55 protein-coding genes (2 of these 55 cut by a window edge) are annotated in these 57,671 nt (G+C 49.1%); 39 read left to right on the top strand and 16 right to left on the bottom strand.

Annotation, left to right across the window (positions count from 1 at the left end; genetic code table 11):
- The 6 genes from D6M16_RS06540 to D6M16_RS06515 all read left to right on the top strand — a co-directional run.
- Positions 1–1,301, top strand: the 3' portion of a protein-coding gene (locus D6M16_RS06540) for a di-heme oxidoreductase family protein (RefSeq protein ID WP_120511893.1). 67 nt of this gene lie to the left of the window's left edge; 1,301 of the gene's 1,368 nt are visible here — the last part of the coding sequence; its start codon lies beyond the left edge, outside the window; the stop codon is at positions 1,299–1,301.
- A gap of 10 nt (positions 1,302–1,311) precedes the next feature.
- On the top strand, positions 1,312–2,322 hold the full coding sequence (locus tag D6M16_RS06535; protein WP_240435537.1) for an imelysin family protein: 1,011 nt from the start codon (positions 1,312–1,314) through the stop codon (positions 2,320–2,322).
- A complete protein-coding gene (locus D6M16_RS06530) occupies positions 2,303–3,430 on the top strand; it encodes a DUF1513 domain-containing protein (RefSeq protein WP_205576838.1) in 1,128 nt (375 codons plus the stop codon). The genes D6M16_RS06535 and D6M16_RS06530 overlap by 20 nt, the downstream gene beginning before the upstream one ends.
- A gap of 137 nt (positions 3,431–3,567) precedes the next feature.
- The gene (locus D6M16_RS06525) at positions 3,568–5,355 is read left to right on the top strand and encodes a L,D-transpeptidase family protein (RefSeq protein WP_120511109.1); all 1,788 of its coding nucleotides are present in this window, start codon (positions 3,568–3,570) and stop codon (positions 5,353–5,355) included.
- A 155-nt stretch (positions 5,356–5,510) separates the two neighbouring features.
- Positions 5,511–6,062, top strand: coding sequence for a peptidoglycan L,D-endopeptidase MepK (gene mepK / locus D6M16_RS06520; protein WP_027253274.1), 552 nt, complete (start codon positions 5,511–5,513; stop codon positions 6,060–6,062).
- Between the two features lie 66 nt (positions 6,063–6,128).
- On the top strand, positions 6,129–6,782 hold the full coding sequence (locus D6M16_RS06515) for an MBL fold metallo-hydrolase (RefSeq protein ID WP_120511108.1): 654 nt from the start codon (positions 6,129–6,131) through the stop codon (positions 6,780–6,782).
- Between the two features lie 5 nt (positions 6,783–6,787).
- Here the strand turns inward: D6M16_RS06515 and D6M16_RS06510 are convergent, their stop codons facing one another.
- Positions 6,788–7,453 carry a DUF2982 domain-containing protein gene (locus D6M16_RS06510; RefSeq protein WP_338048212.1) on the bottom strand — a complete coding sequence of 222 codons (666 nt, stop codon included), beginning with the start codon at positions 7,451–7,453 and terminating at the stop codon, positions 6,788–6,790.
- A gap of 355 nt (positions 7,454–7,808) precedes the next feature.
- Between D6M16_RS06510 and D6M16_RS06505 the strand changes: the two genes are divergently transcribed.
- Together D6M16_RS06505 and D6M16_RS06500 are read left to right on the top strand one after the other, a co-directional pair.
- Positions 7,809–8,201, top strand: coding sequence for a MarR family transcriptional regulator (locus D6M16_RS06505; RefSeq protein WP_120511106.1), 393 nt, complete (start codon positions 7,809–7,811; stop codon positions 8,199–8,201).
- Positions 8,202–8,427: 226 nt separating this feature from the next.
- Positions 8,428–8,733, top strand: a complete 306-nt coding sequence (locus D6M16_RS06500) for a hypothetical protein (protein ID WP_027253270.1) — start codon at positions 8,428–8,430, stop codon at positions 8,731–8,733.
- Positions 8,734–8,884: 151 nt separating this feature from the next.
- Here D6M16_RS06500 and D6M16_RS06495 read toward each other — a convergent pair whose 3' ends face one another.
- Positions 8,885–10,075 carry an amino acid aminotransferase gene (locus D6M16_RS06495; RefSeq protein WP_120511105.1) on the bottom strand — a complete coding sequence of 397 codons (1,191 nt, stop codon included), beginning with the start codon at positions 10,073–10,075 and terminating at the stop codon, positions 8,885–8,887.
- Positions 10,076–10,355: 280 nt separating this feature from the next.
- Positions 10,356–11,249 (bottom strand): LysR family transcriptional regulator, encoded by an 894-nt coding sequence (locus D6M16_RS06490; RefSeq protein WP_120511104.1) that lies wholly within the window; start codon positions 11,247–11,249, stop codon positions 10,356–10,358.
- 112 nt (positions 11,250–11,361) lie between these two features.
- On the opposite strand from D6M16_RS06490, the gene D6M16_RS06485 reads away from it, so the two are divergent.
- A complete protein-coding gene (locus tag D6M16_RS06485; RefSeq protein ID WP_120511103.1) occupies positions 11,362–12,564 on the top strand; it encodes an MFS transporter in 1,203 nt (400 codons plus the stop codon).
- Between the two features lie 22 nt (positions 12,565–12,586).
- On the opposite strand, the gene D6M16_RS06480 is transcribed toward D6M16_RS06485, so the two are convergent.
- Positions 12,587–13,795 carry a GGDEF domain-containing protein gene (locus D6M16_RS06480; RefSeq protein ID WP_162940941.1) on the bottom strand — a complete coding sequence of 403 codons (1,209 nt, stop codon included), beginning with the start codon at positions 13,793–13,795 and terminating at the stop codon, positions 12,587–12,589.
- A 281-nt stretch (positions 13,796–14,076) separates the two neighbouring features.
- Between D6M16_RS06480 and D6M16_RS06475 the strand changes: the two genes are divergently transcribed.
- Together D6M16_RS06475 and D6M16_RS06470 are read left to right on the top strand one after the other, a co-directional pair.
- Positions 14,077–14,697: a hypothetical protein gene (locus D6M16_RS06475; protein ID WP_240435536.1), complete on the top strand. Its 621-nt coding sequence runs from the start codon at positions 14,077–14,079 to the stop codon at positions 14,695–14,697.
- A gap of 97 nt (positions 14,698–14,794) precedes the next feature.
- On the top strand, positions 14,795–14,983 hold the full coding sequence (locus tag D6M16_RS06470) for a DUF4250 domain-containing protein (protein ID WP_120511100.1): 189 nt from the start codon (positions 14,795–14,797) through the stop codon (positions 14,981–14,983).
- A 56-nt stretch (positions 14,984–15,039) separates the two neighbouring features.
- On the opposite strand, the gene metR is transcribed toward D6M16_RS06470, so the two are convergent.
- Positions 15,040–15,951 carry an HTH-type transcriptional regulator MetR gene (gene metR / locus D6M16_RS06465; protein WP_120511099.1) on the bottom strand — a complete coding sequence of 304 codons (912 nt, stop codon included), beginning with the start codon at positions 15,949–15,951 and terminating at the stop codon, positions 15,040–15,042.
- A 213-nt stretch (positions 15,952–16,164) separates the two neighbouring features.
- Between metR and D6M16_RS06460 the strand changes: the two genes are divergently transcribed.
- Entirely contained in the window at positions 16,165–17,844 is a 1,680-nt protein-coding gene (locus D6M16_RS06460; protein ID WP_120511098.1) for a CHASE domain-containing protein, read from the top strand.
- Positions 17,845–17,869: 25 nt separating this feature from the next.
- On the opposite strand, the gene D6M16_RS06455 is transcribed toward D6M16_RS06460, so the two are convergent.
- The 7 genes from D6M16_RS06455 to D6M16_RS06425 all read right to left on the bottom strand — a co-directional run bounded on the left by D6M16_RS06455 (position 17,870) and on the right by D6M16_RS06425 (position 24,251).
- Positions 17,870–18,304, bottom strand: a complete 435-nt coding sequence (locus D6M16_RS06455) for an META domain-containing protein (protein WP_120511097.1) — start codon at positions 18,302–18,304, stop codon at positions 17,870–17,872.
- A gap of 99 nt (positions 18,305–18,403) precedes the next feature.
- On the bottom strand, positions 18,404–20,041 hold the full coding sequence (locus tag D6M16_RS06450; protein ID WP_120511096.1) for a mechanosensitive ion channel family protein: 1,638 nt from the start codon (positions 20,039–20,041) through the stop codon (positions 18,404–18,406).
- Positions 20,042–20,153: 112 nt separating this feature from the next.
- Entirely contained in the window at positions 20,154–20,531 is a 378-nt protein-coding gene (locus tag D6M16_RS06445; protein ID WP_120511095.1) for a hypothetical protein, read from the bottom strand.
- 240 nt (positions 20,532–20,771) lie between these two features.
- The gene (gene pstB / locus D6M16_RS06440; protein WP_120511094.1) at positions 20,772–21,521 is read right to left on the bottom strand and encodes a phosphate ABC transporter ATP-binding protein PstB; all 750 of its coding nucleotides are present in this window, start codon (positions 21,519–21,521) and stop codon (positions 20,772–20,774) included.
- Positions 21,522–21,538: 17 nt separating this feature from the next.
- Positions 21,539–22,423: a phosphate ABC transporter permease PstA gene (pstA, locus tag D6M16_RS06435; protein ID WP_120511093.1), complete on the bottom strand. Its 885-nt coding sequence runs from the start codon at positions 22,421–22,423 to the stop codon at positions 21,539–21,541.
- Positions 22,424–22,428: 5 nt separating this feature from the next.
- Positions 22,429–23,340 carry a phosphate ABC transporter permease subunit PstC gene (gene pstC, locus D6M16_RS06430; RefSeq protein ID WP_120511092.1) on the bottom strand — a complete coding sequence of 304 codons (912 nt, stop codon included), beginning with the start codon at positions 23,338–23,340 and terminating at the stop codon, positions 22,429–22,431.
- A gap of 92 nt (positions 23,341–23,432) precedes the next feature.
- Positions 23,433–24,251, bottom strand: a complete 819-nt coding sequence (locus tag D6M16_RS06425; RefSeq protein ID WP_120511091.1) for a phosphate ABC transporter substrate-binding protein — start codon at positions 24,249–24,251, stop codon at positions 23,433–23,435.
- Positions 24,252–24,794: 543 nt separating this feature from the next.
- On the opposite strand from D6M16_RS06425, the gene D6M16_RS06415 reads away from it, so the two are divergent.
- Both D6M16_RS06415 and D6M16_RS06410 read left to right on the top strand, forming a co-directional pair.
- Positions 24,795–25,577: a THxN family PEP-CTERM protein gene (locus D6M16_RS06415; RefSeq protein ID WP_120511089.1), complete on the top strand. Its 783-nt coding sequence runs from the start codon at positions 24,795–24,797 to the stop codon at positions 25,575–25,577.
- 257 nt (positions 25,578–25,834) lie between these two features.
- Complete coding sequence (locus D6M16_RS06410; protein WP_120511088.1) at positions 25,835–27,499, top strand: methyl-accepting chemotaxis protein; 1,665 nt, start codon at positions 25,835–25,837, stop codon at positions 27,497–27,499.
- 228 nt (positions 27,500–27,727) lie between these two features.
- On the opposite strand, the gene D6M16_RS06405 is transcribed toward D6M16_RS06410, so the two are convergent.
- A complete protein-coding gene (locus tag D6M16_RS06405) occupies positions 27,728–30,544 on the bottom strand; it encodes an FAD-binding and (Fe-S)-binding domain-containing protein (protein ID WP_120511087.1) in 2,817 nt (938 codons plus the stop codon).
- Positions 30,545–30,826: 282 nt separating this feature from the next.
- Between D6M16_RS06405 and D6M16_RS06400 the strand changes: the two genes are divergently transcribed.
- The 9 genes from D6M16_RS06400 to D6M16_RS06355 all read left to right on the top strand — a co-directional run bounded on the left by D6M16_RS06400 (position 30,827) and on the right by D6M16_RS06355 (position 43,697).
- The gene (locus tag D6M16_RS06400) at positions 30,827–31,216 is read left to right on the top strand and encodes a DUF805 domain-containing protein (protein ID WP_120511086.1); all 390 of its coding nucleotides are present in this window, start codon (positions 30,827–30,829) and stop codon (positions 31,214–31,216) included.
- A 138-nt stretch (positions 31,217–31,354) separates the two neighbouring features.
- Positions 31,355–31,735: a hypothetical protein gene (locus D6M16_RS06395; protein WP_120511085.1), complete on the top strand. Its 381-nt coding sequence runs from the start codon at positions 31,355–31,357 to the stop codon at positions 31,733–31,735.
- 61 nt (positions 31,736–31,796) lie between these two features.
- Complete coding sequence (locus D6M16_RS06390; RefSeq protein ID WP_120511084.1) at positions 31,797–33,896, top strand: protein-disulfide reductase DsbD family protein; 2,100 nt, start codon at positions 31,797–31,799, stop codon at positions 33,894–33,896.
- 4 nt (positions 33,897–33,900) lie between these two features.
- Positions 33,901–34,419, top strand: coding sequence for a protein disulfide oxidoreductase (locus D6M16_RS06385; RefSeq protein WP_046219793.1), 519 nt, complete (start codon positions 33,901–33,903; stop codon positions 34,417–34,419).
- Between the two features lie 936 nt (positions 34,420–35,355).
- Positions 35,356–36,741: a TolC family protein gene (locus D6M16_RS06375; protein WP_120511891.1), complete on the top strand. Its 1,386-nt coding sequence runs from the start codon at positions 35,356–35,358 to the stop codon at positions 36,739–36,741.
- Positions 36,742–36,760: 19 nt separating this feature from the next.
- Positions 36,761–38,470, top strand: a complete 1,710-nt coding sequence (locus D6M16_RS06370) for an efflux RND transporter periplasmic adaptor subunit (protein ID WP_120511082.1) — start codon at positions 36,761–36,763, stop codon at positions 38,468–38,470.
- The gene (locus D6M16_RS06365) at positions 38,467–41,595 is read left to right on the top strand and encodes an efflux RND transporter permease subunit (RefSeq protein ID WP_120511081.1); all 3,129 of its coding nucleotides are present in this window, start codon (positions 38,467–38,469) and stop codon (positions 41,593–41,595) included. Before D6M16_RS06370 ends, D6M16_RS06365 begins: the two co-directional genes overlap by 4 nt.
- An 86-nt stretch (positions 41,596–41,681) precedes the next feature.
- The gene (gene copI, locus D6M16_RS06360; protein WP_120511080.1) at positions 41,682–42,230 is read left to right on the top strand and encodes a copper-resistant cuproprotein CopI; all 549 of its coding nucleotides are present in this window, start codon (positions 41,682–41,684) and stop codon (positions 42,228–42,230) included.
- Positions 42,231–42,728: 498 nt separating this feature from the next.
- On the top strand, positions 42,729–43,697 hold the full coding sequence (locus tag D6M16_RS06355; protein WP_120511079.1) for a hypothetical protein: 969 nt from the start codon (positions 42,729–42,731) through the stop codon (positions 43,695–43,697).
- Positions 43,698–44,391: 694 nt separating this feature from the next.
- On the opposite strand, the gene D6M16_RS06345 is transcribed toward D6M16_RS06355, so the two are convergent.
- Complete coding sequence (locus tag D6M16_RS06345) at positions 44,392–45,405, bottom strand: IS110 family RNA-guided transposase (protein WP_120511077.1); 1,014 nt, start codon at positions 45,403–45,405, stop codon at positions 44,392–44,394.
- Positions 45,406–45,509: 104 nt separating this feature from the next.
- On the opposite strand from D6M16_RS06345, the gene D6M16_RS06340 reads away from it, so the two are divergent.
- Both D6M16_RS06340 and D6M16_RS06335 read left to right on the top strand, forming a co-directional pair.
- Complete coding sequence (locus D6M16_RS06340) at positions 45,510–45,821, top strand: antibiotic biosynthesis monooxygenase family protein (protein ID WP_120511076.1); 312 nt, start codon at positions 45,510–45,512, stop codon at positions 45,819–45,821.
- A 364-nt stretch (positions 45,822–46,185) separates the two neighbouring features.
- Positions 46,186–46,743, top strand: coding sequence for a nucleotidyltransferase domain-containing protein (locus D6M16_RS06335; protein WP_120511075.1), 558 nt, complete (start codon positions 46,186–46,188; stop codon positions 46,741–46,743).
- A gap of 86 nt (positions 46,744–46,829) precedes the next feature.
- Here the strand turns inward: D6M16_RS06335 and D6M16_RS06330 are convergent, their stop codons facing one another.
- Entirely contained in the window at positions 46,830–47,024 is a 195-nt protein-coding gene (locus D6M16_RS06330) for a hypothetical protein (RefSeq protein WP_120511074.1), read from the bottom strand.
- A gap of 103 nt (positions 47,025–47,127) precedes the next feature.
- Here D6M16_RS06330 and D6M16_RS06325 point away from each other — a divergent pair, with 103 nt between their 5' ends.
- From D6M16_RS06325 to D6M16_RS06280, 10 genes are all read left to right on the top strand, one after another.
- On the top strand, positions 47,128–47,736 hold the full coding sequence (locus tag D6M16_RS06325) for an MSMEG_1061 family FMN-dependent PPOX-type flavoprotein (RefSeq protein WP_120511073.1): 609 nt from the start codon (positions 47,128–47,130) through the stop codon (positions 47,734–47,736).
- A gap of 352 nt (positions 47,737–48,088) precedes the next feature.
- The gene (locus tag D6M16_RS06320; protein ID WP_120511072.1) at positions 48,089–48,496 is read left to right on the top strand and encodes an MAPEG family protein; all 408 of its coding nucleotides are present in this window, start codon (positions 48,089–48,091) and stop codon (positions 48,494–48,496) included.
- A 90-nt stretch (positions 48,497–48,586) separates the two neighbouring features.
- Positions 48,587–48,871 (top strand): YciI family protein, encoded by a 285-nt coding sequence (locus D6M16_RS06315; protein WP_120511071.1) that lies wholly within the window; start codon positions 48,587–48,589, stop codon positions 48,869–48,871.
- 216 nt (positions 48,872–49,087) lie between these two features.
- Positions 49,088–49,270, top strand: a complete 183-nt coding sequence (locus D6M16_RS06310; protein ID WP_120511070.1) for a hypothetical protein — start codon at positions 49,088–49,090, stop codon at positions 49,268–49,270.
- 76 nt (positions 49,271–49,346) lie between these two features.
- On the top strand, positions 49,347–49,667 hold the full coding sequence (locus D6M16_RS06305) for a DUF2834 domain-containing protein (RefSeq protein ID WP_120511069.1): 321 nt from the start codon (positions 49,347–49,349) through the stop codon (positions 49,665–49,667).
- Between the two features lie 492 nt (positions 49,668–50,159).
- Positions 50,160–50,561: a GFA family protein gene (locus tag D6M16_RS06300; protein ID WP_240435535.1), complete on the top strand. Its 402-nt coding sequence runs from the start codon at positions 50,160–50,162 to the stop codon at positions 50,559–50,561.
- A gap of 177 nt (positions 50,562–50,738) precedes the next feature.
- Positions 50,739–51,215: a DM13 domain-containing protein gene (locus D6M16_RS06295; RefSeq protein ID WP_120511068.1), complete on the top strand. Its 477-nt coding sequence runs from the start codon at positions 50,739–50,741 to the stop codon at positions 51,213–51,215.
- A 217-nt stretch (positions 51,216–51,432) separates the two neighbouring features.
- Positions 51,433–51,711, top strand: coding sequence for a hypothetical protein (locus tag D6M16_RS06290; protein WP_120511067.1), 279 nt, complete (start codon positions 51,433–51,435; stop codon positions 51,709–51,711).
- Positions 51,712–51,839: 128 nt separating this feature from the next.
- Positions 51,840–52,088: a DUF3297 family protein gene (locus tag D6M16_RS06285; RefSeq protein ID WP_120511066.1), complete on the top strand. Its 249-nt coding sequence runs from the start codon at positions 51,840–51,842 to the stop codon at positions 52,086–52,088.
- 267 nt (positions 52,089–52,355) lie between these two features.
- Positions 52,356–52,826 (top strand): GrpB family protein, encoded by a 471-nt coding sequence (locus D6M16_RS06280; protein ID WP_120511065.1) that lies wholly within the window; start codon positions 52,356–52,358, stop codon positions 52,824–52,826.
- 200 nt (positions 52,827–53,026) lie between these two features.
- On the opposite strand, the gene D6M16_RS06275 is transcribed toward D6M16_RS06280, so the two are convergent.
- Positions 53,027–53,983 carry a transposase gene (locus D6M16_RS06275; protein ID WP_120511889.1) on the bottom strand — a complete coding sequence of 319 codons (957 nt, stop codon included), beginning with the start codon at positions 53,981–53,983 and terminating at the stop codon, positions 53,027–53,029.
- Positions 53,984–53,998: 15 nt separating this feature from the next.
- Between D6M16_RS06275 and D6M16_RS06270 the strand changes: the two genes are divergently transcribed.
- The 4 genes from D6M16_RS06270 to D6M16_RS06255 form a co-directional block, all read left to right on the top strand.
- Positions 53,999–54,712 carry an acyloxyacyl hydrolase gene (locus D6M16_RS06270; RefSeq protein WP_162940940.1) on the top strand — a complete coding sequence of 238 codons (714 nt, stop codon included), beginning with the start codon at positions 53,999–54,001 and terminating at the stop codon, positions 54,710–54,712.
- A gap of 113 nt (positions 54,713–54,825) precedes the next feature.
- Positions 54,826–55,518 (top strand): aspartate/glutamate racemase family protein, encoded by a 693-nt coding sequence (locus tag D6M16_RS06265; RefSeq protein ID WP_120511063.1) that lies wholly within the window; start codon positions 54,826–54,828, stop codon positions 55,516–55,518.
- Between the two features lie 56 nt (positions 55,519–55,574).
- Entirely contained in the window at positions 55,575–56,852 is a 1,278-nt protein-coding gene (locus D6M16_RS06260; RefSeq protein WP_120511062.1) for an RNA polymerase sigma factor, read from the top strand.
- Positions 56,853–56,984: 132 nt separating this feature from the next.
- On the top strand, positions 56,985–57,671 hold the 5' portion of the coding sequence (locus D6M16_RS06255) for a YciI family protein (RefSeq protein ID WP_120511061.1). The gene runs 165 nt beyond the window's last position; the window shows 687 of its 852 coding nt (coding positions 1–687); it begins with the start codon at positions 56,985–56,987; its stop codon lies off the right edge, out of view.

Below are 57,671 nucleotides of genomic sequence, written 5' to 3'. Positions count from 1 at the left end.
CCAGTGTCACTAAAACCGGTGCGAATGCTTACTCTATGCCTGCGGCGAACCTTCCTTTGGTTCAACGGCTGGATTTTAGCGTTGGTAACAGCTTTTTCCGTAATCCCTGGGTACAGGCCCCCGCGACGACAGACGCCCGTGACGGACTGGGGCCTTTGTTTAACACCAACGGTTGCCAGAATTGCCACATCAAAGATGGCCGGGGGCATCCGCCGGAAGAAGGGGATACCAACGCTGTGTCTATGCTGGTGCGGTTAAGCATTCCGGCCCTGACACCGCAACAGAAAAAAGCCCTGATCACAGATGGCGTGATCCCTGAACCTGTCTATGGTGGTCAGCTGCAGGATTTTGCTCTGCCTGACGCCAAGCCCGAAGGCCAGATCACAGTGACATACACTGATGTCCCGGTTACTTTCCCGGACGGTGAAATCGTGACATTGCGTAAACCCACACTGACGATTCTTGATCTGAATTATGGCGACCTGCACCCGGACATCATGATGTCGGCGCGTATTGCACCGCCCATGATAGGTCTGGGTTTGCTGGAGCAGATCCCCGAGCAGACTCTGGAATTACTGGCGGCAGCACAGCAAGAAGAAGGTAAAGGGATTTCCGGCCGGCTGAATCGGGTATGGGATGTTGAAAAACAGCAAACCGTTGCGGGGCGCTTTGGCTGGAAAGCCGGCCAGCCGACGCTGAAGCAGCAAAATGCCGGTGCATTTAACGGCGATCTGGGTCTGACGAGCCGCTTGTTTCCGGTTGAAAACTGCACCAGTGGTCAGGAGGTATGTCAGACACTGCCCAATGGCGGCTCCCCTGAAGTCAGCGATAAAATCCTGAATTTTGTTGAGTTTTATTCCCGTCACCTGGCTGTACCTGTTCGCCGCAATCTCGATGATCCACAAGTACAACGCGGTGAGCGCTTATTTGCTGAGACAGGGTGCGGTTCTTGTCACCAGAGCAAGCTGCAGACAGCTAAAGTCGACAGTTTACCGGCTCTGTCTGAGCAGACTATTCACCCTTATACCGATCTGCTCTTGCATGACATGGGAGACGGTCTGGCTGATCACCGTGGCGAGTTTCTGGCCAATGGCCGGGAATGGCGAACGGCACCGTTGTGGGGGATTGGCTATACCGAAGAAGTGAATGGCCATACCTATTTTCTGCATGACGGCCGTGCCCGCAATCTGATGGAGGCTGTGCTCTGGCATGGCGGCGAAGCGCAGAGCAGCCGCGATCAGGTTCTCCGGCTGGCTAAACAGGACAGGGAAGCATTAATCGCTTTCTTGCATTCACTGTAAGGGTATGAAAATGAAAAAAACGAGGATTGCACTGTGCTTGATGCCTCTGGTGACCGGGCTGGCGGGGTGTCAGGAAAATCAAGAGACAGTCAGTGCCACAATTCACCAGCAGCATATTAACGCTGCAGAAGCGTTTACGGATGCAGCGCGGGATCTGGAAAGTGCGGTCGAGACGCTTTGTCAGGTAAACACGAATGAAAACCTGGCGGCAAGCCGGTCTGCCTGGCAAGTGCTGATGCAGGACTGGATGGTGCTACAGGGACGGGACAAAGGCAGTGAGGCTGCACTGGCGCTGACCTGGCAAATTCAATTCTGGCCGGATAAAAAAGACATTACCGGGCGAAAAATGGCTCAGCTTCTTGCCCAGAATACGCAATGGGACGCGGCATTACTTGCCGAACAAAGTGTCGCCGTACAGGGAGCGGGTGCAATGGAATGGCTGCTGTACGCGCATCCTGAACGGTTGCAGCAGCCGCAGGGGTGTGAGGTCGCCACGGCAATAAGTCAGCGTCTGACGTTGAGTGGAGAAGCCCTGATTAAGGCGTGGAAAGCCAATCCCTGGCAGGCAATGACACCGCAACTGGCATTGGGCGAATATGTTGGTGCCCTGACCAATCAGCTGGATTTTGCCATCAAGAAGCTGACATTACCTATGGGCAAGCCGGGTCATCCGCGTCCTTATCAGGCCGAGTCCTGGCGCTCTCAAACATCAATGAGCAATCTGAAAGCCAGTGTACAGGCCATGCAGTCGCTGTATCTGGCCGAAAGTAAAGGGCTGGATGCGTTGTTGCGGGCCCATGGAGACACCGAACTGGCTGATCGTATTGCCGGGCAGTTCGATAGTCTGATAGCCGGCTGGCCACAAAGTGCCAGCATGGGCGCGTTACTGAAAACACGCGATGGGTATCGCGAACTCATCAGTATATATAACAGCCTGGAGTACATTCGTTTTGCACTTCATGATGAAGTGTCGCCGGCTTTGGGCATAGTCGTAGGGTTTAATGCAACTGATGGTGACTGATTTAACACGACGCGCACTGCTGAAGAAAGCACTGGGCACCGCCATTTTGCTTCCCACCGCAGGGATGCTGTCAGCCTGTGCCTCAGCAGAACGTTCTATGGGGCAATTATCCGGTACAGAAGCCGGGGATCGTATTATCGGTTGCAGCAGGACGGCAAACGGCCACTACGCCGTTGTGGTGGCAGACCTGAAGGGCCGGCCCATACACCAGATAGCTCTGCCTGAACGCGGCCATGGTGTGGCGATTCAGCCTGGTGGCGTTCTGGCGGTGGCTTTTGCCCGTCGCCCGGGGGCTTATATGCAGGCTTTTTACCCGGCGACGGGAGAGAGGCTGCCGCTTCGCCGTGCTGATCAGAACCGCCATTATTATGGTCATGGCGCATTTTCCGCGGACGGCCGTTACCTGTTTGCAACCGAAGGGGTGAGCACAACCAGTGAAGGTGTGATTGGTGTTTATGACACGACAGCCGGGTTGCAAAAAGTGGCTGAATACACTGGGTTTGGTATCGGCCCTCATGAGGTGGTGCTGGCCGATCCGGACACTCTGGCGATAGGTGTCGGGGGCGTACATACCTTCGGCCGCGAACCGTTAAATCTGGATAGCATGCAGCCTGCATTGGTGTATCTCGATATTCAGAGCGGGAAAGCTGTCGAGAAAGCCGTGCTGTCGGATAAACGGTTGAGTATCCGGCACCTTGCAGTGACAGATACCGGTGACATCGCCTGTGGTCAGCAATACCGTGGATTACCGGAGCAAACTGCATCGCTTGTCCACCTGCATACGCGTGGCGGCGAACTTCGACCGCTATTGGCGGATGAAGAGGACTGGATGCGGTTTAACCACTATATTGCCAGTATTGCCAGCCTGGATGGTTACCTGCTGGCGACATCTCCGCGAGGTAACTGCTACGGCATCTGGCGAGAAGAGACAGGTGATCTGGTTGATTTACAGCCATTGACGGATGCATCCGGGGTGGCAGTCAGTGAGGGGCAGTGGCTGGTGGGGTCAGGGGCGGGAAAAATTCTGACCCGCACTACGCTCAATCCGGGGCGCATCGATCAATCCGCCGTGATGTGGGACAACCACTGGAAATTGCTGTTCAGTTGAAACTTTGAAACAACGGCCTTTCGAATATCTCACTACATTTATAAGTATAAATAGGGAAAGCATCGAGTTATCGTTTTATTTCAAGCGATAATCGCTTTGCTTTGCCATAATGTTAGTGATGGTAGCGGAGAGCACACATGACGAGGCTAGGTCGTATCGGGCTTCTTCTGGTAGTCAGCAGTGTTTCTTATACTCTGCATGCACAGGATGCGTCAAACACTGGTCTTGAACCAGAGATCAGTGTAGACATCAAAGCGCCTGTTGCGCCAGAAGCTGACACAAGTGCCGTCGCTGAACCTGCTGCTGTGGCCGAGGCGGCAGCCGTAGCGCTAACCCCGGAACAGATTCAGGCTCAGAAACAAGCGGAAGAATTAGCGCTTATCCGGCAAAAGTCACTGGCCTGGGTTGATGATGTGTCTGCTCAACTGCCGGACCTGCGGTATAAACAGCAGTTGGCTCAGCTGTACCACGGCTTAGGTTATGTGCCTCTCTGGCAAGACAGTTTCACTGTGACTGATTTTGAGCAGCAGTTATGGGTACTGACACTCGCTGAAGCCAGCCCCGACTTTCATCAGCGCCTGAAACGCCTCAAACAGCTTAAGCAAAGCAACGACTGGCGGCAGTATGATCTGCTTGCGACAGACACCTTACTGGCGTATCTCAGTTTCATTGAAAATGTCATTGATAACCGTACGCAGTGGCTGTTTAGCGAGGAAGTGCCAGCGCGCATGCCTGCGCCTTCGGATGAAAGTCTGTCTGAGCTGATGGCCGTGCTGGAACGTGATCAGCTCAACGCCTTTGTGGCGTCACTCAAACCTACCGATCGTCACTACAATCAGCTTTTGCAAGCAATTAACCGAATGGAAGCGATAGCGCAGAAGCCCTGGCCAGTGTTCAGTCAGCCTGGCATTATCCGTCTGGGCGCCTGGCTGAGAGATCCCGATGTCTTAATCACTATGCTGGAGCGTTTGGGGGATTTAACTGACTATCAGGCAGAACAGCTCAGAACCGCGGGCAAGAAACACTACAATATCGATCTGGAAGAAGCCGTGAAACACTTCCAGCAACGGCATGGACTAAAAGTGGACGGTGCCATTGGTCCTCAGACCCGTGCCTGGCTTGCGGTAACGCCTCAGGAACGTATTCGTCTGCTGGCACTCAATGCCCAGCGCAGCCGGGTGTGGACATCGGACTCCCCGTCCCGGCTGGTGGTGAATATTCCCGATTTTGCGCTCAATCTGTGGCTGGATAATCGTATGGTGTTTGATGCCAGAGTGATTGTCGGACAACCCAAACGCCCAACACCTATCATGAGTTCAAGCTTATCCTCAGTGGTGTTTAACCCCTACTGGAATGTCCCTAACTCCATTATGAGGAAAGATATCCTCCCGAAAGCCCGCTATGACAGCGGTTATCTGTATCGTCATCATTACGATGTACTCCGGGGTTGGAACAGCAACGAAAAAATTCCTATCAGCTCTATCAACTGGCGTTATGTAAACGCGAAAAACTTCCCGTATCGTCTGCGGCAAAAACCAGGCGCCCATAATGCGCTGGGACGCTTTAAATTCAATATACCGAACAATCAGGCGATTTATCTTCACGATACACCGTCAAAAAGTCTGTTTAATAAAGACTTCAGAGCATTCAGCTCAGGTTGTATCCGCGTCCAGGGCGCGGATGAAATGGCGAAAGTCTTGTTAAGCTACGCTGGTGTGTCAGAACAGCGCTTTGATCAGTTGGCTGGGCGAACGTCGACCCGAACAGTTGGGGTAAAACCGAAGATCCAAGTGTTCCTGATCTACAAGACAGCGTGGATTGATGAACAGGGACTGGTGAACTACCGCAATGATGTGTATCAATACGATGAGCAGGATAAAAATTCACCAGACTCAGAAAAATTTGCATCAATTTACAAAAATTAAATTCCTTGTTCGTCAATAACTAGTCAACTTGTTGGCTTTTTTGATGTCTGTTTTTTGACATTTGTGCGTTGACTCATCGAAAACACACGGCTATCGTGCAGTCGTTTACAGGCTTTTGCGCTTGTTTTTTGTGTTTTACAGTTGAGTTTTTCAGGATGTCAGAAGTAGATAATAAGCGTCGTCAGCTCCTGATCGCGAGCGGGCTGACATTAGGCGCCTTTATGTTGCCAAAAATGGCTATTGCGAGTCCCTATACTGCGAAAAGTGCCCGAGAGCTGTACCTTTGTAACATTCATACAAAAGAAGAATTGGAAACACGTTACTTTGACGGGAAGTTCTATCTGGACAAAGAGTTAAAGCGCATGAACCATATTTGCCGTGACTTTCGTCAGAATGAAGTTGCGCCAATGGACCGACGCCTTTTCGATGCGATTTCCCAGATCCGTGAAGAACTGAGCCATAAAGGTCAGGTTCGTATCATCTCTGGTTACCGTTCGCCTAAAACCAATCAAATGCTGCGCGGATCCACCAAAGGCGTGGCAAAGAAAAGCTACCATATGACAGGTCAAGCCATTGATTTTAATCTGGAAGGTATTTCTTTGTCTCGTGTCCGCAGTGCAGCCCTGGATCTGAAGTTGGGTGGTGTGGGTTATTATCCTCGCAGTGGATTTGTGCACATTGACACAGGTCCTGTGCGTCGCTGGTAAGCACAGTACGCAGAACAGCAGGGGTGTGGTATGCTGGCGCGGTTTTGGAACAGTTAGGACAAGTGTATGAGTCTGCAGTTTGAAATCGTGCCAGTGACTCCGTTTCAACAGAATTGCTCAATTCTGTGGTGTGATAAAACGCTGGAAGGTGTAGTTGTCGATCCCGGTGGGGATATTGAACGTATCACAGCCCGTATTGCGTCATTAGGCATCAGAGTGGTGAAAATCGTTCTGACGCATGGTCACTTGGATCATGTCGGCGGCACGGCACCTTTATCGTCCCAGCTTGAGGTACCTGTATGGGGACCGCACAAAGACGATGCGTTCTGGCTGGATTCGTTGCAGCAGCAGTGCCAGATGTTTGGCTTTCCACCTGTGACTTCGTTTCAGCCTGATCGCTGGCTCGACGAGGGCGACTGCATCCGTTTTGGTGAGCAGAGTCTGGCTGTGTACCATACACCGGGCCATACACCGGGACATGTTGTTCTGCACAGCGAAGAAGCCAGACTGGCTGTCGTGGGCGATGTACTTTTTAACGGTAGTATCGGCAGAACCGATTTCCCGCGTGGGGACCATGGTACATTGATTGCCTCGATCAAAACCAAGTTATGGCCGCTGGGTAACGATACGCGTTTTATTCCCGGCCACGGTCCAATGTCGACCTTTGGTCAGGAAAGGGCCAGTAACCCGCACGTGGCGGATGCTATGCCGCTCTGGTGATCAGACTATCTGGCCTGGGCCAGAAAACGACGAGCCAGGCCGATGAAGTCATCGGCCGGCCTGTCGAGCAGATCTTCCGAAATAAAAAAATCATACCCCATCAGCTCTCTGTTATAGCGCATACGGTTTGCCAGCATAGCGAGCAACCCTTTGTTGATTTTCCCGTTCTCTCCCACATAGTGTTTGTCATCAAATAACATATCTTCTATCTCGTGCGGCGGATTGTCTGCACGCTTGTACGCCATGATCATCAAACCCCTTTGTTCCATTAATATCTGGCTGGCAATACGGGGACAGATGCTGTCCAGGAATTCATCATAGTGCCTGAGTCTGATACCAATCCAGGGCAGAGGTTTGTGCCAGCCCTGAGTACTGACAGACGCGTGTCCTATATCCGCGATATTCTGCCATCGGGTCAGCCAGCCGCCGTGCTGACTGTGGTACTGAAGATGCATGAAAGTGAGGGTGAACGTAATGGGCGACTGCCGGTTGAGTTTAATCCCTATGAGTAACAGGGTCGTCATGGCTAGCAGCAACAGTGCCACAGCGGCTCCGTTTATGTCGGGAAATGTAAAGACTGTCAGCCCCAGCGCGAGTATAGCCAGCAGGCTTAACCAGATCAGATAAGCGCCGGGTCTGGGATGTGGCGACTGAATATAGACACTATTCAAAATAACTCCAGAGAGCGTAAGACGATTTCATCTTTATAAAGTATGGCAAATTGTCCAGGGATGTTACTTACTGGTTGCGGTTAGCGATATAGGTGTCAAATCATTGGCGATTGGTTATGCAAAGCGTAAGGGCTAGTTTGCATGAAAGTCGGTATTTATTCCATTAAGTGCATTAACTTGAAAAATATAAAAATGAGATCTTGTCGCTTAAAATACGCAAAATATAGCTTTTATTGTGCTTAAAATAGCCGTTTGCTGGCATTCCTCTGACATCCTTGATATAACTCGCGCTACTTTTTTTCCCGCTGGGCATCCAAACTGGCGACTGAAAGTAGTACAACGGAGTAGGAAGTTAATGAGAATCTCTCACAAACGTAAAGTACAGCTTAAACTGCAAAAACGCATCAAAGCGGCCACGGCAGTGACTCAAAAACCTGTCACCAAAGCAGCGGTGAAGCAGGCAGCCCCGGTAGCGGCAGCAAAGCCTCAGGTTGATGTGAAAAAAACAGAAGCACCAGCGGGTAAAGTCGCGGTTACTGTATCGCTGACACCTAAGCAGCAGCAGGTGCTGAACATAGTGGCAAATAATGCAGAAGGCATTAACCCGAAGAGCATCGGCCTTGAAGCCGGCCAGGAAGACAGCAAAGCCGCTTCCTGGGCAACAGGTGCGCTGAAAAAACTGGTTGAAGAAGGGCTTGTTGAGCGAGTTCAGCTTGCTGGCAATAAAGTCGTATATAAAACGCTATAAATGTCCTTCCCCGTTCCTGAATTATCAGGAGCGGGTTACCTTTCTTGCCTTTTTCAATCATTTATCCCTCTTTTTTTCCTTATTATCTGCATTTCTCACAGTCTGTCATTCATGGCTGATTTTATTGCGTAATTTCGTTTCGGTCTGACGAACTAGTCTTATTCTGCTATACCTATTTAAGAGGATCGGATTATTCACGGATGTAGGCACTCACAGACGAGGTAATATGACAATGATCAGTGCTCGAGAGTTTTCCGAATGGTTACGTAACCGTTTTGCTGAGGACGAACAGGGTGTGTGTTTAACCCGGGAGGACATTAATCAGCTGACTGGCCGGCAGAGTTTCTCGCTGGGGTTTGTGCATGATATTCATTACGAGCTGATGCAATTTGATATGGCATTCGTAACAGATACATCACGGGAAAACTTTTATCTGGTCCATATTTCCAAGAAGTCGTGGCGAGATCAGTTAGAGCGACAATATGAGCGTGAGCTGTTTTGTAATGTGCTGCCGCTGGACAAATCCGGTTGATGTGAAGCAGGTAAATAGCCTGCCAAAGACACAGCGAATAACAGATACAGCAAGATGAATTAAGCTAAGCATCGGAAAAAGTTAAGAGAAAGCCAAAAGAATGGGGCGCCCAGTGAGCGCCCCTTTCTGTGCAGATAACTGAACCCGAAGGTTACAGGACAGCGGCAATGCCATTACATAGCGGCTGCATGTTATCTTTGGTCATACCCGCAACGCTGATACGGCCAGAGCCGACGATATAAATCGCAAACTCTTCTTTCAGGCGTGTCACCTGATCTTTATTCAGGCCAGAGAATGAGAACATGCCATTCTGACGTTCAATAAAGCTGAAGTCGGCGTCTACACCCAAATCTTTCAGTGTCTGAACAAACAGAGTACGCATTTCCTGAATACGGTCACGCATGTCTGCGACTTCCTGTTCCCATTCTGCACGCAGTTCGGCATTGTTCAGGATCTCAGTCACAATCGCTGCGCCGTGAGCTGGTGGGTTAGAGTAGATCACACGGGCAATGCTTTTAACCTGGCTGAATGACGTGCTGGCCACTTCAGCGGTTTTAGCCACCAGAGTGAAGGCACCCACACGCTCGTTGTACAGGCCAAAGTTCTTGGAGAAAGAACTGGCGATCAACAGTTCACTGTTGTGTTCAGTAAAAATACGCAGACCCGTTGCATCTTCTTCAACGCCTTTGGCAAAGCCCTGATAAGCAAAGTCGAACATTGGCAGCAGGTTTTTCTCTGCACAGAATTTTGCTAAAGCCAGCCACTGGTCGGCATCAGGGTCAATACCGGTCGGGTTATGGCAGCAACCGTGCAGCAATACCACATCACCGGCTTTGGCATTCGCCAGAGAGCTCAGCAAAGCATCGAAATCCATGCTCTTGGTTTCGGCATTGTAGTAAGCATACTGTTCAGTCTGCAGACCCGCAGCGCCAAATACACCAAAGTGGTTTGCCCAGGTTGGGTTGCTGATCCAAACGGTCACATCGCCCAGCTGGCGTTTAATGAATTCAGCCGCTACGCGCAGTGCACCTGTACCACCCGGCGCTTGAGCCGTTTGAGCACGTTTTTCAGTAATGATGGCGGCATCTTTGCCAAACAGCAGTTCCTGAACAGCCAGACCGTATTCTGCTGTTCCGGGAATACTCAGATAAGATTTGGTGGTTTCTTTTTCCAGCAGGATAGCTTCAGCTTTTTTCACTGTCGCCAGAACCGGGGTATTGCCCGATTCGTCTTTGTAGATGCCAACGCCCAGATTGATTTTCTCAGCGCGAGTGTCATTTTTGAATTCTTCAGTCAGTCCCAGGATAGGGTCAGCTGGTGCGGCAACGATTTTTTCAAACATTCGTGAATCATCCATGCTAGTCAGTGATACGGTCGACGTGCCTGGAAAGACCATAATTTTTCAATGGCCATGTGACTCTGATCGAAATTCTGCAGTCCTTGAAGGATCTGGCAGACAGAAATCCGGTATGGCTTTTGACATTCCGGTGCGATCAGGCTCCCAAGCAAACATCCATTGTAAAAGAAAATGAAACACAAACATCATCTATTGGAATTTTTCATGTGATTCGGATCACATTGCGAATTTGCAACTTTTCATACACCCACCCTGAAATGACGGATCACACTGAATGCCACCGGCGATGTCGTTGATGCTCTTTGATAAATTCCATGAATGCCCGATCAGCGATTGATAGGTAGCCATTTTTTCGCCAGGCGATAGCCAGACTGAGCTGGACCGGTTGCTCAAAAGGTACGGCTGCCAGACCGGGCTCGTGATGGGTGACCATTTCCAGCAAGGCTGATATGGCAAACTCCTGCCGGATAATACTCAGGATCATGGGCAACAGGTTTGTTTCAAACGCGATGTACTGTTTGAGTTTGTGTGTCTGGCAGACATGGTCGATATAGTCGCGATGAAAGTACCCTTGCTTGAACATCACCAGCTCCTGGCTGAAAAATTGTTCAAACGACACCGAGGACTGCCGGGCGAATTCGTGGTTAGGGCTGACGACAGCCACCATTTCAGATGTGAGTAACGGTTCGGCTTCAAGGCTGTCGGGGAGATCGGCACTTCGTATCACGCCTAAATCCAGCTCGCCGTTTAGCAGCATCAAGCGTATGGATTGAGTACCGGCTTCGACCAGTGTCAGTTTGAGATTAGGGTAGCGTGATTTAAAACCCATCAGAATGTCGGGGAAAAAATACGAACCCAGCATACTGGGCACACCCAGCCGGACTTCGCCTTTTTGCAATCCCTTCAATTCCGCCATGGCGATCTTTGCATCATCCACCTGCTGCAAAATTAAGCGGGCATGCTGAATCAGTATTTCTCCTTCGTGAGTCAGTACTATCTGGCGATCACTGCGGTGAAACAATGGCATCTCTAACTGTTGTTCGAATTTCTTTATCGCAATGCTTAAAGCCGGCTGGGCGATGTGCAGCTTTTCTGCGGCTTTCGTGAAACTGCCGGCCTCTGCAATGGCAATGAAATAAGTAAGCTGGCGAATGTCCATTGACTACTCTTTCCATTAATAAAATATATGGAGTCGATATTTTTAATATATTTTCACTATCAAAAGGAAATTGCTACTGTTTTAGCAATTCTTCATTGTCCGGTGCCTGTCTGTGATAGAAATCCATAGTTCTGCCTATCGTCGGGCCAGTTTTGCTTTGGCTCTTGGCTCATTTCTGGTGTTTTGTAATTTGTATCTGTTCCAGCCGTTGCTACCTGTGATGACGGAGGCCTTTTCTGTGAGTGCGACCAAAGTTAACTGGTTGCTGGCAGCAGGTACACTGGCTCTGGCACTGACTCTGGTGCCATGGGCGGTCAGCTCCGAAATGATTGGCCGGCGAAAGGTGATGCTGCTCAGTCTGTTTTTGCTGCCTGTGGTGGGAGTATTGATGCTATTGGCTGAGAGCTTACTGATGCTGAGTCTTGCCCGGGCTTTGATGGGGGCCTCGCTGGCAGGATTTGCAGCGGTTGCTGTGGCTTATATGGCTGAGGAGTTTTCGCCGACAGCCCTGTCGCTGGCGGTAGGCGGATACATCAGTGCTAATTCACTGGGCGGCATTGCCGGACGATTATTCGGTGGTTTTGCCTCTGATGCCTGGGGTTGGCAGGGTGCTGTGCTCGGTATGGCACTCTTGAGTTTGATTGGCGCTTTGGTTGTCGCCAGGCTGTTGCCGCCGCAGCAACATTTCACACCTCAGCGCGGACAACTAAGGCATCACACAAAACATGTGATCCGGCATTTACAGCAACCGGTATTGTGGATCCCGATGCTGATTGGCGGTATCAACTTTGCCTTGTTTGTGAATCTGTATTCCGTGATGGGGTTCAGGCTGGTTTCACCCCCTTATTCCTTGCCGGTCAGCTGGGCGTCTTTGATCTTTTTGTGTTATCTGAGCGGGACGCTGACCGCAAAACTCAGTGGCAGCTGGAGCATAAGGTATAAGCCGGTGAGTGGCATGATACTGGGGACGACAATCAGTGCGCTGGGCATGTGGGTTGCCGCCCTGGACTCTGTGTCGGCTATGCTGAGCGGTTTGCTGTTAATCAGTTCCGGCGCGTTTTTCACCCATTCACTGGCGTATGCCTGGGTGAGTCAGAAAGCGAAGACAGGAAAAGCCACGGCAACTGCCCTTTATCTGGTGCACTACTATGTCGGCGGCAGTCTGGGTGGGTTTTACCTGATCACCTGCTGGCAGCATTGGAACTGGTACGGCGTGCTGGTGGGCGGCAGTGTATTGTATTTGGCCTTGTACGCGTTATGTTGGCGTCTTGGAAAAAAGCAGGCCACCGAGCCAGTGGCATCGGTGGCGATCTAGCAAATGCCGGGCGAAGATTGGGTTAAGCCTCGCTGCTGGCTTCACTGACTAAGGGTTCTAATGGCTTGCGTCTGTCACGGTATTGATAGCCGTAAGGGTGGAACCGATAGCAGTCGCGCCCGGCATCTTTGCACTCGTATAATGCTCGGTCGGCACGGTCTATCATAGTCATCAGGCTGTCACCTGAGGTAAAAGTCGCAATGCCGATGCAGGCTGTAATCGATACATGTGTTTCTTCTATATCAGTCGGCAGTTGCAGTGAGCGGATATCAGCCAGCATCCGGTCTGCAATTTTTTGTGCCGTTAAGGTATCGCAGCAGGGCAGGCAAAGAATAAATTCTTCGCCGCCATAGCGCCCGAAAAGATCGGTTTTCCTGGAGGCCAGTTGCAGATGATCGGCAAATCCCCGCAGTACTTTGTCGCCAACGCCATGACCCCAGGTATCATTGATACGTTTAAAACGATCGATATCAAACAACAGCAGAGAAAAAGGCTGGCGTTTGGCCTGACAATTTTCCATCGCTTTCTGCGCTTGCTGCAGTAACATTCTGCGATTGTAAATACCGGTTAACGGGTCCAGGGTTGCCTGGCGGTACAAACGCATCAACATGTAAAGCTTAGATAATTGTGACCAGATGACGACGATAGCCAGCACGTTCTGCAACCAGTAATTGGCCAGCGTTTCCGGCATCAGAACAGTGCCAGTCTGTAAATCAACCGTGATTTCTGTCACAGCGGTAACTGCCAGCAGGCACAGGCTTTCTTTCAGCGTAATCGGCAGGATGGTCAAAATAGCGACATGCAGAATAGGCAATAAGGTATAGCCGTATTCAAAACCGCTGACTACTTTGGGAAAACCCAATACCCAGATGCAGTAGGTATAAAAGAGGTTCAGTCCCAGCACCATGAGCGTCATGCACCATTGAGACTGACGTAAGGTGGTGTGAGTCTCGTTAACTTTGGCAATACCGATTAAAAATAACGCCAGAAGTAAACGGGCGCTGGCAATTCGGGTATCTTCTCCTGTTTTCAGGTAAAAAAAGTCAAAAGGTATCCATGCAATGATCAGCACGGCCCATACAATACAAAGCAGAGAAATTCGGCTGCGCAGGTATCCGCTTCTCGTATTCTGGAAGCTCTGGGTGTGCGCTTTAGCACTCCATAGATCCGGAATATAGAGCTTGAGCGCATGGCACAGCAGCCTATGGTAGTGGTTATAAGTCGATATCATCTTTGCTTCCAGCTCATCTGACATCTGTTTTGTGAGAAAAAAACAGACGGTAAACGCCCTTTATTTTTATAATCGAACAATTATTCTACAAGACGGCAGCCAAAACCGTGATCTTGGTTCATATAATGCATGTGAAACCAGGTTAATTGTCGGAAAATTTGAGCAATGGATGTTTTTAGTACTGTTCTGATATAATTTCAGGCGTTTTTCTCTTTCTTCTGTAGCCTTTCATGAATATGACGTATACCACCTTACTTATCTCTGCTCTGTTGGGAGCACAGATGATTCTCACTCTCGTTTTAACCAAAGGGGAGATCTGTCCTGGTCAGCGGGGCCGGGTACATAAGCTGCTTCCCGTGTTGTTGCTGGGATGGCTGATCGCATGCATTAACCAGCCGATAGCACTGTTGCCTCTTCTGGGTTTAGCCTGGTTCACTTTCCAGGTAAAAACCGGAAAGACGCGGGATCAGGGACCATTGAAGCTGTTGTATGCGTCGTGTGCGATGGCTGTACTGAGCTGGCTGATGACACTCTCTTCGCTGATATGGACAGAAAAAGCCCAGAGTCTGGTTGCTGTGGTGATGTTTGGCGCTGCCCTGGCACACCTGTTGCTGACCCAGTCACGCACGCGCTTGCAGGCTTTTCACCGGATTTTACCGGCGGCGGGTCTGGTCAGTGCCATTCTGAGTGTGTTGTTGTTTTTAAGTCAGCTCTACTCTGTGCCTCAGGCGCAGGTGGAAAGCCAGTTGCTGGTGATTTGTGCGGCACTGCTATTACTGATTGCCGCTCAGGTGATTTGGGTAGGCCATATAGTGTTGGCCAAACCGGTAAAAGTCTGGCAATTGTCCGGCGTGCTTTTATTGCTGTCTGCCTCAGCAGGATGCCAGCTTTCAGTATTCTGACTGGTCGAATGACGGGTTGAGCGTCTATGCTAACAACAAGAGGGGTTATGTGACTCTGGATCTGATGTTCTGACGGTAGTAACCGGAGGAGGAAGAGGTGGAAATCAGTAATTTGTTGAACATGGACGCTAACATAGTGCTAGGCATAGTGAATGAAAGGCTGCGCCTGGAATGCGATACGATTGATGATCTTTCCAGCCGTTACGAGCTGGATAAGGAACAATTGCGCCAAAAAATGGCAGCCCTTGGCTACCGCTACGATCCCATTTCTAATCAATTTAAATAAACAAAGGGCACCAGTATCGGTGCCCTTTGTTTTTTCAGATATCGTGCAGACGAGCCTCAGGCAGCTTTAATGCCCTCAAGGTGTGTCTGGCACTGCTGCCGGGCCGTCGCAAAGAAGGCCTGAAGATAATGGCGTTCTTTTTCTGATGCCCGAATCGCAGCATACAGTCTTCGCCATAAACCTTTACCCAATGGTTTACTGGCAATCAGTCCCTGGCGGGCAAAATCATGGATTGCCCAGTTAGGCAGCGCTGCGACCCCCAAGCCTGCCGACACCATTTGTACCAGCATCAGGGTATTATCGGCTTGCTTCCAGACCTTAGGTTCGATACCGGCAGGCTGCAGAAAATGTTTCACCACATCTAACCGGTTTTTTTGTACCGGGTAGGTCAGCATAGTCTGGCTGGCAAGGTCGGCCGGTTTAATTGTGCTCAGTTCAGCAAGGGGAGACTGTGGCGATACCACCAAGCGCATCTCAAAGTCGAACAGGGGTTCATAGTGCACTTCCGCACGCGGGTTGATATCTGAGGTGATCACCAGGTCAAGTTCCCCGGCAGCCAGTGCCGGAATAGGCTCGAAACTGAAACCGGATGAAAAGTCCAGGCTCACCGCCGGCCAGTTAATCTGGTATTCCTTCAGCGCAGGCATCAGCCACTGGAAGCAGGAGTGGCACTCAATCGCCATATGCAGCCGACCCTTTGCATCTTCTTTCAAATTGGCCAGTTCATGCTCGGCGCGTGCGATACGGGGCATTAAATCATCGGCCAGCTTCAGCAGGATATCGCCTTCAGCGGTGAATCTGACCGGACGTGTTTTGCGTAAAAACAGCGGTGCGCCAATCCGTTGCTCAAGATCCTTGATTTGGTGAGACAGCGCCGACTGGGTCAGACAAAGGGTGTTGGCTGTTGCCGTCAGGGAACCGGTGTCTCTCAGTACCGCTAATGTGCGAAGGTGTTTAATTTCAATCATGTTCACTCAGTCCCTGAATATTACTGCTGTTCAGAGTACTGGTTATTGAGAGAAGTGTAAACATCTAGACGTCTATAATCGATTACATTAGGGTGTAATGGATGTCGCATAGTGATCTTGTATCTGTTATCTGAAACCAAACTGGTAAATAGATGGCGCCTGGCTGAAAATAGGATTGAAACCCGGTGTAACTAAATTGTTTAAGGGAATTTGATGAAGCGACAACGTCTTACATTTATTGGCTTACTCTTGTTTGCCGGGTTGCTATTGTCGGTTGTGATGCTGCTTTTCTTCTCTCATCTGGAAACCCGCCGCATTCAGCAGGAATTTGAATCGGATGTAACGGAAGCTTCCCACGCCTTTATTCAGGCGATGAACAGCCACTTTGAAGCGCTTTATACCCTGCAGCTTAATCTGGACACTAATGGCATTCCGGATGCGAAGGGTTTCACGGCACTGACAGATAAAATTCTTGCCCGTTTTCCGGCGATCACTGCCCTGGAATGGATTCCCGAAGTGGAGCAGGCAGATCGTGCCAGCTTAGAACAACGGGCGAATGAATGGTTGCCCGGATATGTGATTACTGAACAGGTCGCGTCCGGTGAGCGCGTAGCGGCCAGCGAGCGAGCCGTTTACTATCCGGTTTATTATGTGGAGCCTGTCACCGGAAACGAGGCGGTAATAGGCTATGACCTGGGCTCACATTCCCTGCGTTTCGAAGCGATTCAGCGCGCCAGAGATACCGGACAGATGCAACTGACTGTCCCGCTCCAGATCCAGCGTAAAGATGTGACTGCGCAGGGAATCCTCAGCCTGTTGCCTGTGTACGAATTCCCTGAACCTATGTCAGAGGCAGAACGGCAGGACAGCCTGCTGGGCTTTGTGGCCGGGGTGTTTAATCCTGCGCAGATTTTCCTATCGTCTCCCGGCTTAACCCGGGTGGAGCCTTTTGCTTTGACACTGATTGATACGCAAGCTCCCCAGTCAAACAAACTGGTCTTCAGTCTGGTACCGGTTTTGGAAACCGGCCCGGTTAGCCAGCAAAAGCATTACCACTACAGCCAGAACGTGCTGACTCAGGAGTCGATTACCCGCGAGTATGCTCCTGATTATCGCTACGTTCATCAGGTGCTGAGCAAAGGCGGGCGCCGTTGGGTAATTGAAGCCACACCGATGCTGGATTATATCCGCCAGCATCAGTCATCCACACCCTGGTGGGTCTTCTGGGGAGTTAACGCATTTTTTGCCGTCGCCGCTTTGGTCAGTTTCTTCGTGTTTCAGCGGGGCCAGCAATATCTGGATAATCTGAATCAGCAACATGACAGATTGCTGGCCGTTAATGAAAAACTGGAACGCATGAGCCTGATTGACCCGCTGACGGGTATCGCGAACCAGCGGGCGTTTGAAGAAAGCCTTGATAAAGCGGTCAGAGTTGCGCGCCGGGAACAATCCCCGCTGGTGGTCGTGTTGATCCAAATTGATGACTATGCGCATTTTGTTAGTCAGTGCCCGCAGGACATGTACGAGTCCAGTCTCCGGATGCTGGCTAACGAGCTGGGCAGAACATTGAAACGCCCTGCCGATATGGTGGCACGGCTTGATGATGACAGGTTTGCCGCGGTATTGCCGAATACCAACAATGGTGAAGTGGTTGCCCGCCACCTGCGCAAGGCCGCTGAACGTCTGAATCTGGCCAATACCGAGATGAGTGCCAATCCTTACCTGACAGTGTCTGTGGGCGCAATGACAGTCTTTGACATTCAGGGATTAACAGCCGAAACGCTGTTCCATCAAACAGAAGCTTTGTTGTATCAGGCGCAGCAGGAAGGATTCAACAAGGTGAGTGCAGAGGTTCGTCAGCCACAAGCATCAACTGAGCAGGCACTCAGTTGATGCTGTCAGGCACAATGGTTGCGATTTACATCGGCTGGGTGGCGGTGAAAGTCAGGGTATGCTGATTATTACTGAGCGTCAGCGTATTGCCTTTGACTTCGGCTTTGCTCCACTGGCTTAGGGTATCACTCATCACGCGTTCCAGTTTCATCGCATCATCCGGGCAGGCCATCATGGTCATGCCCATTTTTTCAATGCGGAACTGGCCGTCTTTGACTTCGGCAGAACCGAAGTAGCGGTTACAGCCGGAATGCCCGTGTGCCATTGTGTTATTTTCAAACCCCAGAGTCGGTACGGCGCCCCTGCTCGGGATGGTGACGGCCTGATTGTCGATCGTTGACAGTTCCCACTCATATTGTGTCAGATCAGCAGAAGTGTCAGCGTTTGTGTTGCCACCGGTTCCGGCGCAGGCAGATAATAGCAGGGCAGTGCCCATGGCAGTCAGCAGGTGTTTTTTCATTGTATTTCCCCAAATAGATTCGAAGATTTTTGACTAACGTTAAGGCAAAAAATTCCGTAAATCGTGTGTTTTAGTGTAGAAGCATTTAGACATGCTTGGTTATGCATCATTCTTTTCCGGGCTGACCATGTGTAAATGCACGTCTTGCTGTGGGAATGGAATAGAAACGCCCTCTTTGTCGAACCTCAGTTTGACTTCGCGTGTCACGTCCCAGTACACATCCCAGTAATCATCCGTTTTCACCCAAGGGCGGACAATAAAGTCCACTGAAGAAGTGTTCAGCGTGTGTACTTTGATTGTTTTCTCCGGTGTACGCAGCACAGCCGGGTGGTTATCAATGATGTCATGTAAAATGGCTTCGGCTTGTTCAATGCTGTCTTTATAGCCGATACCAAACACCATATCGACACGGCGAACGCGCTCATGGGTGACATTCTTGATGGTGTCTCCCCAGATTTTACTGTTCGGCACTATGATGATCTGGTTATCAAAGGTACGGATAGTGGTATTGACCAGGCTCATGTGGCTGACCTTACCGGACACCCCTCCGGCCTCAACAAAATCGCCGACATCAAAAGGACGGTAAATCAGCAGCATCATCCCTGATGCAAAATTAGACAGGGTATCCTGTAAAGCAAAACCGATGATCACACCGGCTACACCGAAACCTGTCAGTATAGGTGCAAGGTTAAGCCCAACCTGTGACAAGGCAATTAACAGCCCGAGGAAAAAGACCGTTTTTCCCGACATAGAAATGAAGAAGTCCTGCATCAGCTGCGACATCTTCAGGTTAGGTGAAGCCACGGTGCGCTTAACTACTTTACGTGTCAGGTTTTTTAACAGCCGGAACAGCAAAAGAACCAGGGCGAAGATAAACACCTTAAACAATACCTGCGGGGTATTATCAATCAGCCAGGTTTTCAGGTTTTCAGCCCATCCCGAGGCAATCGAATAGATCACCCGGGGATTCAGGATGTCATTGGTGAGATCGCCGGTCACTTCAAATTGCTGCTTTTTATAGCTCGACGTATCGATCTGTGCCTGATCACCGAGGGTGATTAAGTAGTTTAAGCGGTCAATATCGCTCGACAGTTTTCGTTGTGCCAGAATGTGCATCAGCTGCAGTGAGGCTTTCTCACTCTCTGACGCCTCTTTGAGCTGCTTGGCCAGCATTTTTTCCTGCTGGTTGTTGTAATCCAGTGATGCAGAGATAAATTCTAAGCGGTTGCTGATGGCTTTAGCCAGTTTGGCTTTTTTCTGATCCGCACTATGGCCAAGCTGTTCCATCCAGCGGTAGTTTTCCCACTGTTCGCCCAGCATCTGAACAGACAGCATGCGCTCTTCATTCAATTGTTTGAGCTTGAGCAACTGCTCTTCCTGCGAGGCTTTGTCCAGCGCTTTTTCATCAGCCTGAATTTTGTTGCTCAGATAGTTTGCCGTACTGTCGGTATATCGTTCCTGCCGTTTGACGTAATCAAGCAGCGTGGCGGCTGATCCTTCCGGCGGCTCGTTGATTAATTCCCCGATCTTGTCGCGCAGTTCATTGTTCTTGTTCAGTACCTGCATGCGCAGTACATCACGTGTGGTACCGGAACGGTTCTGACTGGCCTGATACAGCTCCATGACTTCCTGGTTCAACTGCGACAGTGCGTCCAGCTGGGAGGGCGGTGTTTCAGCCTGGGCAAACACATTGAGGCTGTATGTGATCAACGTAATAAAAAGTAAAAGCTTGCGCATAGTAGAGCGGTATTCCGGTTCAGGGAGATAAATACAAGTACATCGCGGCAATGAGTGTGCCGCGATGAGAATGAGTGCCGTGATTATAACATGCTGACCGTTGCAGGTGAGGTCAGAGCAAGTCCTGCTGGCAAAGGAATTGATGATGATCAAATTGCCAGCACCAGTCCGGCGTCCACATTTCCTGATTCAGAATGATCAGCATAGGCCGGTTAATCTGGTGCAGCATATACCAGAGTGCAGGGTAGTGGCGTTGATCACAGATGAGGGCATCGCACCCTGAAGCTGCAAGGGTATCAGCCAGCAGTTGCTGGTGGCCATTTTGCGAATAGGAGAAAGCCATCAGGTTATGTAAACGGCAATAGGCGGCATATTGTTGCGTCATGATCCGCGAAGATTGCAGAATACCTGTGAGCTTGGGGTGAGCATCCATTGCTGCGAGCTTGTTAATCCAGGATTTAGCATGTGAAATTTCATGATTCTTTTGCATCATCTCACCTGTCTGGCCTTGGCCTGAATATCGGTGCCAATAGAATTAATCAGTGTTCATTTGAGTGTAAGGCCGGCTGTTGTGTTAAATGTCAGGAATGGGTAAAAAAAGAGCAAAAAAAAGCCCCCAATGTCGGGGGCAAGTACTTACCATCGCTTTTATTATCTGTCGTTTAGGCTATCTGCTGTTTCGGAGACAGGCTGTATTTCACGGCCTCTTTATGCCGTGCGGAATCCTGGTTTAGCCGAAGTCGCCGTTCACATAGCCACGGGTACGGTCATCACGTGGATTGTTGAACAGCGCATAGGTATCGTCATGTTCGACCAGCTCACCCATCAGGAAGAAGGCGGTACGATCTGAAATTCGGCGTGCCTGCTGCATAGAGTGGGTAACGATGACTATGGTGAAGTCCTTTTTCAGTGACTCCATCAGATCTTCAATTTTTTTCGTCGCGATCGGATCCAGTGCAGAAGTCGGCTCATCCATCAAAATGACCTCAGGCTCCATAGCAATGGTGCGGGCGATACACAGACGTTGCTGCTGACCGCCAGACAGACCAAAGGCGTGTGATTTCAGGCGGTCCTTCACCTCATCCCACAGCGCCGCGCCGCGCAGTGATTGCTCCACCACTTCATCCAGACGTTTTTTGTCTGTCACTCCCTGAGCACGCAGGCCGTAAGCTACGTTCTCGTAAATGCTCATCGGGAAAGGGTTGGGCTTCTGGAACACCATGCCAACCTTGATACGCAGTCTGGAAACGTCTATGTTGCCGTACACGTCTTCACCGTCCATCGACAGTTTGCCTTTGATTTTGACGCCTTCAATCAGGTCATTCATGCGGTTCAGGCAACGCAAAAGTGTGGATTTACCGCAACCAGACGGGCCGATTAATGCAGTAACCTGACGATTCGGAATCGGCAGATTGATCTTTTTCAGTGCCTGGTTGTCGCCGTAAAACAGATCCAGATTTTCAATATTAAATTTGTTCATAATGTGTTTCCCCGAAATCAGTAAGTCGCAGTGTTAAAGCGTTTAGCAAGCAGTTTGGTGCACAGGTTGATGATCAGAACAACCACAATCAGAATGGTGGCAGTGGCGTAAGCCTGATGCCATTCATGAATGGTGTAGAGTTCCTGAGTCAGCTTGTACAGGTGCACGGTGAGCGTCCGGCCGGAGTCCATCAGACTTTCCGGAAGACGGGCCACCATGCCTGCTGTCATGAACACAGGTGCCGATTCACCGATGACACGACCTACACTGAGGATGATAGAAGTGACTATGCCTGGCATTGCACTTGGCAATATCAGACGCCATATGGTGTAAATTTTCGATGCGCCCAGCCCGTATGAACCTTCGCGGTAAGTTTGCGGTACCGCCATCAAGGCTTCTTCTGTGGTACGGATGATCACAGGCAGAATCAGAATGCTCAGTGTCAGAGCACCAGACAGGATCGAGAACCCAAAGCCAAGCACAACCACAAAGAAAGTCATGCCGAACAGGCCGTAAATAATCGACGGAATCCCCGCCAGCGACTCAGTACAGAAGCGGATCACTTTTACCAGACGGCTGCCGACTTTGGCGTATTCTGTCAGGTATATCGCGGTCATGATCCCCATAGGTGCCGCGACCAGAATCGACGCCAGCACCATGTACAGCGTGGCAACGATCATCGGCCAGATACCCGACTCTTCGCCCAGGGTTGTGTAGTTGCTGGAAATGAATGTCCAGTCGACATAGGCAAGGCCGTTGCTCAGAATGTACCAGACAACCCACAGCAGGAAACCTACCGTTACCGTGGCGGATGTCCAGATCACACAGAGGTATATTTTGTCTTTGAGTTGTTGTCTGGCAGGGTTACTCGCCTGCAGATGTGTACTATTTGATGAAGTCATTTGGATTACCTCGCGCGCTCACGGTTCAGGTAAAGCAGGGCAGCATTCAGCATCATGATGAACACCAGAAGCACAATACCTGTGGCATACAGGGCGCTGGCGTGAATACCGGTGGCGTACGACATTTCAATCGCAATATTGGCGGTCAGAGTACGTGCTGAATCCAGCAGGCCTTCAGGCATCGCCGGGGAGTTACCCATGACCATGATAATGGCCATGGTTTCACCTAAGGCGCGAGCAATACCCAGAATGACGCCTGTCATAATGCCGGAACGCGCGGCCGGAACCAGCAGTTTGAAGATGGTGAAAATGTGCGAAGCCCCCAATGCCAGCGAGCCTTCTTTATAGCTGCGCGGTACGGCGCGGATGGAGGTTTCCGACACAGTGATCACTGTAGGTAGAATCATGACAGCCAGTACAATAATACCTGCCAGCACAGTGTTTCCTGCCGGTACATTAAACACGTTCTGGATCAGAGGAACGATAATCACCAGGCCGAAGAAACCGTAAACCACAGAGGGGATACCCGCCAGCAGTTCAATCATGGGACGAATAACATCAGCCAGGCGTTTGGGAGCCACTTCAGCGATGAAGATAGCGGTCATCACACCAACCGGTACACCCAGAATCACAGCACCTGCGGTTGAAACCACAGAAGCAACAATCATAGGGAAGATGCCGAACAGTGCAGGCGGCAGCCATTCATCACCCAGGACGATACCGGCAACCCCCGCTTCTTCGAAGGCGGCAAAGCCTTCGCGGAAAATGAAATAGCCGATAGTGATTAGCGACAAGATACCGATAACAGCACTCGCCAGGAAAAGGTATTTAAAAAAGAGTTCACGCCAGTCAATTTTGTTTGCAGCAGCGAGCTGAGATTTCTTCTGTGCGCTTTCAATATTATTAGCGATGGTCATTTTGCATTACTCCAGACACTGAACCAAAAACTTCAGGTACTGAGAAATCGAAATATCCGGCCCGAAAACCAGGCCGGAAAAGGCATTGCAAATTAGTGAGTAGAAATCAAACCTTGCTCAGAGACGATTTTTTGTGCGTCAGCCGTTTTCATCCAGTTCAGGAAATCCAGAGCGGCTTTGGAAGGGCGACCGTCTTTGTACACCACCAGGAATGGACGCTGTACGCTGTAATCACCGGCTTTGATTGCTTCAACCGATGGCGTGTGTCCTTCAATAGACAGTGCTTTGACAGAGTCGTCTACAGAACTCAGCGAAATGTAACCGATAGAGAACGGGTTGCTGGCAACCATAGTTTTCAGCTGACCGTTACCGCTGGCCACCTGGGCACGCTGAGAAATCGCTGAAACGGTTTTACCGTTAACTTTACGCTTCAGAGACATGATGTCTTCGAAGGCACCACGTGTGCCAGAAGCGGTATCACGGGTCGCCACAACGATAGGCTTGTCTTCACCGCCTACTTGTTTCCAGTTAGTGATTTCGCCTTTGTAGATTTGAGCGACCTGCTCTTTGCTCAGATCTGTAACAGGGTTGGAATTGTGAATAACAACGGCGATACCGTCACGGGCAATCACAACTTCCTGAATGTCAGACGCTTTCTCAGACGATTTCAGATCACGTGAGCTCATGCCCAAATCAGAAGAACCGTCGTGCGCTGCACGGATACCGGCAGAAGAACCAGGACCCTGAACTTCAACTACTACATCGTGGGATTTTGCGTAAGTCTCGCCGAATACTTCCATCAGTGGCGTTACAGAAGAAGAGCCAACAACAGAAATTGTTTCAGCCGCCATAGCCGGGTTAAACATCATTGAGCCAGCCAGTGTGATAGCACCGATAACCTTTGCTTTCATTTTTCCATATCCTTTCGAATTTGGCGGAATTGCCAATCAGTTGTTTAACGAACGAGGCACAGGTTAGGAGAGTTTTATGACAGGTTTGTTGCAGTTTATTGAACACTCTATGAAGATAAGACTAAGTGGCTGATATACATGGACAATCGTGGCGGATATGCAATCTTAGATTACTGAAAGGCCATTAATCATACTCGTCAGGAATAAATAATGCCTGACTGTATGATGAATTCTGGAAGCCATTTCTCACTGGATCCGCGGTACAGCCATAGCGGATCGCAGGGCCGAGATCCTGATGTCGGCTTTTTTTACACAGACAGACGTAGAGGGTTCTGGGCAAGCTGGTCTGAAAAAATCGCAGTCTTACCCGAAAAACACAAATACAGCTTAGTTAGCGTTATGGCGTTGATTTATTGATTTAATTTCCTGAAATGTCCGGGCTTTCCTGACGGCGTTGTCTGTTGATCAGGCCGTGATGGCACAGAACTTGATGCATTTTTCCCGAACACAATAACGACAATAAAGTTGGGTTGGGGGTGTGTAATGAAACCTGTGACAAAAATAACGATGTTCAGCCTGGTGATGCTGGCAAGTGCTCATGCCAATGCTGCATTAGTCACTGTTGAGTTTGGCGCATTTACCGGTTCCTGGGTTAACGCCGTGGCGGATTCCGGTAGTGGCCAGCCAGTGACGATCGGCAATGCAACGGATAACCCTATGCTGCGCTGGGGGCTGCCATCACCGTCTTCGGGTCCGCAGAGCGGCTATGATTTTGCCTCTGCCGCCAGCTTCGAAACCACTTTTGATACTGATAACGGCACCAGCGATGATTTTCAGTTGGGGACTTTTACCCATTTAAATAATGTCATTCTGAGCACGGGAGCCAGCCTGCAGAGTGTCGATTTGCAACTGAGTACGACAGTGTCTATTGACGGCGGAATGCCGGTGGATGTGCAGTTTGTGTTTAACTTTACTCACAACGAGACCAGCAATAGCGCGGCGCCCTGCGCGAACGGGGAAGCGAATGGCGTTGGGGTGAACGTGAACGGTTGTGCGGATATTATTACGGTCTCCACTTCACAGTTCACAGATGTCACTACGGTTAACGGCATTAAGTATACGCTGAATATTCAGGGTTTTATGGTCAACGGTCTGTTTGCTGATCGGTTTGAAACCATTGAGCAAAGCACCAATCAGGCCTTCATCCAGGCCAATATTTCTGCAATGACCGAGGTGCCGGTACCTGAACCTGCGAGTGTTGCCATTCTGGGCTCAATGCTGGCTGGTATCGGTATGATTCGCAGGAGAAAACGCCAGAGCAAATGATGCGAGTCGCACAGCAAGCCGCATTCATGCGGCTTTTATGTTTCGGTTGCATAAGTTTTTTTATTTGAAGCATGAAATTTATTAAGCGCGAATGTGGTTGACTTACAAGTCAGAATTAAATTTATTTGTATTATTTATGCAAAAATTTGAGATCGAGTGGCATTCTGTCATTCCCTTGTGGCATTTATTTGCCTTTATTTTTCTTTTTGTGAATAGTGAGGACAAAATTACATCAAAACGTTGTTTGGGGCGCGTCAATGCAGCTTAGTCATTTCTCAATCCGCAATAAAATTTTGGTTTTAGGTGGTGCAGTCTCACTGATGTTCGTGATTGCAATGTTATTCATTAAATCAGCCAATGACCGCATTGGTAATAATTTCAGTGAGTTTTACCAGCATAACTACAAAGTATCGCAATTGATCAGCCAGATTCGCCAGGCGCAAGCCGATATTATCGGTAACGTGCGCGGGTTGCAGGTAGTGTATCTGCTGGGTTTGTATGAACAAGTTCCCGAATTTAATGCGATTGTCGATAAAAACAGTGCGATCACTCCAGAACTGGTCAAAGAGCTGAAGCAAGACTACAACGGAGATCCTCAGCTACTGGCTGACTTTGAGCAGAAGCTGTCTGTGTATCAGGCTAATACCCATCAGTTTGTGTCGGATATGGAATCGGCACCGAACCATCAGGCGCCTTACCCTGTGTTCAGAGCCTTCGTTGACAGTTATGAAGCCCTGAATCTGCAGTTCGATAAAATCCAGCAGACCAGTGCGGAGATGGCGATTCAGGCCAATGAAGATACTCTGCAGTCGATTAAAACCGCCAATACTGTCTTTTATGTCTCCATTATCCTGGCGGTGCTGATTGCCTTTGTTTTGAGCCACTGGATTGCGCGAGGTCTGGTTGGCGGTATCAGCCGGGTTAAGGCGACGGCAGAAGCATTGGCCAGCGGTCATCTGGATGTGTTGTCCAATGTGAAAGGGACAGACGAAGTTGCCCAGCTGAGCAGCGCCATTGACAGCACAGTAAACCGTCTGAACAGTACAGTTGCAGGCATAGTGCGTTCCAGCACCCTGGTGACAGAAAACAGCCGTATTTTACAGGACGCTAATAACAATATTCAGGTCGCGGCAGGTGAGGTAGCAGAGCATACCATTCAGGCTGTGACGGCGATTGAAGAGCTTTCAACCACCAGTAAGAGTATCGCTGTCAATACCTCAGATTCAGCCAGAGCATCGGATCAGATGATGGAATTGGCAGAAAGGGGCATCGAATCTTCCGGGCATACCCAGTCTGTGGTTCAGCGGTTGGTTGCCACTCTGCAAGATACGTCGGGTGTCGTTAACGAGCTGCATGGCGAATCCCGTAAAATTGAAAGTATTCTGGAAGTGATACGCGGTATTGCCGAACAAACGAATCTGCTGGCCCTGAACGCGGCGATTGAAGCGGCACGTGCCGGTGAGCAGGGACGTGGTTTTGCTGTGGTGGCCGATGAAGTGCGCGGGCTGGCACAGCGCTCACAAACTTCCGTCAATGAAATTGAGCAGATGCTGGCTCAGCTGCAACAAGCCTGCAGCAGCGCCGTTGACATGATGGCAGACAGTACCACAGAGGCCGATCAGGCCGAAGCGAGAATGTCTGAAACCAACCAGTTACTGGCAGACATCATGAGTATGATCAATCAGGTCAATGAGCAGACTCAGCAGATTGCGACAGCAGCAGAAGAGCAGAGCGCGGTTGCTGCTGATATCAGCCAGAATATTCATACGGTTCAGGCGCTGTCGGATAAGACCTCATCCATTGCCTCTGAAACGGTGCAATGCAGTGATGACATGCACCGAGTCAGCCAGGAAGTGGTTGAGCAGGTCAGCTTTTTTCAGGTAACTAAAGGCAGTGAAGAATACAGCATCAAGGCCAGCTAAAAATATGCGAAATTAACGCAAGAAATTGAAAGTTAACAAAAATAAGAAACCCGCCAATAAGATTACTGGCGGGTTTTTTCGTGCTTTGTAAGACCTAAAGGCCTTTTTATAGTAGTGTCGGCGGCTTGCTTTTTCTGTCTTAATGCTGAGATCTGAGCGCGAGATAACAATATTACAGGCCAGTGCAGTCACTGGCCTGTGGCTTATTGCGTATTCACGCATTGTGCACTAACGGGCGACTTCATCCACCAGATACAGTATCGACTGATAGGGCACGCCACTGTGGTGCGAGAGGCCGATTTCGCAGGTACGGCTGTTGCTGAAACCACGCCGGCAGTCTGGCGGAACCTGAGCTTTCAATGGTTCCAGCGAGGCGGCATTAAGTTCAGGCAGACTGAACCCTTTATCGCCCGCCCAGCCACAGCACTGAATGTGCTCCGGCACTATCACAGTGCTGACGCAAGCTTTGGCGAGCTCCAGCATGTCATTTTCAAGTCCCATCTTGCGGCTGCTGCACGTGATATGCAGCATTACAGTTTCATGCAGACGTTTCAGCTCCAGGTGTGGCAGCAAATAATGCAGCACCAGACCAACAGGCTCGACAATATTCATCAGTCGGCTGAAATTTTCCACACTGCGTTTGGCGCAGGGGCTGGCATCGATCAGAATCGGGTATTTGCCCTGCTCGCTGGCTTGCCAGAGTGCATCTTCCAGTTGCTGGCTTTTTTGCGTCGCAGGCTCTGTCATCCCTTTGCTGTCGTAAGGCATACCGCAGCAGAGATCATTGATGTCTTCTGGCAAAATGACATCGAATCCGGCCTTGGTGATAAGTGACAATGTCACTTCTGTGAGTGATCGTTGATCAGGATTATCTGACTGCTGCCCCATAGTACGACTGGCGCAGGAGGGCAGGTACACCACTTTTTTCTCGCCGTGTGCCGGCCTGTTACCGCTTTCAGTCAACGCATGACGATTGATTGTCGGCAACTCTGGCAGCCACTGCGGTGTGTTGTTGTGACTCCAGCGTCTGGCCGTGTCGCTGATCGCTGTCATTCTGTGTTTGCCAAGCAAAGACTGCGCAGACTGCGCCACACCCAGACCGGTTTTCACTAAGCGGGTTGTGGTGGCGAAGTGATCCGCCGTCCAGCGCGCAATGGGCGTATAGCGCTGATATTTGTCGGTACGCAGTTTTTTGATGAGATCGCCTGTGTTGATCCCCACCGGGCAGCGTTCTGCACACAGCCCAGTAGCCGCACAGGTATCGATTCCCTGATACTGAAAGACAGATTCCAGTGACTGTGCGCCGGCTGTGTTACCGCTGCGGCGACGATGCTGCAATTCGCGGTATAACACAATGCGCTGGCGCGGGGATAAAGACAGGGTCCGCGACGGACAAACAGGCTCACAAAACCCGCATTCTATACAGCGATCCACCAGATCATCCGCTGCGGGCATGGGTTTTAGATGGCGTATGTGGGCGTGCGGGTCGTCATTAATGATCACACCCGGATTCAGCAGCCCTTGCGGATCGAACAGCCGCTTGATGCGCTGCATCAGCTGGTAGCCTTCTGTACCCCATTCCAGCTCGACGTAAGGTGCCATATTGCGGCCGGTGCCATGTTCGGCTTTCAGCGAACCTTGGTACTTGATGGCCACCAACTCGGCGACGGCATCCATAAAAGCGCCGTAGCGGTCGATCTCACTCTGTACATCAAACCCCTGGGTGAACACAAAGTGCAGGTTGCCTTCCAGCGCATGACCGAAAATGATGGCTTCGTGATACCGGAACTGCGCAAACAGGGCCTGTAAATCACGAACACCTTGAGCCAGATCCGCAACAGGAAAAGCCACATCTTCAATGATGACTGTCGTCCCGGTTTCCCGTACCGCGCCCACCGCGGGGAACATGCCTTTGCGGATGGCCCATAGCGTATTGACAGTGGCAGGCTCAGAGGTGAACGGCACAGATTCAATGACGGTAAAGGTAGACAAACTGCCCATGATGGCATCGCACTGGCTGAGCAGCTCGTCGCGCTCACCTGCGCGGGTTTCAACCAGTAAGGCAGCCGCTTCCAGATCCAGGTGAGCGATAAACTCGGGCATGCCCGCCTTATCGGCAACAGAGCGCATGGCGCGGCCATCCATCATTTCAACGGCGGAGACAGGCGTGGTGGCCAGTATGGACGTGGCTTCGCTCGCGTGTTCGATATTGCTGAAAACCAGCAAGGCAGAGGCTTTGTGAGGGTGCTCGATAACCGTCCGGTAGGTAATGTCGGCGATAAAGCCCAGCGTGCCTTCCGAACCGATCATCAGGTGTTCAAGAATATCAATAGGGTCATTGAAATCCGTCAGCGCGTTCAGCGCGTAACCTGTGGTGTTTTTCAGCCGGTATTTATGCAGGATTTTTTCTTTCAGTGCCGGGTTGGTGTCGACGTCTTTCTTCAGTTTAGACAAATTGCTGAGTAATGATGCATGGCTGTGGCGGAAGGCGGCTTTACTGGCTTCATCGCGGGTGTTCAGCACTGTGCCATCGGTCAGGATAACTGTCATGCCATCGACCGTGCGATAGGAGTTCTGCGCGGTACCGCAGCACATACCGCTGGCATTGTTGGCTGCGATCCCGCCAATTTTACAGGTGTTGATCGAAGCGGGATCCGGTCCGATTTTGCGCCCGTAAGGCGCCAGGTAACGGTTAGCATCAGCACCGATAACACCGGGTTGGAGGGTGATTTTCAGCCCGTTGTCTTCAATGTGGTGGTCTCGCCATTGATCGCTCAAAGTGATCAGTACGGAATCCGAGACTGCCTGTCCCGACAGACTGGTGCCTGCAGCACGGTAGGTGTAGGGAATGTCCAGCTCACTGCAGGCGCGAATCACTGCAATGACCTGATTCTGATTGTGCAGGCGAAGTACCACTCTGGGGATCAGTCGGTAGAAGCTGGCATCGGTGCCATAGGCAAGGCGTTTGGCTTCGTCTGTGATGATCTGCCCGGCATCAAGCAGGGTGCCGAGTTGCTGGATCAGCTGCTGGTAGTTGTCCGTCATAGTTGCTCTTGCTCGCAGGCGAAAAGTGAAAAAGTCTGATGCTTTTATTTATGAATCATGAAGATACTTTGAGTGTAGCGCGTAACAGCAAACAGACTTTGCGCTTGATCTCAGCTTTCGGTGCTTAGCGGCATTTCTGTTTACAGGGTGTGAACCCTATCGCTTTCCTTATTACCCAAACAGAAAAACTATAAATTTGTGATCTGACTCTATACTTGAGTGTAACTGACCCTGGTCACCCGCAGAATTTTACCTGACAGCCTCCAACCTAAGGGATTGAGCATGAACTGGTATTTGTACGCTCTCAGAAAGTACGCGGTGTTCTCAGGTCGCGCGCAGCGACAGGAGTACTGGTATTTCTTTTTGATTAACCTGGTCATTACGCTGGCGCTGGGCATAGTAGACAATCTGCTCAATACGCCGGGCACAGGGGAGGGGACTGGCTTACTGGGCGGTGTGTATTCGCTGGCGGTACTGATTCCTTCTGTTGCGGTAGGGGTTCGGCGCCTGCATGATATTGGCAAATCAGGCTGGTGGATGTTACTGAGCCTGATCCCGGTCTTAGGCTTTGTTGTTTTGCTCTTTTTCTTCGCCAGAGAAGGACAGCCCGGCACCAATGAATACGGCCGTAACCCGAAAGAAGAGTCCGGCATGGGACATATGGCGATGTAATAAGTAGCCAGACATGCCTGGTAACACTCTGCGGGTTACCCTGGCGTTATTTCGTGGTATTTTCCTGTGGATGATGCTGAAACCTAAGTCAGCTGCATCAGAGTATTACGGGTCAGGGTACGGGACAGACAAGCCATCATGCCGCATTTTTTCCGACGACAATTTTTAGCACACTGGGCGTTACTCTTAACCGTCTGGGTGGTGTTCGTGTGTCTGTCGAAGAACACAGCGGTGCTGGCGCTCTGTCCGTATCAGCCTGTTGAAGCCGTGCAAATCTTCTCTGCCAGCGATATGGCTGAGCCGGAAGCACAGGCGTCTTCCTCTGACTGTGATTTATCAGAACAACTGCTGCAGCTGAAATATCAGCAACTCGATACGTTCTTCTTGATCCCCATTTTGCTGCTTACTCTGATGCTTGCGGGTCTGCTCGGTGCAGGCTGTCCTTCACCGCCCCTGTGCCGCGATCCTAAAGTGCCTAAAAGGCGCATTCACCTGACGCTGTGTATTTTCCGGGAATGACACACATACCGCTTGGCATGATGCCCAAAAAAGTCTGTGTGTTTATTACTTAGGAAAAACAATGCAAAAAAATCAAAGTTTGATCATTAAATGGCTGGCAAGCAGCTGGCTATGGCTGTGCCTGCTGTTTATGTCTGTGGGCCAGGCATCGCCTGTCAGCACGGGCTGGCTGAGCGATCCTAATCATCCGCCGGTCGAAACACGCTTTGTGTTAACCGGACAGACAGATTCGGTCAGTGGGACAGTCGCCGGTTATCTGGAAGTGCGGCTGCAACCGGGCTGGAAAACGTACTGGCGCTCTCCCGGCGAAGGGGGCGTGGCTCCCAGTATTCACTGGCAGGACTCGGCGAATATTGTCGATCTGGACTGGCAGTGGCCTGTGCCGAAAAGATATGACGTACTCGGTGTGGAAACCATAGGTTATGCCGAGGATGTCATTTTTCCGATGACCATCAAGGTGGAGGATTTTTCCCAGCCGGCGATTCTGCTGGCCACTCTCAGTCTGTCTTCGTGCTCGACTGTCTGTGTGATCACCGATTACCCGATTGATTTATCCTTTATTCCTTCAGCGCTGACACCTTCAGAGACTGACATGCGCCGCTATGCGCAAGCGTTAAGCACTGTGCCGCAATCCTCTTCGCTGGCCGGGATCAAGTCAGCGATCTGGGATGCCGACCAAAGCAAACTGCAGTTAGTCCTGAGCAACGCGCAGGGGTGGGTCAACCCCGATCTGTTTATTGATGGTGATGCCGAAGCGGTCAAAGACAGCCATTTCTCGCGTCCGGAAATCAGTATAGAGGGGGAAATCCTGACTGCGCAGATAGCAGTGTCGAGCTGGTTCGGTCAGCCGGATCTTGCACAACAAGCGCTCAATGTAACCGTGACAGATAATGCGGTGTTGTCTGAACACAGTGTACAGGTGCAAAGCGGAATTATTACCGCTCAGGCAGGTCACAGCCTGCTGGTGATGTTCGGTCTGGCGCTGCTGGGCGGACTGATCCTCAATATCATGCCGTGTGTACTGCCGGTGCTCGGCATGAAGCTCTCTACCGTGCTGACGGCGGAAAAGCAGGAAAAGCAACAGATTCGACTCCAGTTTCTGGCATCGGCCGGCGGGATCATCAGTGCATTTTGGCTGATTGCACTGGCTCTGGTGGCGCTGAAGCTGTCCGGGCAGGCTATCGGTTGGGGAATACAGTTCCAGAGCGGAACTTTCCTTGCCCTAATGGTACTGGTGACCTTCATTTTTGGTGCCAATATGCTGGGACTGTTTACCATCAGTCTGCCATCGGGTATCAGTACCTGGCTCGGCACCAAAGGCGGTAAAGGTTATGTTGGGCATTATGCGCAAGGCATGTTTGCCACCTTTCTTGCCACGCCGTGTTCCGCGCCGTTTCTCGGCACGGCGGTCGCTTTTGCTCTGGCAGGCAGTGTCGGCAATCTGGCCGTGATCTTTACCGGCCTGGGGCTGGGAATGGCACTGCCCTGGATGGCTATCGCTCTGTTCCCATTTATGGTGCGATGGTTACCTAAGCCAGGTGTCTGGATGGGCAAAATGAAAGTTCTGTTCGGAATCATGATGCTGGCGACAACATTATGGCTGCTGACGTTGCTGGCACCACACTGGCCTGTCTGGTCACTCTGGCTGGCAGGTATTTTGGGTATGAGCCTGATTGTGTGGCGTTCGGTTAAGGTGTTTGGCGGCAAGCCAGTGGGCGTACTGGGCAGCGTGTTTTTGTTGATCAGTGCTGTTGTCCTGCTTACTGCCAGTCTGACCGCGGATAAGTGGGCGACACCTTTGCCGCCAGAGCCAAGCTGGCAGCCGCTGCTGGCTGCTGACATCAGTAAGCAGGTTGCGCAGGGCAAAACCGTGTTTGTGGATGTGACCGCAGACTGGTGTATCACCTGTAAAGCCAACAAGGTTCGCGTATTGCTGCAACAACCGGTTTACGACGCGATTCAGCAACCCGGTCTGGTGCGTATGCAGGGAGACTGGACAATACCTAACGATGCCGTGACTGCTTACTTGCAGGCGAATGGCCGGTTCGGCGTGCCATTTAATATTGTTTATGGCCCGGGTGCGCCTCAGGGTATTGCGTTACCTGTAATTTACACCAGCGAAGATGTGATGCTTGCTATTCAGCAGGCTCAGGGAGGATAAGCCAGTGTCTGAACAGAACGAAAAGCGCACGGGAAAATGGCAAAAGTGGCTGAGAGAAATCCTCTTTTTTACAGTGCTGCTGACGGTGGTTTCCGTAGGGGTCGATCTCTGGCGAAGCCAGTCTGTACCGGATGATGCGCCTTTTACCCTGAAAGCGCTGGATATACAAGGTGAGGCGGTTGATATTGCGGCGCTCAGTAAAGAGCAGCCTGTGGTCGTGTATTTCTGGGCGACCTGGTGTGGCGTGTGCCGCTTTGTGACGCCGAGTGTTAACTGGCTGAGTCAGTATTATCCAACGGTCGGTATTTCTTTGTCGTCAGGTTCTGAACAAAAGCTACAGCAGTATTTTGCTAACAAAGGGCTGGATTTTCAGAATGTAAATGATGAAAAAAATGTGCTGGGCCGTGAATGGGGTGTGGCTTTTACGCCAACCGTGTTTATCGTTCGTGATGGTAAGGTAACTTTTATCACCAGTGGTATCACTACACCGCCGGGCTTGCTGGCAAGGCTCTGGTTGAGTTGAGGCTTTGGTTAAACTGAGTTCATGGATTTTAAAGCCTGTCTGCCGCTTCGGTCGACAGGCTTTATGCTTTCGAGAGCTCCTGTCCACGGCTGAGATCTCTCGCAAATATCGCTGCCAGGCCAATGATCTGCAGAAATAGCGCGAGGTTTCTTAAACCGTATATCTGTGTCGTCAGGTGAAGCGCTTATCAGGCTTATAGAGATGGATAAAAAAGCGGATTGATATGCGCTTTGAGCTATTCCTTTTTGGCATAAAGTTAGTAACTATGCTTTCTTTAATATGATCAGGCTGGCGAGGCATGTGTTGCAAGGGTAAGAATGTGCAGAAATATAGCTTAATGTGAGTGTGGTGTGATTGATCTTTTTTGCCACAGGTATCATTTTTTTATTAGAGGGGTCCATCTGTATTGACCTTACCCTAAGGGAAAGCTTTAGGGTGTAGCCGTTCAAACATTAATAGGCTGGTTATGCGTCGGAAATCACTTCGGACAATTTGGTTAACCTTATTTACCTCACTGGTACTGATTGTATCGAGTGTGGCCAATAGCACGCCTTTAATGACGTTCAGTATGCTTAGTGACAGCATGATATCGGCTGAACCACACTGTGCCGGTATGTCTCAAACGGTTCACAACGAACACTCAGAACACAACATGCAGATTCAACCCGGCTGTGATCATGATATGACCATGACTCACACCTGCTGCACCGCAACCTGCGGTACGGCTTTTGTGCTGCCCATCCAGCATCAGCCTGTTCCTCTTATGAGCCAGTTCGCTTTGAGACCATCAGAGAACGCTGTTTCAGTGGTTTACACTTCTCAGTCCCTTTATCGTCCTCCCATCGCCTGACTCCATTTTTCATAAGTTGCCTCGCCGTGAACACACGGTGAGTATCGTTTTTCTGCCGTTTTCCGGCAGCAAACAGAATGGATGGTATGGTGAAAAAACATATGCATGCTTTGGCGCTGAGTATCAGTGCCGCCTGGCTGTACCCGGCATGGCAGTTTCCGGCCTGGGCAGCAGAGACACTTGTCGTTTCCGCTCACAAGGACGCTCAGCCAGTATCGTTACAAACATTGATTGCGCTGGCTTTACGTAATGACGCCAGTCAGGCGCAACTCGCAGCGCAATCCAGTGCGCTACGTGAATCGGCGGTCGCCAGCGCCACTCAAATGGATCCTAAACTGAGAGTCGGTGTCGGCGGCTTGCCTGTAGATAGCTTTCAGTTTGATGACGATCCCATGACCAATATATCAGTAGGTCTGATGCAGCAGTTTGAGCGCGGAGACACGCTCGAGTTGCAGGCCAGAAAAGTGCGTCAGCAAGCCGAAGGTGTGGACTGGCAAATTCAGGTCCGGCAAAGAGAAGTCGCCAACAGCATTACTCAGCTGTGGTTTGAACTGGGCTATCAGCAATATGCCGAACGTGTGTTAAGGGAAAATCAGCGGCTGATGTCGGAAATGGCCGGTTATATACAGACCAACTACGCGATTGGCAAAAGTGAAGCCCAGGATTTGCTTCAGGCACGGCTTCAGGTGAGCCGCCTGGACGACAAACTTCAGGCCAACCGACAGAGCCAGCGTAAATTGATCTCTCAGATGTCCGAATGGCTGGGTGCCGACTGGTTGTCGGCGAATGCCTCACTGGCTGCCAGTTATCAATTTGACGGGACGGCACTGGACGCTCTGCTGAGGTCGCACAATGGTACGAGTCAGTTTTACGATCTGCTTACTCAACACCCTATGGTGGCAATGACTGAAGCGGCAATATCAGCCAGCCAGACTCAGGCTGAAATCGCTGGCGAAGCATACAAGCCTCAGTTTGCGGTGGAAGTCATGTATGCCTACCGGCAGGCAAAAAACATGCGAGGCGAACCAGCCTCAGATCTGGTCAGTGCTTATCTGACTGTAGATCTCCCGCTTTTTACTGACAACCGTCAGGACAGAAACCGCGCCGCTGCGCACTATCAGGTTGGCGCAGCTAAATCTCAGAAAGACCTGCTCCTTGCTCAGATGAACGCCAGAGTCAATGCCTTGCTGGCTGACAGACAAAGTCAGACAGAGCGGCTGGAACGTTATCAGAACAGTTTGCTGCCACAGGCAAAAGAAAGGACCGAAGCTGTTGAACGTGGCTATCAGAATAACACCGCGCAGTTCAGTGATGTGATTAATGCGGCCAGCGATGAACTGGCTCTGGAGCTGGAACTGGCACGTTTGACGGCCGATCTCAGCCTGACCGGCAGCACTCTTACGTTTCTGCTGGGCGGACAGGCATTAGAGTCCATTGCCCCGTCACTGCTCAAGCCAGCTACCAGCCACTGACAGACCAAGGAGAATAACAATGAAAACAATCACAATCACTGTACTGGCGCTGTTAGTCGGAAGTGCAATCGGCTATGTCGGCAGTCAATACCTCAGTGGTCATGATCTGTCAGCCAATAGCAGCGACTCATCAGCGAATATACCCAAAGCCCCGTTGTACTGGGTGGCACCTATGGATCCGAACTATCGGCGGGATCAGCCGGGGAAGTCGCCGATGGGCATGGATCTGATCCCGGTTTATGAAGAAGACGAAGGCGGTGCGAAGAGTAAACCGGGCACGGTACGCATTGATCCGGCGGTGGAAAACAACCTTGGTGTGAAAACGGCCGCGGTGTCTGTTCAGCCACTGACGCCCAGAATAGAAACCGTCGGATATGTCGCTTTCGATGAAAGACACTTGTGGCAAATCAATGTCCGTGTCAGTGGCTGGGTGGAGAACCTTTATATCAATGCGGTTGGTGAGCAGGTGAAGCAAGGGGATGTGCTGTTTACCCTGTATTCGCCGGAACTGGTCAAAGCGCAGGAAGAGCTATTGAATGCATACCGCACTAAGCGTGATGGTCTTATCAAAGGCGCCTATGAGCGTTTGGTGTCACTGGGGGTCGACAAGGCGCAAATTCAGGCCATTGCCAGAAGCGGAAAAGCCCTGCAGACAGTGAAAGTGAAGGCCCCGGCGAACGGGGTGATTGCTAGCCTGAATGTTCGTGAAGGGGCCTATCTCTCACCAGCGCAGTCGGTCATCAGTGCAGGCCCGCTGAATACTGTCTGGGTGGATGCCGAGGTGTTTGAACGCCAGGCGCATTGGATAACGACAGGCAGTAAAGCCACCATGACGCTGGAAGCCCTGCCGGGTAAAGAATGGCAGGGGCGTGTGGATTATGTGTACCCCATTCTTGACCCAGCCACCCGCACTTTGCGGATGCGGTTGAATTTCGATAATGCTGGGGGCGAACTCAAACCCAATATGTTTGCCAATATTGTGCTGGAGCCTGAGACAGACAAAGCGGTGATGGCGATTCCGGCATCCGCGGTCATTCGATCCGGCGGCATGACGCGCGTTGTGCTGTCAGAAGGTGAGGGGAAATACCGTTCTGCCCGTATAGCGGTGGGACGTCAGGCGGCAGAATACATTGAAGTTCTGCAAGGGTTAAGCCTGCAAGACCGTGTCGTGACTTCTGCCCATTTCTTATTGGATTCAGAATCCAGCCAGTCGGCCGATCTGGCACGGATCAATGGTGTTGAACCTGAACAAACCACAGTCTGGGCAACCGGTGAAATTACTGAGGTGATGGCTGATCACAAGATGTTGACGATCAACCATCAGCCCGTACCGGAATGGAACTGGCCGGGCATGGTGATGAATTTCACCCTGGCTGACAATCTGGAAATGGCGCCGCTGAAGACAGGACAGACACTGGAGTTCGAAATTGCCAAGTTAGAATCCGGCCAGTATCAGGTGGTGGATTTCAAGGTCAAGGATCAGCCCGTTGCCCAGGAAATCTGGGTCAGAGGCAATATTACCATGCTGATGGCAGAGTTCGGCATGATAACCCTGTCACATTCAGCTGTGCCCGAATGGCAATGGCAGCCGGGTGAAATGAACTTCACTGTGGATGACAGTATCGATCTGTCTGCGTTCACAGAAGGACAGACCGTCCGCTTTCTGATTGTCCGCAACGGCAGTGATTACACCCTGAAACAACTGGATGCGGCCGGGGGTGAGCAATGATAGGCGCCATTATACGCTGGTCACTGCACAACCGTTTTCTGGTGCTGATAGCAGCCCTGTTCCTGACGCTGGCGGGCCTGTACAGCGTCAAAAATACCCCGGTTGATGCACTGCCGGATTTATCCGATGTACAGGTGATCATCAAAACCAGCTACCCGGGACAGGCACCGCAGGTGGTCGAAGATCAGGTGACTTATCCGCTGACCACCGCCATGCTGGCGGTGCCGGGTGCCGACACGGTTCGCGGCTATTCCTTCTTTGGAGATTCGTACGTTTATATCATTTTCAACGATGATACCGACATGTACTGGGCACGTTCGCGGGTGCTGGAATACCTCAGCCAGGTTGCGCCTAAGTTGCCGGCAAATGCAAAACCGACTCTGGGCCCGGACGCGACCGGTGTGGGCTGGGTGTACAGCTATGTGCTGCAGGATAAAACCGGCCAGCACGATCTTGCTGAGCTGCGCAGTCTGCAGGACTGGTTTCTGAAGTATGAACTGCAAACCGTCAACGGCGTGTCAGAAGTGGCCACAGTCGGCGGTATGGTGAAGCAGTATCAGGTACAGATTGATCCAGCCAAGTTGCGCGCTTACGGTTTGACGCTCCAGCAGGTCAATAACGCTATTCAGCGGGGCAATCAGGAAGTCGGTGCGTCAGTTATCGAAGTGGCTGAAGCTGAGCACATGGTCAGAACAAGTGGTTACCTGACCGGCGTTGACGATCTCAAAGCGTTGCCATTGAAAACCACAGCCAAGGGTACTCCCTTGCTGTTGGGAGATATCGCTGATATCAACATTGGCCCGCAGATGCGACGCGGCATTTCAGAGCTGAACGGCGAAGGTGAAGCGGTTGGTGGCGTGATTGTGATGCGCTATGGCGAGAACGCCAGTCAGGTGATAGATGCCGTTAAAGACAAGCTGACCGAGTTGCAGCGCAGCTTGCCGGATGGTGTTGAGATCGTCGCCACCTATGACCGTTCCACTCTGATTAACGCCGCTGTTGAGAATCTGTGGCAGAAACTGGCGGAAGAATTCATCGTAGTGGCTGTTGTCTGTGCCATCTTCCTGTTTCATATCCGCTCATCACTGGTGATTGCCATCAGTTTGCCCGTCGGCATTTTAGCAGCCTTTGTTGTGATGCACTGGCAGGGGATCAACGCCAATATCATGTCGCTCGGCGGCATTGCGATTGCCATCGGGGCGATGGTCGATGGGGCGATTGTCATGATTGAGAATGTGCACAAACACATTGAGCGGACACCGCTGACAGATGAGAACCGCTGGCAGGTGATCGGCAAAGCGGCGGAAGAGGTCGGTGCGCCTTTGTTTTTCTCGTTGCTGATTATTACCCTGAGCTTTGTGCCTGTGTTCGCGCTGGAAGGACAGGAAGGCAAGATGTTCTCGCCGCTGGCCTACACCAAAACGTATGCGATGGCCGCCGCCGCCGGACTGGCGATCACTCTGGTTCCGGTGCTGATGGGGTACTTTATTCGCGGTAAGGTGTTGCCTGAGCACAAAAACCCGGCCAACCGTGGGCTGGTGGCTTTGTATCGGCCATTACTGAATCTCAGCCTGAGTTATCCTAAAACCGTGATTGTAGTGGCGCTGGCACTGCTGGCATCAGCCTACTATCCGGCCTCCAGAATGGGCAGTGAGTTCATTCCGCCCCTGGACGAGGGAGATCTGATGTACATGCCAACTACCTATCCGGGTATTTCAATTGGCAAGGCGCGTGAGTTACTGCAGCAAACCAACAAGCTGATTAAAACCGTACCGGAAGTGGAAACCGTGTGGGGCAAGATTGGCCGGGCAGAAACCGCGACCGACCCGGCCCCGCTGACCATGATAGAAACTGTGATTCAGCTCAAACCGCGCGATCAGTGGCGTGAGGGCGTGACAACGGAATCGCTCCGCAAAACCTTCGACGATCTGGTGCAGTTTCCCGGCCTGACCAATGCCTGGGTGATGCCGATAAAAACCCGCATCGATATGCTCGCGACCGGGATAAAAACGCCGATCGGGATCAAGATTGCCGGCCCGGATCTGAAAGTGATTGAGAAGATAGGCGCGCAGATTGAGCCCATCCTCAACGCGATTCCGGGAACGGCTTCTGTCTATGCCGAGCGGGTTGCCGGCGGGCGCTATGTCACTATTGATATTCAACGTCGCCAGGCTGCGCGTTACGGATTGAATATTCAGGATGTTCAGCAGGTGATTGCTTCTGCAATAGGCGGCATGGATGTCGGTGAAACCATTGAGGGGCTGGAGCGCTATCCGATCAATGTCCGCTACCCGCAGGACTACCGGGATTCCGTGGTGAAACTGCAGAATCTGCCATTGGTCACGCCCAATGGTGCCCGAATCGCTCTCGCTGATGTGGCCGATATCCGTTATGAAGACGGCCCGCCGATGATTAAGACAGAAAATGCGCGTCCCAACGGCTGGGTGTTTGTGGATATTGAAGATCGCGATCTGGGGTCTTATGTTGCCGAAGCCAGAGCGCTTGTTGCGCGCGAACTGTCGCTGCCAGCAGGTTATTCACTGACCTGGTCCGGGCAGTATGAATACATGGAGCGGGCTAAGGCAAAACTCAGTGTGGTCACGCCTGTCACGCTGATGATCATTATGCTGCTGCTGTATTTCAGCTTCCGTCGGGTAGGGGAAGTGCTGGTCATTATGGCCACGCTGCCGCTGGCGATGGTAGGCGGCGTCTGGCTGATGTATCTGCTGCAATACAATTTCTCTATTGCAGTAGGCGTCGGGTTTATAGCATTGGCAGGCGTGGCAGTAGAGATTGGCGTCATCATGCTGGTGTACCTCAATCAGGCATGGCACTGGCGTAAATTACAGGCAGAAGAGCAGCAAAATCACTTGCAGGCACAGGATCTGACCGACGCCATCCGGGAAGGGGCCGGGCTGCGTGTCCGCCCTGTGATGATGACAGTTATCACCGTCATCATCGGCTTAATTCCCATCATGTATGGCTCGGGTACCGGATCGGAAGTCATGCAGCGTATTGCTGCACCTATGATTGGCGGAATGGCGTCAGCCTTGATCCTTACTTTGCTTGTGCTGCCCGCCATTTTCAAACTATGGAAGCAGCGCGAAGTGGTATCAATCAGTTAACTGTCTTTGGGCTCTCCTGCCTGGCGGGAGAAAGGTAAAAACGTAAACACATCAGAATAATTTTGCAAAACAGAAAGGAAATACAGATGAAAAAAACAGTACTTGCATTGATCATGACACTGGCCTCGACGACTGTCCTTGCCGACGAAATGGGCCACGGTTCAATGGACCACGGTTCGATGGATCATTCAAAAATGGACCACAGTAAAATGGATCATTCGGGGATGAGCATGGATGGTATGAACATGGCAGGCATGTCTGACGTCGGCATGCCCGCTAAAGGCGCGAAACCCGACAAAGTGGTCCACGTTATTTTGTCAGACGACATGAAGATCCGCTTCAAAAAAGACGTACAGATCGAAGCGAACGACGTGGTGCAGTTTGTGGTGATGAACACTGGCAAAATTGACCACGAGTTCTCCATCGGCTCAATTGAAGAGCAACTGAAACACAGGGAAATGATGCGCAAAATGACAACCGGCCATGATCACGACAGCGGTTCAACCGTGACGGTGAAACCGGGTAAAGCCAAAACCCTGCTCTGGCACTTCCACGGTGAACCCGATGTTGAGCTCGCCTGCAATATTCCCGGCCATGCTGAAGCTGGCATGGTGAAGAGCATCATGGTGCAGTAATCCAACCCTATCAACAGCTTGAACGCTACCCACTTAAGGAGGCACTGCCTCCTTTTTTATTGCCGCAGAACCTGCCCCAATGCACAGATATGCAATCAAAATCTCATCAAAGCGTGAAACAGCAGCCATATCTGAATATCATGTCAAAGCGTCAAATTTCCATCATGCCATTTACTTCAATGTGAAGGGCGGTAGCGTGTCTGGTGAAGAACAGATCTGAGACGATAGAATATCGCTTTATTATTTCGAATCACTTGTCACTGATTTACGATGCAACGAACATGAATGATGAAATCATATGTGAATCAGTTACATAGAAATTGATACAAAATCGAGATATACGACATCATGTCGTATATCTTAGTGATGAGGCTATATGATAAAGTTCGATTTTTTGTTTTATACCAAATGGTTGCGTGTTAATTTAAGTGAAGAAATATACGACAGAGTTATACGACATGATGTCGTTGAATAAAATTTTAGCCTCCATGGAGACTTATGAGTAAGCCTTTAATTTACATCGATCAGAATATCATCGGACTGCAGTTGCAGGGCATTATCAGCCTAGCTAAGCGGGATGATGTAACTTGGGTTTACTCAAAGGAACACTTTGCGGAGATTAGACGTTCTGATGAACCCGCGAAATATTTAGATGTACTCGATGCTATAGATGCAAAATTATTGGATCTTGTTCTCGACGAGAACTGGAAGATTACTGGTGAAGCCCGGTTAAATGAGAGCGGAACCCCTCATCAGCATTATGATGCCTATATTGAGGCAAACAGAGATGTGGATTTCGACGATACTCTTTTTGACCCATTTCAGGTTTGGGTTAACGGTGGCGGAGACGAAGGGCCATTAAAGGATCTATCCGAAAAATTCGCACACCAAATTCTCAGTCTAACTTCTGAGTTGCCTTTTGATACTACCGAAATGATCGGCAAAGTTAAGTCTATAAAGCCCAAATTTGATTCCATGATCGATGAAATGATCTTGAATGGAAATGATATAGAGAAAACTCGGGCGGCTTTTGGCGATGAGAAAGGCGCTATCGGTAGCATCTCCGGAGAAAAGGAGATCGAAAAAATATGGGAAATAATATCTCCAACAATGCAGGGAGCTGAGATTAGTTGCGATCAATTTTTTGGCTTTGATCCTATTGAAAAGCAAGGTTACGAGTCCTGGCCGATGTATCTCGGAATAATCGGATGCAATGCGGTACTTGATATTTTAGGTTTTCAAGCAGAGAAAAAATGCCGAAAACTAAATAAAATTCATAACGTAAGAAGCGATGCCGGCCATATAGCAATGGGTGCGTACTGCTCAGCAATCCTATCAGAGGATAAGCGTTTGATAAAAAGAGCAAAAGCCATCTACGGATATAAATGTATAGGAACTTCCCCCATTTTGGTCACACGAGAGGCTAACAAGTCAATCCAGCCGACCGCTGACGCGTCGGCTGATTGAGGCGTTATACGCGTTGTTGTTTTTCAGTGTAAATTGTTCTGTTTTTCTCATTGGCCTTTTGTATGCGTTGTCCGATCTCTTCGCTGCTAAAGCGGGGTAAATTGAAACTATCGTTGTCGCTGAAATTCCGCTCTGTCAGTTTGTCTTTTCAAAAGCTATTTCATTTGTTGAAAGGCCATTTTCTTTGGCGTTATCTGTTCTGTAGCGCTTCAATCAAAAACGCTGAAAGTCTTAGTCTCACAAAAGCGAGCCAGGCCACGAAAATATCGTGTATTCAAAGTGGGGCTTGGCTTAAAATCGGTACATCGGTGTGAGCGTACAACAAAGCATTTAAGCGTGATTCGCAACGCGTGGCGGTTTTGGTATGCAGTGGCTTTTGTGTTTACGGTGCAATGCGGCAACCTTTGTATTGCGTTGCTCACACCTTAATGCGGCTACATGGACTCCCCCGGTTGTCAACAACAGCGTCAGGTAATGCAAGGTTGGGACTGCCGCTCTACATTCGGTCTGTTAACTGGCATTCATGCCATGACCCTGATGACACTACGCGGTTGCGGTTCCTCATTCGTTAGACGGCATCGAAAGTGCCCGCCGCGCTATCAGGTTTTCCCGCAAAAGGTCTGAACCTTACACCATCATTGGCTATTGCAATGACCCGGTGAAGCAAGTGACTCCGTTGAAAAAATGTTCCGTTTTAAATCGTTTGGTACTCAGTATCGTTTCTCAGCAGCGACCAAATGATCCGAGCGTTCTTTGCCGCCAGTGCGACAATCGCCCGTTTAAAGCCACGGCGTTCGACCAGACTTTTGCACCACAAGCTGAGTCGGTCAGTTTTATCGCCGAGACTGGCGATAACAGCACGTGCACCATGAACCAAGAGTGTCCGCAGATATCGGTCGCCTTTTTTGGTAATTCGTCCGAGCCTTGGCTTACCACCGGTTGAATACTGGCTGGGAACCAACCCGAGCCAGGCGGCGAAATCCCGTCCTTTATCGAATTGCTCACCTTTGCCGATACTGGCGATGACGGCTGTTGCTGTAATGGGTCCAATGCCTGCCACCTTCATGATTTTCTTTGCTTGGCGGCTGCGAGAAACCAGCATATCGAAGCATTGTTCTTGGTCTGCAATACGTTGATTCAGAATGAGCAAGTGCCCGAAACAGTCTGAAATGATCGCTCTGGCGAGATCAGGGAGTGGGTTGTCACCATCTTCAAGCGCTTCGGGGATAGCGGTTTGTAATGCGTGGCGTCCTTTCGGCGCGATAATGCCGAACTCGGCCAGCATGGCGCGAATTTGATTCAGTAATGCCGTTCGTTCATGGACCCAATGATCACGCGCACGATGCAGGAGCAAAATCGCTTGCTGGTCGGCCGATTTGATCCGGACGAAGTGTGTTGAAGGACGGATGACAGCTGTGCAAATGGCAAAGGCGTCATTGAGATCATTTTTGGCACCGGTTCTGAAAGGTGCCACATACTTCGACGCCATGATCTTTGGCGTATGGCCGAGCTTCGCCAGTTCTCGGGCCCAGTAATGAGAGGCACCGCAGGCTTCCATACCGATAATTGCGGGTGGGATATTAGCAAACGTCTCAAGGACTTTTGACCGCGTTATTGTTTTGTGGATCAACACCTTGCCTTGATGATCTTCACCGTGGATACTGAAGCTATGTTTGGCTAAATCAATGCCATAAATAGAATGTGACATGGTGGCCTCCGGTAATTTCGTAGTCAGACTTACCTAGTGTGGCAGAGCCTGATGAGGGGGAGTCCATGTCATTCGTTATAACCACGACATAAAATGGAGTATTTATGATAGCAAGGGAATGGAAAGCTATTTGTCCTAAAGAATATGAAGAAGGGTTTATTGCATATCTGTATGAGACAGGAATCAAAGATACATCCAGTACACAAGGTTTTCTTGGTGCTCAAATTCTAAATCGAGATTTAGGCGATATTGCAGAAATAACGTTGTTGACCTACTGGGAAGATTTTGAATGTATCAAAGCATTTTCTGGTGAAGACATCAGTGTCGCCAAATTGTATCCAGAGGATGAAAAGTACAAATTGAATCCAGATCATCATGTTAGCCACTATGAAGTCCGTGAGAACATGTGGTTATAACAAACTGTTTAAGAGTGATTCGCAACGCGTGGCATTTTTACTATGAATTACAAGGACAGACACGCTAAAGAGAAATCTGCTGACGTTGTTTTTCTTTTTGTGTCTGTCCAAGAGCTTTGCTATGTGAGGCGTCTCTGATTTCCATTCCTGTTATGATCAGCGGGTTTATGGCATATGTCTCAAACACTTTCGAACGTGTAATTTTTTTGAATCAACACCTTGCCGTGGTGATATTCACGTCGCTCACAATGCCGATTGTGAGTTAGAAGGCTGTGGTGCAAGTCCTCTGTAGCAGTAATCTAACAAAAAAGCAGCCACCGCTTACAGTACAGCTGCTTTTAGCGTTTTACAAATGGAGAAATTTGTGAGTACGGACGAGTTAAATATTGAACATTTACCACTTCAAAATGAGTTAGTTAAGTCTGTCTTGACGGCTTTTTCCTCTGAAGAAAATGTGGTAGCTGCAGTGTTATTGGGATCACTTGCTGCTGGCAAAGGCGATCGAATATCTGATGCTGACATTCTCATTTTTACCCAAAATGGGTTTCATAAAACCGCTGGTTCATGTTTCTCTACCTTCGAATCAGGCAAAGAAATCTTCTACTTCCTTGAAGATTTTCATAATGAAAATGCGTTCTTTAAAAAGTACATTTTCAACGATTTTACCAGCGCGGAGATTCACTGTTTAGACGTAAATGAGCCTTTCAATATATCTAAACCGTTCAAAGTGCTATTCGATAAAGCAGATATTGTAGAGCCTCGGCTAACCGATGAACCTGCTCCAAAGCATGAAAATTTTCCAGCATATACGAATGGCGATAAAGGTTTAATATGGGAGCTTTTTGACTGTATTAAATGGTTAAGTCGTGATAATCATGAGTTGGCTAAATCTTACCTGAAAAAGCTATCAGACAGACTGTGAGCTATTGTATAACAAGGTCTTAATGAAGGATTCGGAAAATAAAAGGACAAGCACATTAAAGAGGAATCCGATAAGTTGTTTTTTCCTCATATGCCAACCAAAATGCATTTCGATATGAAGCGCCACAGGCTTTCATCCCGACAATGGCTGGCGGGATATTGGTAAATGTCGAAAGAACTTACGTGATATTGACTTTGAATCAACACCTTGCCTCCATGATCTTCACCGTGGATACTGAAGCTATGTTTGGCTAAATCAATGCCATAGATAAATTGTGACATGGTGGTCTCCTTTGACTTTGTAATCAGACTTATCAAGTGTGGTAAAGCCTGATGATAGGGAATACATGTCATTCGTTATACACTTATTAAGGAGAAATAAGTTATGGGTGAAATTACAACGATAGATCAGCTGAAAGATATTTACGCAGAGCCGAGTAAAAGAGCCAAAAATAAAGTCTTCTCTTCTCTGGACCGTCACGCGATAACATTAGTCAATCATAGTCACTTTATAATTCTTAGTACCACAGATCTTTTAGGGTTTACTGACCTCTCTCCAAAAGGTGGAGTTCCTGGATTCATCAAAGTTGTCGATGAGTTTACGTTATTGATACCTGATAGTTCAGGAAATAATCGAGTAGATAGCCTAAAGAATATCATCAGTAATCCTAAGGTTGGGTTGTTACTAATGGTTAATGGTATTGACGAAGTAGTTCGTATCAAAGGAACCGCAAGTATTCATACTGACCCAAAATTACTATCTGCTTGTCCTGATGGAAATAAGCCTCCTAAGGTTGTTATTAAAGTTTTAATTGAAAGTATGTATTTTCATTGTGCGAAAGCTGTTATGAGAGGCAAGCTTTGGTCTTGCGATTACAAAGTAGAGCGTTCAATTCTTCCCTCATTAGCTGAAATTATGAAAGATCAACAAAATTTGGCAGAGGCTGCTATTGATCAAGAAGATATGGTTCGATATTACGAGTCAAGCCTTTAGAAGGAATTAAAAGGACAGGCACATTAAAGCGGAATTTGAGTATGTTGTATTTTTTCATGTGTTTGTCCAATTGTTTTTCTGTTTGAGCTATCTCAGGCTTCCATTCTCGTGATGACAGCTAGGATGCTGGCAAACGACTCAAGGACTTTTGAGTGCGTTATTGTTTTGTGGATCAACAGTTAGTCTTGGTGATTCTCGCCGTGAATACTGAAGCGGCGTTTGGTTAAGCCAATGCTATAGACGGATTGTGACATGGTGGCCTACAGTGATGTTGTGTTCAGATTTTCCAAGTGTGACAAAGCCTGTGTAGGGGGGAGCACATGTCATTCATTAAGATAAAGGAGGTTGACTGATGAGCACTTCGGCTTTGGTTCTTGGACTCTTCATCTCTTGGGGGCTTTTTCTTGTCATACTCATGGAGGCCTGTCGCTGTTATTTCCTTATCAAAGGTCGTATTCGATCCAATGAGTTCAAGCCGGACAATTCGAATTTACCTCCCTTTATGCAGCGCTTGGCCAGAGCACATGCGAACTGCATTGAAGGCTTTCCTATTTTTGGTGGACTTCTCATCTTAGCACTCGTGACCGGTCGAACTGAGATCACGGATGCCTTGGCTCCATGGTTCTTGTTCGCACGACTGGCACAATCAAGCATCCATGTCGCCTCGTTGAGCGTGGTCGCGGTTAATGCCAGATTTGCCACCTTTGTTGTGCAAGTGGGCATAGCGGTGTATTGGGCCTGGGCGCTACTCTTAAACTAAATTGTGCGTTCAGGCTTGTGCTCTACAAGTGTTACGGACGCTATAAGTCAGTTGTCACCACTAACTCCACAGTAAAAGTAAGGGCCATATATGTTCATCATCTCTTTAGATTACCAAGTGTCTTTAGAAGACGTTGACCGCTTTATTCCAGAGCATGTTGACTTTCTCAATGAACAGTACGTAAAGGGTCATTTTATTTTGTCAGGGCGCAAAGAACCAAGGACCGGGGGCGTAATTGTTTCAACACTCAACGACCGTAATGAACTGAATAAAATTCTTGCTCAAGACCCTTTCCACAGAGAAGGTTTAGCCAGATATGAAGTAACAGAAATAGTGCCGACAAAAGCTTCTGAGGCCTTACAGTTTCTTTTGTAAAGCTTTTTGAGTGAAAATTTTAAGTGGATTAGGCATGTGTGGTGTTTTGTGTTTGTGCCAGTTTTAGTGATTAACTCGTGATGTGGACGTTTTTGCAGTGCATACATCATTACTAAACCGGAGATTAACTGTAAAGTAAAACAATAGTCATCTTAAAGAACTATACTAGTAATTTATTTAGACTAGTTGCTTAGTGTTAATACAAAAGGAATGGTTATGTCCGTAGAAAATAACAAACAAGACGTTACTGTTGTAGATATAAAGATGCCATTTTTATCAATGGTTGTTTTTATGGTTAAATTCGTTATCGCTTCAATACCGGCTTTTGTGATTTTGAGTATTATTTTTGGTGTTTTAATGATGTTTTTTGGTGGAATGTTTCATGGGATGGGGAGGTAATAAAAGCGAATATATTTTTCCGGAGTGATTAGCAACGCATTAATGCTTATTACAAAAAATGTGTAAGGATGACTAAATGGCTGGATTTTATCTGGTTCTTACTCTCTTGGGGGTTTTGTTACCTTATGGTGCGTTTGTTCCCTGGTTATTGGCCAACGGTTTCGACGTTTCTCTGTTGCTGAAAGAAGCGGTGGCAAATCCCATCAGCATATTTGCTTGGTTAGATGTTCTGGTTTCAGCGGTTGCTTTATTGGGGTTCATCGTTGTTGACGGTAAAAGAAACGCAGTAAGGCTCCGATATCTTGCTGTGCTGGGCACATTGTCTGTTGGTGTGTCTTTTGGGTTGCCTATGTATCTTTATTTCAAAGAAAAACAATCTCTTGTATTACGGCTCTGACAAAGCTGCAGAGACTCCCCGGTTGTCACAACCGCGCCCCTTATGCAAGGTTTATTGGGCCTGTTAACTGGCCTTAATGCAATGGCCCTGATGATACGACGCTGCTGCGGCTTCTTATGCGTCATAAGGCATCAAAAGAAACCAGCTATCACAGGCAAGATGCAGGAGTTCGCTTCTCGGGTGGCCAGTTTCTTCTGTCGGAGCTCTTAGAAGGATGGGTGGGTGGAAAGCAGATCTCGTCACTACATGAACAGGAGGGCTTTTGGTAACCGTCGAGAGGACTTTTGAGCGTGTGGTAGTGTGTGTAGTAATTTGGCTTGAGGACCCTCATCCTGCTAAAGGCTGATAAGAGGGAGTTCATATTTGTTATACACCCTAAACCCACATACTTAACTGAATGTGCATCTACTTTTAATGCTGTTGATTTATACAGTATTTTGTTCTAATGTTTCTAGCGATGAAACTGTATACTGCATAATAAAGGAAGAGGTCATGTTAATGATTAAAGGAAGTTGCTGTTGTGGCGCTGTTCAATTTGAGCTAAGTGAACAGCCCACTATGATGGGCACGTGTCATTGCACACGATGTCGGAAAGTGGGAGCAAGCACTCTGGTATTTGTAAATGCTAATTCATTTGAAATCACCCGTGGCCGGGAGAAGATTGCGAGTTATAAGGGAGAGGAACCGTACAAATATAACAGGTGCTTTTGCTCTGTTTGTGGTTCGGCACTTGGTGAAGTACTCTCGGATAGTGAATCATTTCCGGTTGCGGCAAATTGTTTCGATGGCGAATTAGGTATCGAAAATCAGTTTCATGAATTTACTTCTGAAAAACCCAAATGGCTACATATTGGGGATGATGCAAAACAATTTAGTAACCACCCAGAGTTCTGAGTACTTTGCTTTAGGTGGAAAACAAGCATGTAAGAGTGACTCTCGACGCCACCGATTGCAGTAATAGTGTCTGGTAATGTGAGATTTTAGATTGTCACTCTAGATTGGCTTTGTTAACTGTCTTTGATGAGGGGGAGGCTATGTCATTTGTCTGGCCCCATTGTAATTGGTAGTCTTATGAAAGTTAAAAATATTATAACACTTCTAGTGACTCACTTATCTGTGGGGGTGTTTGGGGTTGCATTAGGAATCTATCTGCTTCCTATTCTTACTGCCCCAACGCCGCCAACTGAGTCTGAAATAAATAAAATATCTTCTCATGCACAGTATTCAGGCAGTTTCACAAAAGACCTCAAGGATAGCGATGCTTTTCACTGGGGCGAGGGTCAAGTGTGGATTGACTCTGACTATATTACACTCATGGGTCGCTTAGCACCTGGCCCTGATTACAAGCTATATCTGTCACCTGAATTCATCGAAACTGAAGTTGATTTTAATCGATTGAAAACTGAGATGGTTCTAGTAGGAGATGTTAAGACATTTGATAACTTTGCAGTTAAAGTGCCACAAGGTATCGACTTATCTAGATATAATACTGTCATAGTGTGGTGTGAGGCATTTGGCGAATTTATTACTTCAGCAAAGTACCAATGATGGTTGTGCACTTAATACTAACGATAAGGACAGTCGCGGTAATATAAGAACTGTCATCTACTAAAGATAGAAATATCTGTCGACGAAATGCATTATCAAAATCAGTACAATAAAGTAATGTTGATTTGATAACCTTTAGCGACACAGTAATCAGACTGAATGGGTGTGTCATAGCCTTGTAAATCGGCGATGAGATTCGTTAATCATAAAATGGAGAATGAAAAAATTGGATAGTAAAGAAGATATTCAGTACGCATATGACTTTTTCAATACAATTTTTACATTAATGCTGCTTGCTTTGATTGGGTGTGCCGTCTTTTTTTGGTTTCAGAACTTTGAATTGTCATTTGCGATTGCCAATACCGGCGCATCTGCCGGTGTGTTTTTAGCCGCACTATCGGCGCGTTCAGCAACTGCATTCAAAGACAGAGTGCTTGTTATTACTGGATTACTCTGCACTGTAGGCTTTCAAATATGGTCTATGGCTGTGGCCTGAGATTCAACTTGGACATTACCACGGCGATCACCTTACAGGACACAGGCGAAATAGTCTCTCTGTCTGGTTGAGCCTTGGGCGGGCATTGTCTACAATGACGCACTTTGGACATACATCAGGTCATGAACATGAGCGACACTAACGATAAACCAGCTTTACCCGATCATCTTGCCGGTAACCCTCGCAGCCCACACTATGTGGCAGAGTGTTTTGAACACCATATTGGCATTCGTCTCAATGGTAAAGAGCGCACTGATGTTGAAGAATATTGCATTAGTGAGGGCTGGGTTAAAATCCCTTCACCGAAAGCAAAAGATCGTTTTGGTCAGCCAATGCTGATCAAACTGAAAGGCGAAGTAGAAGCTTTCTACAAATAAGTCGTCTTTCTTACTGCTTATAATCCGACACATAGAGCCTTGTTAGCTCTATGTGTTGTATCAACTCTCTTTATAAACACCTCGATAATTTTCTTATTCCCATCTTTGCTATTTAAGGCTGCTAGCAAACATTTGATGTTTTGATTTCTGTAATCAAAAAAGAATTCATTCATTCTACGAATGTAATTACTTGGACAGACATATTGATAATTATCAGGACAGACACATTATGCGTGCGGTTAAGGCATTTGATGATAAAGAGGGCACATGAAATTTCTGAATCCCGATAAATATCAGAAATACTGTTATGAACGGTTTGATTATTACCTGATCCAAGTAAGAAGGCTGTTACCAACAGCAAGAGTGGAACACGTCGGATCTTCATCTATCCCTGGTGCTATTTCAAAAGGGGATCTTGATATTTTGATCGGCGTTGATGCTCGAGAACTGGAAGCTTCTGTGCGCATTCTGTTCACTTTGGGGTTTCAAGAAAAGCAAAACACTTTGAGAACAAGTGAACTATGTATGCTTGAGTCAATAAGTGAGGATGTTGCTTTTCAGGTGGTAGCGATGGGTTCAGAGTTTACGTGCTTTTTGGATTTTCGTGACAGGTTACGAGCATCGCCGGACTTAGTGATTCAATATAATGAGTTAAAGAAATCGTGTGAGGGTCTGTCACACGACGAGTACCGTGAAAAGAAGTCGACGTTTATTGAGCACGTTTTAGCGAAGGTATAGAGATAAAAAGGACAGTCACGCATAAGACAGAGTCACAAAGGCCTGTATTAGATTCAACGATTCGCTTTTATCTGCTTTTTATTAAGACTGATTTATGGCGTGTTGGAATGCATAGTTAGCTTTTATGCATTTGGTATGATTTTCAGACGTGCGGCAGCCTGCGAATGGATCACTGCTGAAAATTTGTTTATCGAGAATGATTATGGAATGCGTAGGCCGATACACCGTTGCCGATTCAATTTCGGTAAAACGGCTTGAATTGATGAGGTTGCGCCAATAAGGGTGCCTGTTTCTATCTTGGTGCAAATCTTCAGCCAGCAAGCAGTGTCAAAGCCGAGTCGTTCGAGGATAGGGCACTGAATCGAGTGGATATGGTGATGTTTCCCTTCCCTGATTAGCCGTCCTGTCCAGTCAACCAGTTCTAGATAATCGAGCAGACGAAAAGGCAGTCCTTCCGGCATATGATTTCGCGGATTACCGGCGAAGGGGAAAAGACAGGGCGCGATTGCTTTGTTTTGTTCAAGCGATTCAATGCGTGCTTTCACTGAAGTGAAGGCGGAGGTTTCCGGTGTCTTTGCGATACCGGCTCGGATCGGGTTTAAGTCCACATACGTCATGGCGGCGGCTAAGGCTTTTTCATCCAGTAATGCCTGGCTTTTGAATCGGCCTTCCCAAAAGTGGCCAGTACACTCGTCTTCCTGATTGGCTTTACTGGCGATGTATTGATTGAGCAGACGCATAAACCAGCTGATGGAACAAAGCCGCTCGCGCCAGGTTTGGATGATGGTTAAGCAAGTAGAATGTTCGGCCTTGGATAAGGCTTCGTACTTTAAAAAACGCTCAATCAGCACCGGGGCGCGATGTAAGGTGAGCCAGCGCTCTATCACGTCATGGTTCGAGAGGCGATGAGCTTTTGGTTTGTTGATATGAAGAACGACATGGTAGTGGTTGTTCATAATGGCATAGGCGCAAACATCCACACAGAAGACACTGGCAATCCGCTTCAACCGTTTCTCAACCCATCCCCGCCGGTGTTCATAGCTGGTCTGGGTCAGTTCATCGTAACCGCAAAGGAAGGAGCGGCGAACACAGCGGGAAACGCAATGGTAGTAGGGCGTGGCTTCTATACTGATAAGTTGGCTGCGTGCTGTCGTCATTGGGAGTCACAATTAATGAGCTGGATAAATACACAGTATTTTGTTGTGCTCATTGATAAAAGGGGCAAATTCCGAAGTAGCGATCTGGGTTGGAATCTATTGAAACTGATGAAGTCCTTTCTTTCTTCACGTGTCTGTCCTGGTATTTCCTCTTCTTTGACAGGTTGGCCTAACTGTTTGTCTCCATTCGGTCGAATGCTGATCGTTATTTTCAGCATTTTCTCTCCTGAACTAAGTTACGCTGACGAGATGAAATGGCACAGCTTCAGTATTCGCGCGCGTGTTTCAGAGCAAACATTACTGGGCGATGACGCACCAGAGGTGTTTGAGGTGTACGACTTGGCGGTGAACTTCAGTTTACCCTGGCAGGACTATTCCACTTCAGGTTGGGGGACGGGCACGCGATTGATGGTGAGCACCGGAATCTTACAGGCTACCGGTAGAAGTGCTTTTGTTGTCTCTGTTATTCCTGAATTGACCCTGGGCAGTGAAGACGGCCAGTTTACACTCGATTTGGGAGCCGGTGGTGCCCTCTTCAGCCAGTATCGTTTTAAGAGGCAGGACTTTGGCGGGCCTTTCCAGTTTGCCCTGACTTTTGGAGTGGGTATTCCGCTGTATAACAATTTGGGATTAGGCTACCGATATCTTCATTATTCCGATGCCGGCGTCAATGGGTCTGATACGACGGGCGCTGATTTACATATGATTGAGTTGAGCTATCGGTTCTGATTGCTTACGGTATAGATTACAAGGACAGACACGCTAAACTGGGCTAGTGATACTTTTCTTGTGTCTGTCCTGGTATTTTTCAGGACGGTTTTCAGGGAGTAATGAGAGAGCGAATGAAAAAAATTGGACTGATAGGCGGAATGAGTTGGGAAAGCACCATAGGGTATTACCGGGAAATTAACCTGGGTGTAAAAAATACGCTTGGTGGCCTTCACTCGGCTCAAATCCTTCTTCATAGTGTGGATTTTGCGCCGATTGAAAAATTACAGCGCAGTGGCAACTGGGCAGGTGCGGCTGAAATACTGGTTAATGCCGCAAAAAGTCTGGAGTCTGCAGGGGCTGATTTTGTGCTGATTTGCACAAATACCATGCATAAAGTTGCCCCGGAGATAGAACAGAGTATCAGTATTCCTCTGCTGCATATTGCTGATGCAACAGGCGAAAAACTTGTCAAAGACGGGATCAGAAAAGTGGGCTTGTTAGGCACTGCATTTACAATGGAGCAGTCTTTCTATAAAGATCGTCTATCAGAAAAATATGGCCTTGAGGTTGTGGTTCCCGGCGAAAAGGATCGTAAGCAGGTTCACGACATCATTTATCACGAGCTTTGCCTGGGTAACATTAATACAGTCTCTCGCGATGAATATATTCGTATCGTCAATGAGTTAGAACAGGCTGGTGTGGATGCCGTTATCTTGGGGTGTACTGAAATAGGCATGTTAATCTCTCAGGAACATGCGGGTATCCCGCTGTACGATACGACGACCATTCACGCAGCCAAAGCCGTAGAATGGGCGATGTCGTGAAGTGTTGTAAACACTAGCCTGGTATTGGTTAAAGCCGACCAGCGCGGGAGAGACGGATGAAATCACCTGTAACCAGCGAAGTGGTACAAAGCAAAATTGATCATCTGTATCGCAATGAAGCCCGCAAAGTGTATGCGAGCTTAATTCGTTTGCTGGGTGATTTTAACCTGGCGGAAGAGGCGCTGCATGATGCTTTCAGCACAGCGTTAACTCAGTGGCCAAAAGAGGGGATTCCAGATAACCCCAGCGCCTGGCTGGTTTCTGTCGGACGCTTCAAAGCCATCGATCATCTGCGCCGGCAAAAGCGCCAAGTTGAGATTGTTTCAGAGCTACACGATGATCCCAATGACACATCGTTTATCAGTAATAGCACTGAAAGCCTATCTGAATTCGATGATCAGGTGATTGAAGATGATCAGCTGCGATTGATCTTTACCTGCTGCCATCCGGCCATAGATGCCAAAGTGCAGGTCGCGTTAACGCTGAGGGAAGTGTGTGGTTTGACCACTGAAGAAATTGCCAGCGCTTTTCTGACATCGCCATCGACCATGGCACAGCGTATTGTACGGGGTAAGGCAAAAATCCGCGAAGCAAACATTCCTTTCCAGATTCCCTCAGAAACTGATCTGCCGGACAGAATTGAATCTGTACTGTCTGTTATCTATCTGGTCTATAACGAGGGCTACTCTGCATCGGCGGGTGAGCATGTCACACGTTCCGAGCTGACGGCTGAAGCCATTCGTCTGGCGCGTTTAGTCAGATCCTTGCTGCCCGATGCTGAAGTGTCTGGCCTGCTGGCGCTGATGCTGCTCAATGAATCCCGCCGGGATGCCCGAACGGATCAGCAAGGTGACATTGTCTTGCTGGAAGATCAGGATCGCAGGTTGTGGGATGCCGCTCTGATACAAGAGGGGATTGCCTTAGTACAGAGTGCGTTGGAAACCAGAAATATAGGCTATTACACATTGCAGGCCGCGATTGCGGCGGTCCATGCTCAGGCGGCGGATATGGCCAGCACCGATTGGTCACAGATAGTGTCGCTATACTCCCTGCTGCTCCACGTGGCGCCCTCGCCAGTTATTGAGCTTAATCGAGCTGTCGCCGTCGCGATGCGTGATGGTCCGCTGGCAGGGATTGAGATCGTTGAAAATCTGCTTGAACAAAAAGTCCTCCAAACCTATCACCTCACCTTTGCGACCTATGGCGAATTACTGACCCGGGCCGGTCGGGTTAAAGAAGCTGTCTCAGCCTTAGAGCATGCTCTGAGCCTGACTCAGCAAGCTCCGGAACAACGTATTCTCAAACGAAAGCTGGCATTGCTGACAACACCTTAAATAGTTACCTGTCAAAAGATAAAAAAATTTTTCACCTGTTGTCGATTTTCTAAAGGTTCGCTCGACTATTGTGTAGAGAGCAAAAATAAGTCGCTCTTCATTCACTCTGAATACACAGACAGGAGAAGCACAATGAAAGTCATGGTAATTGTGAAAGCCAGTGAAAGTTCCGAAGCGGGAAAAATGCCAAGTCAGGAACTGCTATTGGCTATGGGCGAGTTCAATGAAACCCTGGTCAAAGCCGGCATTATGGCATCGGGTGATGGATTAAAACCCAGCAGTGAAGGTATTCGTGTGCGCTTTAATGGCAGTGAACGCACTGTGACCAAAGGGCCATTTGCCGAAACCAACGAGCTTGTGGCCGGCTATTGGGTCTGGAATGTCAGCTCAATGGATGAAGCTGTTGAGTGGGTAAAAAAATGTCCGAATCCAATGGAAGAAGCGTCCGACATTGAAATTCGTCCTTTTTATGAAATGGACGATTTTGCTGAGATCGACAGCGACGGATCAGCTCGCGAACAAGAAGCTCAGTTACGGCAAACACTTTCAATGCAGCAAGCGCAATCGAACTGTTATCTGTTTTTCTCAGGTCGCTGCGATGAGGCATTAGAGTATTACCAGAAACACCTCGGCGCGAGTGTGAATTTGATATTTCGGTTCAATGAAAGCCCGGATCCAGTACCTGAGGGCATGTTACCTGCCGGTTTTGAAAACAAGGTGATGCACTGCGAATTCACAATCGGAAGTATGAAACTTTTTGCCTCCGACGGCTGCGGTGACGAAGGGCCGTTTACCGGGTTTAATCTCGCATTATCGATT

Origin of the sequence: Photobacterium salinisoli, from assembly GCF_003614885.1 — a bacterium.
Lineage (GTDB): Bacteria > Pseudomonadota > Gammaproteobacteria > Enterobacterales > Vibrionaceae > Photobacterium > Photobacterium salinisoli.
The sequence above is the reverse complement of the archived record's forward strand: the minus strand, read 5'-3'. Positions and strand labels throughout refer to the sequence as shown.

Excerpts from the sequence above, each read along its gene's own strand:
- D6M16_RS06535 (WP_240435537.1), top strand. The coding sequence starts at position 1,312 with ATGAAAAAAACGAGGATTGCACTGTGCTTGATGCCTCTGGTGACCGGG.
- D6M16_RS06530 (WP_205576838.1), top strand. The coding sequence starts at position 2,303 with ATGCAACTGATGGTGACTGATTTAACACGACGCGCACTGCTGAAGAAA.
- D6M16_RS06525 (WP_120511109.1), top strand. The coding sequence starts at position 3,568 with ATGACGAGGCTAGGTCGTATCGGGCTTCTTCTGGTAGTCAGCAGTGTT.
- mepK (WP_027253274.1), top strand. The coding sequence starts at position 5,511 with ATGTCAGAAGTAGATAATAAGCGTCGTCAGCTCCTGATCGCGAGCGGG.
- D6M16_RS06515 (WP_120511108.1), top strand. The coding sequence starts at position 6,129 with ATGAGTCTGCAGTTTGAAATCGTGCCAGTGACTCCGTTTCAACAGAAT.
- D6M16_RS06505 (WP_120511106.1), top strand. The coding sequence starts at position 7,809 with ATGAGAATCTCTCACAAACGTAAAGTACAGCTTAAACTGCAAAAACGC.
- D6M16_RS06500 (WP_027253270.1), top strand. The coding sequence starts at position 8,428 with ATGACAATGATCAGTGCTCGAGAGTTTTCCGAATGGTTACGTAACCGT.
- D6M16_RS06495 (WP_120511105.1), bottom strand. The coding sequence starts at position 10,075 with ATGTTTGAAAAAATCGTTGCCGCACCAGCTGACCCTATCCTGGGACTG.
- D6M16_RS06490 (WP_120511104.1), bottom strand. The coding sequence starts at position 11,249 with ATGGACATTCGCCAGCTTACTTATTTCATTGCCATTGCAGAGGCCGGC.
- D6M16_RS06480 (WP_162940941.1), bottom strand. The coding sequence starts at position 13,795 with ATGATATCGACTTATAACCACTACCATAGGCTGCTGTGCCATGCGCTC.
- D6M16_RS06475 (WP_240435536.1), top strand. The coding sequence starts at position 14,077 with ATGATTCTCACTCTCGTTTTAACCAAAGGGGAGATCTGTCCTGGTCAG.
- metR (WP_120511099.1), bottom strand. The coding sequence starts at position 15,951 with ATGATTGAAATTAAACACCTTCGCACATTAGCGGTACTGAGAGACACC.
- D6M16_RS06460 (WP_120511098.1), top strand. The coding sequence starts at position 16,165 with ATGAAGCGACAACGTCTTACATTTATTGGCTTACTCTTGTTTGCCGGG.
- D6M16_RS06455 (WP_120511097.1), bottom strand. The coding sequence starts at position 18,304 with ATGAAAAAACACCTGCTGACTGCCATGGGCACTGCCCTGCTATTATCT.
- D6M16_RS06450 (WP_120511096.1), bottom strand. The coding sequence starts at position 20,041 with ATGCGCAAGCTTTTACTTTTTATTACGTTGATCACATACAGCCTCAAT.
- D6M16_RS06445 (WP_120511095.1), bottom strand. The coding sequence starts at position 20,531 with ATGCAAAAGAATCATGAAATTTCACATGCTAAATCCTGGATTAACAAG.
- pstB (WP_120511094.1), bottom strand. The coding sequence starts at position 21,521 with ATGAACAAATTTAATATTGAAAATCTGGATCTGTTTTACGGCGACAAC.
- pstA (WP_120511093.1), bottom strand. The coding sequence starts at position 22,423 with ATGACTTCATCAAATAGTACACATCTGCAGGCGAGTAACCCTGCCAGA.
- pstC (WP_120511092.1), bottom strand. The coding sequence starts at position 23,340 with ATGACCATCGCTAATAATATTGAAAGCGCACAGAAGAAATCTCAGCTC.
- D6M16_RS06425 (WP_120511091.1), bottom strand. The coding sequence starts at position 24,251 with ATGAAAGCAAAGGTTATCGGTGCTATCACACTGGCTGGCTCAATGATG.
- D6M16_RS06415 (WP_120511089.1), top strand. The coding sequence starts at position 24,795 with ATGAAACCTGTGACAAAAATAACGATGTTCAGCCTGGTGATGCTGGCA.
- D6M16_RS06410 (WP_120511088.1), top strand. The coding sequence starts at position 25,835 with ATGCAGCTTAGTCATTTCTCAATCCGCAATAAAATTTTGGTTTTAGGT.
- D6M16_RS06405 (WP_120511087.1), bottom strand. The coding sequence starts at position 30,544 with ATGACGGACAACTACCAGCAGCTGATCCAGCAACTCGGCACCCTGCTT.
- D6M16_RS06400 (WP_120511086.1), top strand. The coding sequence starts at position 30,827 with ATGAACTGGTATTTGTACGCTCTCAGAAAGTACGCGGTGTTCTCAGGT.
- D6M16_RS06395 (WP_120511085.1), top strand. The coding sequence starts at position 31,355 with ATGCCGCATTTTTTCCGACGACAATTTTTAGCACACTGGGCGTTACTC.
- D6M16_RS06390 (WP_120511084.1), top strand. The coding sequence starts at position 31,797 with ATGCAAAAAAATCAAAGTTTGATCATTAAATGGCTGGCAAGCAGCTGG.
- D6M16_RS06375 (WP_120511891.1), top strand. The coding sequence starts at position 35,356 with ATGGTGAAAAAACATATGCATGCTTTGGCGCTGAGTATCAGTGCCGCC.
- D6M16_RS06370 (WP_120511082.1), top strand. The coding sequence starts at position 36,761 with ATGAAAACAATCACAATCACTGTACTGGCGCTGTTAGTCGGAAGTGCA.
- D6M16_RS06365 (WP_120511081.1), top strand. The coding sequence starts at position 38,467 with ATGATAGGCGCCATTATACGCTGGTCACTGCACAACCGTTTTCTGGTG.
- copI (WP_120511080.1), top strand. The coding sequence starts at position 41,682 with ATGAAAAAAACAGTACTTGCATTGATCATGACACTGGCCTCGACGACT.
- D6M16_RS06355 (WP_120511079.1), top strand. The coding sequence starts at position 42,729 with ATGAGTAAGCCTTTAATTTACATCGATCAGAATATCATCGGACTGCAG.
- D6M16_RS06345 (WP_120511077.1), bottom strand. The coding sequence starts at position 45,405 with ATGTCACATTCTATTTATGGCATTGATTTAGCCAAACATAGCTTCAGT.
- D6M16_RS06340 (WP_120511076.1), top strand. The coding sequence starts at position 45,510 with ATGATAGCAAGGGAATGGAAAGCTATTTGTCCTAAAGAATATGAAGAA.
- D6M16_RS06330 (WP_120511074.1), bottom strand. The coding sequence starts at position 47,024 with ATGTCACAATTTATCTATGGCATTGATTTAGCCAAACATAGCTTCAGT.
- D6M16_RS06325 (WP_120511073.1), top strand. The coding sequence starts at position 47,128 with ATGGGTGAAATTACAACGATAGATCAGCTGAAAGATATTTACGCAGAG.
- D6M16_RS06320 (WP_120511072.1), top strand. The coding sequence starts at position 48,089 with ATGAGCACTTCGGCTTTGGTTCTTGGACTCTTCATCTCTTGGGGGCTT.
- D6M16_RS06315 (WP_120511071.1), top strand. The coding sequence starts at position 48,587 with ATGTTCATCATCTCTTTAGATTACCAAGTGTCTTTAGAAGACGTTGAC.
- D6M16_RS06310 (WP_120511070.1), top strand. The coding sequence starts at position 49,088 with ATGTCCGTAGAAAATAACAAACAAGACGTTACTGTTGTAGATATAAAG.
- D6M16_RS06305 (WP_120511069.1), top strand. The coding sequence starts at position 49,347 with ATGGCTGGATTTTATCTGGTTCTTACTCTCTTGGGGGTTTTGTTACCT.
- D6M16_RS06300 (WP_240435535.1), top strand. The coding sequence starts at position 50,160 with ATGTTAATGATTAAAGGAAGTTGCTGTTGTGGCGCTGTTCAATTTGAG.
- D6M16_RS06295 (WP_120511068.1), top strand. The coding sequence starts at position 50,739 with ATGAAAGTTAAAAATATTATAACACTTCTAGTGACTCACTTATCTGTG.
- D6M16_RS06290 (WP_120511067.1), top strand. The coding sequence starts at position 51,433 with ATGAAAAAATTGGATAGTAAAGAAGATATTCAGTACGCATATGACTTT.
- D6M16_RS06285 (WP_120511066.1), top strand. The coding sequence starts at position 51,840 with ATGAGCGACACTAACGATAAACCAGCTTTACCCGATCATCTTGCCGGT.
- D6M16_RS06280 (WP_120511065.1), top strand. The coding sequence starts at position 52,356 with ATGAAATTTCTGAATCCCGATAAATATCAGAAATACTGTTATGAACGG.
- D6M16_RS06275 (WP_120511889.1), bottom strand. The coding sequence starts at position 53,983 with ATGACGACAGCACGCAGCCAACTTATCAGTATAGAAGCCACGCCCTAC.
- D6M16_RS06270 (WP_162940940.1), top strand. The coding sequence starts at position 53,999 with ATGAGCTGGATAAATACACAGTATTTTGTTGTGCTCATTGATAAAAGG.
- D6M16_RS06265 (WP_120511063.1), top strand. The coding sequence starts at position 54,826 with ATGAAAAAAATTGGACTGATAGGCGGAATGAGTTGGGAAAGCACCATA.
- D6M16_RS06260 (WP_120511062.1), top strand. The coding sequence starts at position 55,575 with ATGAAATCACCTGTAACCAGCGAAGTGGTACAAAGCAAAATTGATCAT.